A 56,840-nucleotide genomic window follows, 5' to 3' on the forward strand; every position below is an offset into this window, starting at 1 on the left:
CCGTGGGTGCCGGCGACGGCGAGGACGCGACGGCCCTCCATGACCGAGGCCAGACCGGCCGAGCGCGGATAGATCCGCAGGCCCTTGTCGCGCGCGGCGACGTACTCGGGGTTGTCCTCGCGGATCGCGGTGGAGACGATCAGGGTGTCGACGCCGTCGACCTGGGAGGCGTCGTGACCGACGAAGACGGTCGCGCCCTCCTCGCGCAGCGCCGCGACCATCGAGGAGTCGGCGCCGTCGCTGCCGGAGACCTCGATCCCGCGCGCCAGCATGACCCGGGCGATCGCCGAGAGACCCGCACCGCCGATGCCGATGAAGTGGACCCTGCCCAGCTGCTCGGCCGGAAGGATGTGCTCCGGAACCGGAACCCTCATGCCTGACCTCCTTGCGCCGTCTCCAGCACGATCCGTGCCAGCCGCTCGTCGGCGTCGCGCGGGACCAGGTCGCTGGCGGCCTTCGACATCGCCTCGAGCCGGGCACGGTCGGTGACGATCGGCGGCACGTTGGCGGAGACCCAGCCGGCGTTCATGTCGGCGTCGGCGACCAGCATGGCGCCACCGGCGTCGACGACCGCCCTCGCGTTGAGCGACTGCTCGCCGTTTCCGATCGGGAGGGGTACGTAGACGGCCGGCACCCCGACCGCGCTCGCCTCGATCACCGAGTTGGCGCCCGAGCGGCAGATCATCAGGTCCGCCGCAGCCAGGGCTAGGTCCATCCGGTCGACGTAGTTGAGCACGTGGTAGCCGGGGCCGGGCGAGACCAGCTCGTTCTTCGGGCCGATCACGTGGAGCACCTGGATCCCGTTGCTGGCCAGGGCCCGGTAGGCGCCGGAGACCGAGTCGTTGATGGTCCGGGCTCCCTGGGAGCCGCCGGTGACCACGATCGTGGGGCGGTGCTGGTCGAGCCCGAAGAAGCTGCGCGCCTCGGCGCGCAGCGCCCAGCGGTCCATCGTCGAGATCATCCGGCGGATCGGCAGCCCGATGTACTCGGCCTTGGGCAGCTTGGTGTCCGGGAAGCTCACCGCGACCCGGTCGGCGACCCGGGCGCCCGCCTTGTTGGCGAGCCCTGGCATCGCGTTGCCCTCGTGCACGACGATCGGGATGCGCCGCCGCTTCGCGGCGAGATAGGCGGGCATCGAGACGTACCCGCCGTAGCCGACGACGACGTCCGGCCGGATCCGGTCGAGCACCTCGTAGGTCGCCTCGACCGCGCCCTTCAGGTTGGTCGGCACCTTCAGCAGGTCGCTGCTGAGCTGTCGCGGCATCGGGACCGGGGGGATGAGCTCGAGCGGGTAGCCCGCAGCGGGCACCACCTGGTTCTCCAAGCCGCGAGGGGTGCCGAGGCAGGTCACCTCCACGCTCGGATCCAGACGGCGCAGAGCATCAGCCGTGGCGAGCAGGGGGGATGTGTGTCCGGCGGTGCCACCGCCGGCGAGGAGGGCCTTCATGATGCGTCAGAACTTATCGGTTGCGGCGGCCGGACCGGTAGGCGGCTGCCTGGCGCGCCCGATCCTTTGCCAGGGCTTTACGGTGTTTCAGCGCCGCGGCAGCCGCGGGTTCACGCCGGGCGAAGCCGATGACGACGCCCAGGGCGACCATCGACGGGATCAGCGCCGAGCCGCCGTAGGAGACCAGCGGCAGCGGGATGCCGATGACCGGCAGCAGCGCGAGCACCATCCCGACGTTGATGATCATCTGGCCGAGCAGCCAGACCAGCACGCCGAAGCTGAAGTAGCGGACGAAGGGCCGGTCGGTCTGGCGCGCGACCTTGACCAGCGCGAAGGCGAGCGTCAGGAAGAGGCCGACGACGAGCAGCGTGCCGACCAGGCCGAGCTCCTCGCCCAGCACCGCGAAGATGTAGTCGGTGTGGGCCTCGGGCAGGTCGCCCCACTTCTGCTGCGACGCACCGATCCCCTGCCCCAGGATGCCGCCCGAGCTGAGCGCGTAGAGACCGTGGGAGGGCTGCCAGCCCTGTCCGTGGTAGTCCTTGAACGGGTCCGCGAAGCTGGTCAGGCGGGCCAGCCGCTCGGTGTCGGTGCTGATCAGGAACAGCACCGAGACGCCGATGATCGAGATCGCCATCCCGAACAGCCGCCCGGGCGCGCCGACCACCCAGAGCATGCCGAGCACGATCGCGAAGAAGACCAGAGCGGTGCCGAGGTCCCTGCCGGCGAGGACGAGCCCGGTGGCCAGCGCGATGCCGGGCAGGACCGGCATCAGCACCTCGTGGAGGCTGTCGAGGCGGCGCTCCTTGAGCGCGTAGACGTGAGCCGCCCAGAGCACGATCCCCAGCTTGGCGATCTCGCTCGGCTGGATCTTGACCGGGCCGGCCCCGATCCAGTTCTGCTGCCCGTTGACGTCATGGCCCAGGAAGATGGTCAGGAAGAGCAGCACGCAGGCGACGATGTACCCCGGCCAGGCCAGCCGGCGCAGGTGCTTCGGCCTGATCCTGGAGGCGATGAACGCGCACGGGACGCCGATGATCACCCAGAGCACCTGGCGCCCGACGATTGCGTAGGAGTTGTCCAGATACTTGTAGGACCACACGCTCGAGGCGCTCAGCACCATGATCAGCCCGATGGTCAGCAGCAGGGCGGTGCTGGTGAGCAGCAGGTAGTAGGCGGCCAACGGCCGGTTCAGCGCCACCCGCAGCGCGTGGAACCAGGCCTTGAGATAGCCGAGGACCGACTTCGGGTACGCCTTGGCCTGCTCGGCCGAGCCGGAACCGGTCTGGTCGGGGCTGGTGGTCGTCACGGCCTACCTCCCAGTTGCGGTGCGACGTACGTCGATTACATTCTCGCGGCCGTCTCGGCGTTCGCGGCGCATCTTCCCCGCGTGTCGCCGCCCGCTGGTCGAGCCGCGAGCGCCAGCGAGCGGCTCCGGCGGCTCGACCGGCAAGTCAGAGCTGGCGGCGTACGGCCTCGGCGAAGGCGTCGCCGCGGACCTTGTAGTCGCGGAACTGGTCCTGGCTGGCGCAGCCGGGGGCGAGGAGCACGGTGTCGCCAGGCTTCGCGATGGCGGTAGCGATCTCGACGGCCTCGGCGATGGCCGCCTGGCCGTCGGCGGTCACGATGTCGGCGATCTCGACCTGGGGCGCGTGCGCGGCGAGGGCGGCGGCGATGACGTCGCGGTCCTGACCGATCAGGACGACGGCCCGCAGCCGGTCGTGGACGGAGGCGACCAGATCGTCGAAGCGGGCGCCCTTGGCCAGCCCGCCGGCGATCCAGACCACCGGGTCGTAGGCCTGGAGGGAGGCCTGGGCGGCGTGCGGGTTGGTCGCCTTGGAGTCGTCGACCCAGGTCACGCCGCCGGCCTCGGCGACGACCTCGATGCGGTGGCCGTCGGGGCGGAACGACTTCAGCCCGTCGCGTACCGCGGCCTGGGAGACCCCGTGCGCCCGCGCGAGCGCGGCAGCGGCCAGGGCGTTCTGGACGTAGTGGGGCGCGGCGGAGGCGAGGTCGGAGATCTGGCACAGCTCCGCGGCGGAGGTCTGGCGCTCCTCGATGAAGGCCCGGTCCACCAGGATGTCCTCGACGATCCCCACCTGGCCGACGGCCGGGGTGCCGAGGGTGAAGCCGATCGCACGGGCGCCCTCGACGACGTCGGCCTCCTCGACCAGGTGCATCGTGGCCTCGTCCGCGACGTTGTAGACGCAGGCCCGCTCGACGCCCTCGTAGACGCGGCCCTTGTCGGCGGCGTACTCCTTCATCGAGGGGTACCAGTCGAGGTGGTCCTCGGCGATGTTGAGCACGACGGCGGCCTCGGCGGCCATCGATGAGGTGTAGTGGAGCTGGAAGGAAGAGAGCTCGACGGCGAAGACGTCGTAGGGCTCGGGGTCCATCACGGCCTCGACGATCGGCAGGCCGACGTTGCCGACGGCGACGGACCGCAGCCCGGCCGTACGCAGGATGTTGTCGAGCATCTGCACGGTCGTCGTCTTGCCGTTGGTGCCGGTGACCGCCAGCCACGCGGCGGCGTTGTCGGGGTCGCGCAGCCGCCAGGCGAGCTCGACCTCGCCCCAGATCGGTATCCCGCGCTCGCGCGCCTGCGCGAGCAGCGGCGCGGTGGGCCGCCAGCCGGGAGAGGTGACCACGACGTCGACGTCGTCGGGCAGCACGTGGGTGGCACCCTCGCCGAGGCGTACGTCGGCGCCCAGGATGCCGAGGAGCTTGGCCTTCTCCTGGCGCTCCTCGTCGCCGGGCGACTCGTCGAGCGCGATCACCGACGCACCCAGGTGGGTGAGGTTGTCGGCGGCGGCGAAGCCGGAGACGCCGAAGCCGGCCACGACCGCCTTGACGCCCTCCCAGGAGTCGTTGCGGCCGAGCTCGTCGAGGCGCTTGTCGTCAGGATCGGTCATCAGATCGTCGCCACCCATTCGGCGTAGAAGATTCCCAGCCCGGCCGCGACGCAGAGACCGGTGATGATCCAGAACCGGATCACCACGGTGACCTGCTCCCAGCCGAGCATCTCGAAGTGGTGATGGATCGGTGTCATCCTGAAGATCCGCTTCGGGGTGCCGGTCAGCTTGCGGGTGATCTTGAACCAGCCGGTCTGCAGGATCACCGAGAGCGTCTCGGTGACGAAGAGTCCGCCGAGGATGATCAGCAGGAACTCGGTGTGCGACAGGATCGCGAAGCCGGCCAGCACGGAGCCGAGCGCGAGCGAGCCGGTGTCGCCCATGAAGATCCTCGCGGGGCTGGCGTTCCACCACAGGAAGCCGATGCACGCGCCGCTGATCGCGGCGCCGAGGATCGCCATGTCGAGCGGGTCGCGGACCTCGTAGCAGGTGCCGACGACGACCGAGGGACGGCCGCAGCGCTGGTTGTTCTGCCAGATCGAGATGATCGTGTAGGCGGCGAAGACGATCGCCGCGGAGGCCGCCAGCAGGCCGTCGAGACCGTCGGTCAGGTTCGTCGCGTTGGACGTGCCGGTGACCATGATCCAGAAGATGCCCAGCAGCAGCGCTCCACCGAGCCAGTAGAAGATCCCGTCGCCGCCGAGGAAGTGCGGGCCGAAGTCGCGGATGAAGGAGAGCTGGTCGGCGGCCGGCGTGATCCCGTCGGCGTTGGCCAGGCCGGGGTGGATCGCCACCGCGCCGAAGCCCACCGCGACCAGCGTCTGTCCGACCATCTTGGACCAGGCGCGCAGACCGAGGTTGCGCTGCATGAAGACCTTGATGAAGTCGTCGACGAAGCCGACCGCGGCCATGCCCACGAGGAGGAACAGCAGCAGGTACGCCGTCGCGCTCGGTGCGTCGCCGGTCAGCAGCTTGGCCGCGAAGTAGCCCACGACGACCGAGATCACGATCGCCACGCCACCCATGGTCGGGGTGCCGCGCTTGGTGCGGTGCGTCGTCGGCCCGTCCTCGCGAATCTCCTGGCCGTAGCCCAACTTCGTGAACTGTACGATCGCAAATCGGGTGCCGAGCAGCGAGAACAGAAGCGCAATCGCTCCGCTCAGCAAGATCGCTCTCATGTCAGCCGGGTGCCTTCCTTGCCATGCCGTCCTGGTCCTTGCCCCCGGGCCGGTGTGCATAGCGAAGACACCGGCCCCGGGCATTCTTCCCTACGGGTTCGCCGGCTCTGCGGCACCCCGCCGTATCAGCGCATCGATCAGTGTGCGGCCAACGCAGCTCGGACGACCTCGCGGTCGTCGAACGGGTGGGTGACACCGTCGATCTCCTGACCCGTCTCATGCCCCTTACCTGCGACGACGACGATGTCGCCGGGCTCGGCGAGGCTGACCGCACGGACGATCGCGGCGCGTCTGTCGCCGACCTCCTCGACGCTCGCGCTCCCGCCGGTCGCACCCGCCAGGACCTGTCGCCGGATGCTCGCCGGATCCTCGGTGCGGGGGTTGTCGTCGGTGACGATGACGTGGTCGGCCAGGCGGGCGCTGATCTCCCCCATGATCGGCCGCTTGCCGGTGTCGCGGTCGCCTCCGGCCCCGATCACGACGATCAGCCGGGAGCTGGTCAGCGGGCGGAGCGTGCCGAGCGCCGCCTCGACTGCGTCGGGCTTGTGGGCGTAGTCGACCACGACGGTGAACGGCTGGCCCTCGTCGACCCGCTCGAGGCGGCCCGGGACGCCGGAGCCCTTGGCGAGGACGGTGGCGACGCTGCGTACGACGTTCTCGCTCGCGTAGGCGTGGTGGATGCCGGCCAGGGCGGCGAGGGTGTTGCTGACGTTGTAGTCGCCGGCGAGCGGGCTGGAGGCCGGGAACGAGAGGCCGTCGGGGCCGTGGACGGTGAAGCTGGAGCCGTCGGGGCGCAGCTCGATGTCGGTGGCCCGCCAGTCGGCGGTGTCGTCGTGCAGGGCGTAGGTGAGGATCGGGATCCTCGCCTCGGCCGCGAGGCGGCGGCCGTGCTCGTCGTCGATGTTGACGATGCCCAGCCTCGCCCGCTCGGGGGTGAAGAGGTCGGCCTTCGCCGCGTAGTAGTCCTCGACCGTCTCGTGGAAGTCGAGGTGGTCGCGGCCGAGGTTGAGGAAGACGGCGACGTCGAAGACGACCCCGTCGACGCGTCCCATCACCAGGGCGTGGGAGGAGACCTCCATCGCGCACGCCTCGGTCCCCTCCTCCACCATCCGGGCGAAGAGACCGTGCAGGTCGGGCGCCTCGGGCGTGGTCAGCGGCGTCTTCACGTCTTGACCGCCGATCCGGGTGCCGACCGTGCCGATGACGCCGGCGCGGTGACCCGCGTCGAGCAGCGCGCTCTCGGCGAGCCGCGTGGTCGTCGTCTTGCCCTGGGTGCCGGTCACACCGATCAGTCGCAGCTTGCCCGACGGGTTGCCGTAGACGCGCGCCGAGAGCGCACCGAGCACCTTGCGGGGCTGCTCCACGAGCAGCGTAGGCACCCCGCCGAGGCCCTGGGCCTCCAGCATCTCGGCACCCGCGGCGTCGGTGAGCACCGCCACCGCACCGGCCTCGACCGCCCCAGCGGCGTAGCGGGCGCCGTGCGCCCGGCTGCCGGGGAGGGCGGCGTAGAGGTCACCCGGCAGCACCCGTTGGGAGCTCAGCGTGACCCCGGTGACGCGGGCCTCGCCGCGCACGTCCAGGCCGAGCTCACCGGCCAGGTCGGCCAGCGTCACCGGCTCGGTCACTCGCGGGCGGGTCGGGCTCTTCGGGTCCGCCGTCTCGTACGCACTGCTCACCGGGTGAAGGTTATCCGCCCGGCGGGTCCGGACATACTTACCAGCCGGTCGGCATCTTCGAAGGCTCGGTGCCGGTCGGCGGGACGCCGTAGCGGCGCAGGGCGAAGGACATGATCTGGGAGAAGACCGGGCCGGCGACCGAGCCGCCACCACCGCCGTTGCCGGGGTTGTGGATCGCCACGTAGACCGTGAACCGCGGGTCGTCGGTGGGGGCGAAGCCGCCGAAGGAGACGGTGTTGGTGCCGTCGTAACACTTGCACTCGGAGTTGACCCGCTGCGCGGTCCCGGTCTTGCCGGAGACTCGGTAGCCGGGGACGGCGGCCTGCTTGGCGGTGCCGTTGACGGGGTCGTTGATGACCCGCTCCATCATCTCCGCGGTCTGCGAGGCGGCCTCCTGGGAGACCACCCGGGTGCGCTCGGCGGTGTCGGTGCCGACCTCGACGCCGGAGTTGTTGGTGGCGCTCCCGGCGATGAGGCTGGGGTCGATGCGTACGCCGCCGTTGGCGATCGTGTTGAGCGCGGCGGCCATCTGCACGGCGTTGACCGAGACCGACTGACCGAAGTCGATACGGTCCTCGTCGGCAGCGTTCCACGCCTCCGGGGAGGCCAGCAGGCCCGCCGACTCGGTGTTCAGGCCCAGGCCGGTACGCCGCCCCAGACCGAACGCGGACAGGTACTCCCGTAGCTGGCCCTCGGCGTACTTGTCGGCGGCCATCACGGTGCCGATGTTGGAGGACTTCGCGATCACGCCGGCGAGGGTGAGCTTCTCGACGCCGTGTGGATACCAGTCGCGGATCGGGGCGCCCCCGGACATGTAGGACTCCGGGATCTTGATCCGAGTCGACGGCGAGACGAGGCCTTGGTCCAGCAGGCCGGCGACGGTCAGCACCTTCTGCACCGATCCCGGCTCGTAGACGTTGGAGAGAGCGTTGCTCCCGCGCAGCGTCTTCGGCGAGGCCGCCGGGTCGCGGGCGTCGAAGGTCGGGTAGTCGACCAGGCTGAGGATCTCGCCGGTCTGGGTGTCGATGACCACCGCCATCCCCGACTCGGCGCGCGACTTCTGCACGGCGTCCATCAGGGTCTGCTGCACGTAGTACTGAAGGTCGCGGTCGATGGTGAGCTTCAGGTCGTCGCCGTCGACCGGAGCGACCCGGTTGTTGGTGCCCAGCGGCATCCGGGTGCCGTTGGCCGGGCTGGTCGCGTCGTACTCGGCGTGCCCGTCCTTGCCGGCCAGGTGCTTGTCGAAGGCGGACTCCAGGCCCGCCAGCGGCCGCTGGTCGTTGCCGAGGAAGCCGACCAGGTTGGCCGCGACGTCGCCGTTGGGGTAGTTGCGCAGCGGGTCGCGGCTCGTCCACAGCCCCTGGTAGCCCTCCTTGCCGGCCTTCTCCACCGCGGCGGTCGCCTGGGTCGCGGGCACCTGGCGCTTGATGTACTGGAACCGGCTCCCGTCCTTGCGCAGCTTGGTGAGCGCCGTCGCGTAGTCGACGCCGAGCTCCTTGGCCAGGAACGCGGCGATCGCCGGAGCGTCCTTCTTCGTCTGCTTCGGGTCGGCCAGCACCATCAGCCCGTCGGCGGAGTCGGCCAGCGCCTCGCCGTCACGGTCGAGGATCTCGCCGCGCTCGGCCGGCAGCACGACGTCGACCACGTTCTCGGCGGCCGCCATCGCGGCGTACGAGTGCGGGTCGATGCCCTGCAGCTGCACCAGCCGGCCACCGAAGACCGAGAGCACCATCGCCACCAGGATGAAACCGACACGGAGCCGGATGTGCACCGGTCCGCGTCGCTGCGTCGCCTTCGGTGCGGAGCGTGGGGCGGGGCGTCGCGCGGGTCGGCGGACCTTCCGCTTGACCTGTCGCTGGGCCATCGCTCTCCTCCCCTACCGATCGATACAGACCTCGACCGCATCCGTGACTGATGTTGTCAGTGTGTCCCAAGTGATCCGTGGGGACCAGCCAGCGACGCGCCTTCAGCGCGCCTCGTCCGTGGACGTACGCTGCTGCTCCTCCGCTTGCTGCCGCTCGGCCTTCTTCTTCGCCTGCTCGGCCGCCTTCTTCTTCGCGGCAGCCTGCTCGGCTGCCTTCTGCTCGGCGACGAGCACGCTGTAGGGCTTGGCCACCTTCGGGTGCAGCGGCGGCGTCGCGGAGCGGTCGGCCGGGACCGCCTCGCCCTCGACCTTCGCATCGGGGACCCGCAGCATGGCGGCGTTCTGCGGGACGACCATGCCGAGCTCCTTCGCCTCTGCGGCGATCTTGTGCGGGTCCTCCATCTTCTTCAGCTCACCGTCGAGCGCCTGCTCCCGGGCGGCCAGGGTGGTCGCCTGCTCCTGGAGGCGCTGCTCCTGGAAGGCCGACTGCTGCATGGAGGTGTTGAAGACGAGCAGGCCCACGACACCACCGACGAGCAGCATCGAGACGAGCACGACGAACGGCAGCCGCGGCGCCGTCGGCGCCGGCAGCGGCGCCGGGACAGCGGTGAGCCGCGTCTGGGTCGTCTCGGGTGCCCGGTCCGGGCTGCGCATGGGCGCCTGTGGCGCGGCGGCGATGCTCATCTGGTCGCTCCAGGGGTTGGCTTGGCTGTGTTGGCTCTTGGGTTGGTCCGGCGCTTCGTGCGCTCCACTGCACGCAGTCGCACCGAGGCGGCGCGCGGGTTCTCCTCGATCTCTGCTTCGTTGGCCTGCTCGGAACCACGGGTGAGCAGGCGGAAGGACGGTTCCGCCTCGGGCGGAACGAACGGCATGTCGTGAGGAACGTCCAGCTTCGTCGCCTCGGCGAAGGCCCGCTTGGTGAGCCTGTCCTCGAGCGAGTGATACGACTCGACCAACACCCGGCCACCGACACCGACGGCCTCGAGCGAAGCCGGCAGCGCCGCACGCAGTGCCCCGAGCTCGTCGTTGACCTCCATCCGAAGCGCCTGGAAGGTGCGCTTGGCCGGATGCCCGCCGGTGCGACGGGCCGGAGCCGGGATCTCCGCGTACAGGAGCTCCACCAGGGGACCGCTCGTCGTGAACGGCACCTTCTCGCGGCGGTTGACGACGGCGTACGCGATTTTCTTGGCGAACTTCTCCTCGCCGTAGTCGCGCAGGATCCGGGTCAGGTCGGCCGGGGAGTAGGTGTTGAGCACGTCCGCCGCGGTCTGTCCGCGGGTGGCGTCCATCCGCATGTCGAGCGGCGCGTCCTCCGCGTAGGCGAAGCCCCGCTCGCGCTGGTCGAGCTGCATCGAGGAGACGCCGAGGTCGAAGAGCACCGCCTGGACCTCGTCCAGACCCTGCTCCTCCACGACGTCGAGGATCTCGTCGTAGACCGCGTGGACGCCCGTCCACCGGTCGCCGAACCGGGCCAGCCGCTCACCCGCGATACCGAGGGCGTAGGTGTCCCGGTCGATGCCGATCACCCGGGATCCGGGGATGCGCTCCAGGACCGCCTCGGTGTGACCACCGTGGCCGGTCGTGCAGTCGACAAGGACACCGCCGTCGGCGAGCGCAGGCGCGAGCAGGTCGACGATGCGGTCGAGCATCACCGGCACGTGCTTCTGGTTCGTCACCGCCTCGACCCCCATCGCACGGCTTCATCTGGTGTGTGTTCTCCCCCGGCTCTCTGGCAGAGCCACGGGCTGACAACGCCGCGGATCCGCAGAGCCAGGTCTCATGCCCGCTCCGTCACATCGAGTGCCGTCCGGAGCCGGGGAAGGTGCCCCGGATGGCCGGATGAGTGGAGCGGGACTGAGACCTCGTCCTGCGGATCCGCTGTTGACTTGTTTGCTTCTTGTCGCTTTGTCGATCTGTCCCTTTGTCAGTCCGCCGACTCATCCAGGTCTGCGAACTTGGCCTGTGCACCCGCGGAGTACTCCGCCCACTTGGCCGGGTCCCAGATCTCGATGCGATCCATCACACCGATCACGACCACGTCCTTGACGATCCCGGCGTAGTCACGCAGGAGCGGCGGGATGCCGATCCGGCCTTGCTTGTCGGGTGTCGTCTGCTCGGCCCCCGCGAAGAGGACACGGGCGTAGTCACGTGCGTCCCGAGAGGTGAGCGGCGTCTGCTGGGCCCGCTGCGCCTCCTGCATGAAGACGTCCTCGGGCCAGACCACGAGGCAGTTCTCCTGACCTTGCGTCACGACAACCCCCTCCGCCAGTCGATCTCGAAACTTTGCCGGGAGGAAGACCCTGCCCTTCTCGTCGAGCTTCGGCGTGTACGTGCCCATGAAGAACATGTGCTCGCCCCCGCGGTCAGCTCAACGTGGATCGTTCCTCCACTTTGCCCCACCGTACCCCACTATCCCCCACTTTCAAACCACCTTCCTCCCCCACCCGGCGATTTCCCACCACATCCCGCTCCTAGCGGACGTTCGTCAGAACGGCCGGCGAAGCGCGGTGCGCAGGTCACAGTCGGGTGAATGCCGCAGCCGCCGTAGGCACTACCCCGTACGGTGTTCCCCATACGCAGGTGTGAGTCGGAAGGACGCGACGTGACGACGCCTTTGGAGGCCCCAGGATCGGGCGCAGTGCATGAGGCAGAGATCGAGACATTGGTGCGGGTCGCGGGCCGCATTCGCGACAGCATCGAGAAGGTGATCGAGGGAAAGACCGACGTCGTCGACTCCACGCTCACCGTGCTGCTCGCCGAGGGCCACCTCCTGATCGAGGATGTGCCCGGGGTCGGCAAGACCCAGCTCGCGAAGGCGCTGGCGCGCTCGATCGACTGCTCGGTGCGCCGGATCCAGTTCACGCCCGACCTGCTCCCGAGCGATGTCACCGGGGTGTCGATCTTCAACCAGAACTCCCGGGAGTTCGAGTTCCGCCCGGGCGGCATCTTCGCCAACATCGTCGTCGGCGACGAGATCAACCGCGCCTCCCCCAAGACTCAGTCGGCGCTGCTGGAGTGCATGGAGGAGCATCAGGTCACCGTCGACAACGCGACCTACCAGCTCGAGTCGCCGTTCATGGTGATCGCGACCCAGAACCCGATCGAGATGGAGGGGACGTACGCGCTGCCCGAGGCGCAGCGCGACCGCTTCATGGCTCGGGTCTCGGTCGGCTATCCGCCGGTCGCCTCCGAGATCGCGATGCTGGCCAGCCACAGCGCCTCCAACCCGCTCGACGACCTCGACCCGGTGACCGACGCCGCCGAGATCCGCAAGCTCGTCGGTGTCGTCAACCAGGTCTACGTCGCGGACGCGGTGCGCCGCTACACGGTGGCGCTGACCTCGGCGACCCGCGCCAACAACGAGCTGGTCCTCGGCGCATCGCCGCGTGCCAGCCTGCACCTGCTGCGGGCCGCGAAGGCTCATGCCGCTCTGCACGGACGCGAGTTCGTCCTTCCCGACGACGTACGCAGGCTGACCGGCCCGGTCCTCGCCCATCGTCTCCTCCCCAGCGCCTCCGCGGCGATGCACGGCCGCTCGGTCCACGACATCCTCGAGACCGTCGTGTCCGCCGTGCCGGTGCCGCAGACCTGACCTGCCGGACCGACCTGCAAGGGGAAAACGATGCGCGAGGCGCTGTCCGGGCTCACCGTCCGGGGCCGGGCTTTCCTGGCCGCCGGGATCACCGCCGTCGTCTGCGGGATCCTGCTGGACCAGTCCACGCTGTCTCGGATCGGGATGCTGCTGGTCGCGCTCCCGCTGGTCACCGCCGTGGTGGCCGCCCTGGGCCGCTACCGGCTCGCGCTCGTACGCCACATCGAGCCCCACCTGACCGAGGCCGGTCAGCCCGCCAAGGTCGAGCTCACCATCGCCAACGAGGGCCGGATCCCCACCGGCACCCTCCTGCTGGAGGAGACGGTGCCCTACGCGCTGGGCGGGCGGCCACGCTTCGTGGTCGACCGGATCGGCTTCGGGTGGCGCCACAAGCTCGGCTACCAGATCCGCTCCGAGATCCGGGGCCGGTTCGACATCGGCCCGATGCGCGTGACGGTGGCCGACCCGTTCGGCCTGGTCGAGCTCAACCGCGCCTTCCAGTCCACGGTCCCGTTCACGGTCACGCCGCGGGTGGTCCCGTTGCCGCCGACTCCGCTGACCGGCAACGCGACGTCGTCCGGTGACTCCCGACCAAGGGCGTTCCTCGGCGGCAGCGCCGAGGACATCACCGTGCGTGAATACCGTCGCGGCGACGAGCTCCGCCGGGTGCACTGGCCCAGCTCGGCCCGCCTCGGCGAGCTGATGGTCCGCCGGGAGGAGCAGCCCTGGCAGGCCCGCGCCACCGTCTTCCTCGACAACCGGCGCTCGGTCCACCGCGGCCAGGGCGCGGGCTCGTCGTTCGAGCAGGCCGTCGTGGTCGCCGCCTCCGTCTCGGTGCACCTGGTCGAGGCCGGCTACTCCGTCCGCCTGGTGACCTCCGCCGGCACCGCGGCAGGCTCCGCCCCCTCCCAGCTCGGCGCCGGCTGGCACGACCGCGAGGGCCAGGCCGACGCGGCCGCCCTGCTGGAGGCGCTCGCCGTGGTCGAGACCGTCCACCACCACCGCATCGACGCGTCCTGGATCGGCGAGGCCGGACAGGGCGGGGTCACCGTGGCGGTGCTCGGCTCCATCGACGAGGACGACGCCGTGGTCCTTCGCCGGATCCGGCACCATACCGGGGCCGCGCTCGCATTCGCGCTCGCGGTCGACGGCTGGAGCGCGGTCCACCTCGCGCCCGAGCAACGGCGGCCCAGCGGCGTACCTCTGCTCGTCCAGCACGGCTGGAAGGCGGTCGACCTCGGCTCCGGTGACTCGCTGGCCACCCGCTGGCGCGAGCTCGGCACCCGAGGCGCGGCGGCGGGAGCGGGGGCAGCGCAATGATGACCTCCTCCGACGTACGCGGCGTCGCGCCCGCGATGGCCGTGCCGCTGACGTGCTTCCTGACCGTCCTGTTCGCACTGTCCTCGTGGGGCTCGTTCACGAGCACCCGGTTCCCCTACCTCGGCCCGGTGCTGATCGTCGGCCTGCTCATCGTCGGCACCGGCATCTCCGCGCGGCTGCTGCGCGTGCACGGCTCGGTCGTGGTGCTGCTGCAGGTGCTTCTCGGCACGATCGCGACCGGCCTTCTGGTCGTCCAGCACCCCTTCCCGGTCACTGCCGGCGGCCGGGCGCGGGTCGTGGCCGAGATGACGGAGGCGTACGCCGCGTTCGACCCGTTCGATCTGCCGATGTCGGGATCGGGAGTGGCTCCCTATCTCATCCCGGCCGGGGTGGCGGCGGTGCTGCTCGCCGACATCCTGGCGGTCACGCTGCGGCGACCCCCGATGATGGGCCTCGTGGTGCTGGGCGTCTTCACCGTTCCGTTCTCCATCATCGGCGCCGGCGGCTGGGGCGGGGTCTCCTGGGTCGTCTTCGCGTTCACGGCGACCTCGTTCCTGGTGATGCTGCGACTCGACCGTGCCCAACAGCTCGGTCGGTGGGGGCGACGCCTCGACGAGGACCTGCCGGTGGTGCCCGCAGTCGGCCCGGCGCTCATCGGCGTCTCCGCGGTCACGATCGCCCTGCTCGCCCCGGCCTGGCTGCCCAGCGCGAACGTCCCCCTCCCCGGCCTGGGGGCGGGCGACGGCGACGGCCCCTTGCGGGTGATCAACCCGACCGTCGGGCTCTACGACGACCTGCGCCGGCAGAGCGACCAGGTGATGGTGACCGTGACGCCGGTCTACGGCGACACCGAGACTCCCCCGTCCTACCTGCGGGTGGGTGCGCTCACCAAGTTCACCGGCACCGAGTGGACCTCGGGCAACCGCGACGTGCCCTCCGACCAGACCGGTGTGGCCACCTTCGAGCCGCCGATGTCGGACGAGACCCTGCTGGGTGAGCCCACGACCTACCAGATCAGGGCCAGCGACAGGTTCGAGTCGACCTGGCTCCCGGTCTTCACCCATCCCCTCGAGGTCACTGCCGAGGGGCCCTGGCGCTACGACGAGGACACCCTCGACTTCATGTCCACCGAGGGCAGGGACGAGACCGTCGCCGGGCAGAGCTGGCGGATGACCGCCGCCCCGGTCGAACCCGCGCAGGAGCGTCTGCTGGCCGCCGGCAAGCCCGGGGTCGGCGCCCCGCCGGGCATGACCGACCTGCCGCTGCTCCCCGACGAGGTCGCAGAGATCGCCCTGGAGCAGACCGCCGGCCACGACCGGCCGTTCACCCAGGCTGTCGCCCTGCAGAACTGGTTCCGGCACAGCGGCGAGTTCACCTACAGCCTGGAACGTGACGTCGGCACCGACGGCGGCGCGCTGGTGGACTTCCTGACCGACAACAAGATCGGCTACTGCCAGCAGTACGCCACGGCGATGGCCGTGCTCGCCCGCGAGCTCGACATTCCGGCCCGGGTCGCGTTCGGCTTCCTGGGCGGCGACCAGGACGAGGACGGCGCCTGGTTGTTCCGCGGCCGCGACCTGCACGCCTGGCCCGAGCTGTGGTTCGAGGACATCGGCTGGGTCCGCTTCGAGCCGACCCCGGCGGCCGCCGACACCAGCGAGCCCGGCTACACCTCGGGTGCGCTGGGCAACGTCCGCAACGAGCCGGAGGCGCCGGTTCCCAGCACCGACACGAGCGCCGCGCCGGCGCCCAACCGGCCGCAGCGCGAGGCGCCCGAGACTCCCGAGGCCACCCAGACCGACACCGAGGAGTCCGGCTCCGGTGCTGTCTGGGCCGGTCTGGGGATCGCGGCGCTGATCGGCGCGATCGCGCTCGCGGCCCCGGCCGTGATCCGGCGCCGGCGGCGTACGGCTCGGCTCGCCGGTGACGCCGAGGCCTGCTGGGCCGAGCTGGGCGACACCGCGATCGACCTGGGTCTGCCCTGGTCCGGGACCCGATCACCGCGCGAGGAGGCCGCCGGGCTCGCCCCGCACCTGCGAGACCGCGAGCCGATGACCGCGCTGCAGCGGGTCGTCACCGCCGTCGAGCGCAACCGCTACGCGGAGCGTCGTGACGACGCGGAGGTCGGGGACGACGTACGCCTGGTCTCGGCCACGCTCAGGGAGCACGCCGACAAGCGTGCGCGGCGCCGGGCGCGCCTGTGGCCGGCATCGGTCTTCCGCCGCCCGACGGCACCGGCTGCCGCCGGACCGACGGCGCGGTCCGAGCGGGAGCTGATCTCGTCGTAGGTCTTGGGCTTGCCCGCTGACCGCTAGAGGTCGTCGTTGTTGCGGCGACGCTGTTTCCAGCGTTCGCTGGCGCGGTCGAGGAACGAGCTGCGGGGCTCATGGTCCCCGTCGTCCTCCTCGACCGTGGCGGCGCCGCGCAGAGCGGTGAGCAGCACGGAGGTCGAGGCCAGCATCACCAGGAAGCCGACCACCCCGATGACCCACATCCGCGAGATCACACCGGCCATCAGCAGCGCGACTCCACCGGCGAGCACAACGCCCGCGATGACCGCATGCCGACGTTGGGCACGGCGCAAGGCCGTGCCTCGGAGGGCGGAGGCGAACTTCGGGTCCTCCGCCGAGAGCGCGCGCTCCATCTGCTCGAGCAGGCGAAGCTCCTCTTCCGAGAGTGGCACCGTACCTCCCATGTCCTGTTGGGGCATTTCCAAGTCTAGGCTCGCCACCCTGAAGGCGGTAGGGAGCCCCGAAAATTCTTGCCCCTCGACGTTCTGCCCCATGGCACAACCTGAGGTGATTGTGTCAAGCAAACCGGCTGTCGCGTCAACCCTGGCCGTCACTGAGAAGGCTCGCGCGGCGTACGAGGCTGGAACCGAAGCGCTCGGCGACCCGGTCCGCGGCGCGGTCGGCCTCGGACCACCCTCGTTCCCGCGCGCCGAGCACGAGCTGTCGGTCGGTCCCCTCGCGAGCGACGAGGTGCTCGACCCGGACCCCGACCAGGCGTAGCGCCCGGCCGCGGAGGTTCAGCTCGTCGTAGAGGCGGACGACCGTGGCGTGCACCTCCTGGGTGACGTCGGTGGGGTCGGGCAGGGTGCGGGAGCGGGAGATCGTCTTGAAGTCGGTGAACCGCACCGTCAGCGCGATGGTGCGGCCGACCGTGCCGGCCCGCCGCATCCGCCGGGTGACCCGAGCCGAGAGGCGCAGCAGCTCGCGGACGATGTCCTCACGGTCGCTCAGGTCGTGGCCGAAGGTCTCCTGGGCGCCGGTGGATCGATCCGGCAGGTCGGGCCCCAGCCGTCCGGTCAGCTCCCGCCGGTCGGTGCCGTTGGCGAGCCGGTGCAGATGGCCGCCCAGGCGCGGGCCGAGGATCTGGTGGAGGCTCGGGGCCGGGGTGCGGGCGATGTCTCCCACCGTCTCGAAGCCGAGCCGCCGGAGCCGGTTGCGGGTGCTCGGGCCGACTCCGTAGAGCTCACCGACGTCGAGGGGGTGCAGGAAGCCGGGGATGTCCTCCTGCCGGACGACCACGACGCCGTCGGGCTTGGCCTTGCGGCTGCCGACCTTGGCCACGCTCGGCGTCGGCGCGACGCCGACCGAGCAGGTGATGCTCAGCTCCTCGGCGATCTGGCGCCGGATCCGCTCCGCGATCCGTTCGGGGCTCCCGAAGAGCCTGGTCGCCCCGCGCACGTCGAGGAACGCCTCGTCGACGCTGACCACCTCCACCAGCGGGGTGGCGCGGCGGAAGATCTCGCGGACCTGACGAGAGACCTCGGCGACCTCGCCGTAGTCGAGACGGACCGAGACCAGCTGAGGACACAGTCGTCTCGCCATCGAGCCGGGCATCGCGGCGCGCACGCCGAAGGCACGGGCCGGATAGTTGGCGCAGGTCACCACGCCGCGGGCATGTCCCCCGACCACCACCGGCTGGTCCCAGAGCTCGGGCTGGTGCCGGATCGCCACCGACACGAAGAAGGCGTCCATGTCGACATGGAGGATCGGGGTGGCCTCCGGAGCGCCAGCGGAGGAGGTCACCCCGATCCTCCGAGGACGCGGACCAGCGCCGACTCGGCGCAAATGTCACGCCGGAGCGCTAGCGGAGGTGGGACCTTTGCGCCGCGTCGGCGCCAAACGGCGAAGCGAAGCGAGCCGTAAGCGAAGCGAAGCGAGCTAACCCCGAAGCGAAGCGAGCAGATGCAGCTGCGAAGCCAACGGCAGATAGTCCGGACGCGTAGACGCCGCCTGCTCCAGATCGACAAGTGCGTTGGTCGCACCAGGATCGGCGTCGAGCAGCGACCCGGGAACGTGATCGATGAACACGCGTACGCCGCGGACGTCCGAGACCTCGAAGCCTGCCGCGTCCAGCAGTCCGGTGACCTCGTCGAGCGAGAACCGGCGGCCCGACCGCCCCTGCGGGGTGGTGTCGTCGAGAAGCTCGGCGGCCTGCGCGAAGTGGCCGGCCAGGGCTCGGGAGAGGACGGCGGCGGTGCGCTGGGCGACCAGCAGGCTGAGGGTGCCGCCGGGACGGAGCACCTCGCGGATCCCCGCCAGTGCCGCCGCCGGGTCGGGGACGACCTCGAGAACGCCGTGGCAGAGCACCACGTCGGCGCCACCGGGGTCGGCGACGTCGGAGAGTGCGGCAAGGTCACCTTGGCGCGCGTCGACCGAGACACCGGCCTCGCGGGCGCGGCGGTCGAGCGCGGCCAGGGCGTCGGGGCTGGGGTCGACCACGGTGACCGTGTGACCGAGCCCGGCGACACGTACGGCGGAGGTGCCGGTGCCACCGCCGATGTCGAGGACGTCGAGCGAGCCGGAGGCCAGGACCGGGTCGAGCGCGTCCCAGACGGCGACGGTCCGGGCGCCTGCCCGACGACTGGTTGATGCGGAGCCAGCTGCCATGGGGCCAAGCGTAGGCCCTGTGCCCACCTCACCTGAATCAGCCCACGAGGCGGTCGCGCCGAGGCCGGCCGACCACCGAGGTGTGGGCCATCAGCCCGAGGGACTCCTCGACGACGGCGAGGAAACGGTCGGCGTCGCGCACCTGGTCGTCGGCCTCCTCCGCGGTGACCGCCCGGATCGAGCCGGCCTCCGCGGCGGCGCGCTTGGCGGCGCCGGCAGCGAAGTAGTCGGCCCACTCGGAGAGCTCGGGCGCCACCTTCTTCAGGCGGACCCAGGCGTTCCAGGGGCGGCGGCGACCGGCGCGGCTCGCGGCCTCGACGGGGTCGGTGCGGGCCGCGATGAGCGCGGCGGCGGCCTGGAGGGCGGCGACGTGCGCCATCGCGTACCGGCTCGGCACGTCGTCGCCCACGATGGCCTCCGCGAGCGACTCGGTCGCGCGGAAGAGATAGCTGTGTGTCGTCGCCGGCAGCAGATGCATCGGGGTCGTCCTTCTCGCTCACGGTCGACCCCGCAGTGGACGGCTCCGGCGGGCGCCGGGGGTCGAGGACGACGCCCGCCAGAGCCTGGTTGTTCGAACGTTTGTTCGAACACAAGAATCAAACTACACCCCGCCACCGACAGTCACAAGACGTTTCGGCGACGGGGCGAGTCGGGAAGGTGCTGCGGGTCGCTCAGTCCTCGGCGACCATGCCGCGGATCTGGTGCGGCGGGTGGATGTAGCGGGTGTTCGCCGGCAGCCACATGACCACCAGCAGAGCCGCGGCGATGACGATCGCGATCGCGGTGAGCACGGTGATGATCACCGGCGGGCCGGTCAGGATGCCGCCGACGCTGGCCACGGCGGAGATGAACACCAGGAAGGTGATCGTGATGCGAGACCACTCGAAGCCGTTGCGGAGGAAGACCGCGAGCACGCCGAGCATGCAGGCCATCACCCCGAACAGCGTGATCGCGGGGGCGACGAACGCCGGCGCGCTGATCCGGTTGTCGGTGGGCGGGTTGATCAGGGCTTCGAGGCCCTCTGTCTCCAAGATGCGCTTGGCCGAGGGGTTGCCCTCTGCCCAGGCGCGCACCAGGTCATCGGAACGCAGCACCATCACCACGACCACGACAGCGCTGAACGCGACCAGCCCGATGATCAGGCGAATCGCCCACGTCATCTCCCGCGGCACGGGTTCAGCCGCGAGGGCGGCCACCTCTACGGCGGCCTCGGGGTCCTCGTTCACGACCACACCTTCGTTCTCGTCGGGTGTCGTCATGGTCATCCGGTCTCCTTGCCACGTGGGGGTCATCTCTGGGTTGAGCAGCCCATTCTGCCGTACGGGGTGTGACGAGGGTAAATACGGGAAAGCGGCACCGTCCTCCGACAGGACGGAGTCTCGACCCGTACCGGCGTAGGCCAAGATGTCCCCATGGAATCTCTAGCGCTGACCTTCTCCAGCGGGTGGGCCAGTGGCATCAACGCCTACCTCGTCGTGCTGGTGCTCGGCGTCGTGCAGCGTACGACGGGGGCCGAGGAGATCCCCGACGTGCTCGGCACCTGGCCCGTGCTGACCGCGGCAGGGGTGATGTTCGCGATCGAGTTCGTCGCCGACAAGGTGCCCTACATCGACTCCACGTGGGACTCGATCTCCACGGTGATCCGGCCCACGATCGGCGCCGTGATCGGCGTCCTGCTCGCCGGTGAGGCCGATTCGCTCGGTGCGGCGGTCGGTGGCGTCGTGGGCGGCACGTCGGCGCTGATCTCGCACCTGATCAAGGCCAGCGAGCGGCTGGCGGTCAACTCCTCCCCCGAGCCGGTCTCCAACTCGGTGGTCAGCGTGGCCGAGGACGGTGTCGTCCTCGGCGTGGTCTGGCTCGCCACCCAGTATCCGCTGGCCGCGGCCGGGATCGCCGCCGTCCTGCTGGTGGCCGGTCTGGTGCTGATGTACTTCGTCGTCCGCGCCGTTCGCGGCGGCTGGCGCAGGCTGACCCGACGCGGAAGACGCGGCTCCGGGCCTCCCGGCGGACCTTCCGACGGCACGACCAAGCCCTATCCGGTCCAGTGAGCGAGCGCCAGCGAGTGAACCGTAAGACCAACACGTCGCCGCGTCCGTACTCTTGCGCTTGCGCTACGGAGGTGGCGGCGTGACCAGCGTCGTCGTCCTCGGGGGCGGGTACGCCGGGATGGCCAGCGCCGCGAGGCTGGCCAAGCTCGGCCACTCGGTGACCCTCCTCGAGGCCTCCGGTGAGCTCGGTGGTGCCCTGGTGCCGGTGCGCGAGGAGGGGTTCACCTGGGACGCCTCGGCGACCTCGACCCTGCTGCCCGCGGTCATGCGCGACCTGTTCCGGAAGTCCGGGCGGCCCGCGGAGCGTGAGCTGGAGCTGGTGCCGATGGACGTCATCCGCGAGCACCGGTTCACCGACAAGACCTCGGTCGCGGTGCCCGGCGGCACCCGCGGAGCCCAGCTGGCGGCCTTCGACGAGCTCGGGGCGGGCATGGGCCGGCAGTGGACCGACTACGTCGCCCGGTTCAGCGAGGACTGGGAGGTCCTGCGCAAGCACTACTTCGAGGTGCCGTGGGAGCCCGCCGCGCTGCCGTCGGCCGTCGCAGAGCGGTTCCGGTCTCGCGAGACCCTCCACAAGCGGCTGCGCAAGACGTTCAAGGACGAGCGGCTCCGACTGGTCGCGGGGCACCCGTTCGTCGCCGCGGGGCAAGAGCTGCGCGACGTACCTGCCTGGGCGGGGCTCACCGCCTACCTCGAGCAGCGCTTCGGCGGCTGGCGTGTCGAGGGCGGGATGGGGGTCGTCGCCGAGGTGCTCGCGGCCCGGATGACCACCCGTCGGGTCTCGGTGCAGACCGCGACCCGGGTGGAGGACATCATCCTCCGCGGCGGGAGGGCGGTCGCGGTCAGCACGACCGCCGGCGAGATCGATCTCGGCGCCGACGGAGCGGTCGTGGTCGCCTTCGACCCACGCTCGGTGCCGGCCCTGCGGCCCATGGTGGAGCGCACGCTGCCGGCGATCCCACCGATGACGTTCCACCTCGGGCTCTCCTCGCTGCCCGACCATCTGCTCGACCTGCCCGACGAGCTGGTCCTGCACGGCGAGCCCACCCTCGTCGTACGCACCCGAGGGATCGCTCCTGAGGGACAGCACGCCTGGACGGTCCACTCCTACGGCAAGCTGATGGAGGACGTCCTGCTCGCGCTGGCCCGCCACAAGGTCGACCTCCGCGAGCACGTCGTGCACCGTGTCGACCTGGGCGCCGCCGAGCTCGTACGCCGCTGGCGCGGGTCGCCGCTGGGTGTCAAGTGGGAGGGGCGGGGCACGGTGTTCCAGCGTCTCGGACCGCGCACCCCCGTCCCGAACGTCTACGCCGCCGGTGCCCACGCCACGCCCGGCGCCGGGCTGCCGTTCACCGGGCTGTCGTCCGCACTCGTCGCGCAGTCGATCGGTCCCAGCCCAAGGTGAGCGCTCAGGGGGTGACGTTGAGCTTGGCGAAGATCTCCAGCGTCGCCTTGGAGCGGTTGAGCGTGTAGAAGTGGAGCCCAGGCGCACCCCCGTCGAGGAGCTCCTGACACAGCTCGGCGGCCACCGCGATGCCCTCGGCTCGGATGTCGGCCGGCTCCGGGCCGGCGGCGGTGAGGCGCTGGACGATCTCGTCGGGGACCTCGGCACCGATGAGCTCGCTCTGGCGGCGGATGGCGGCGAGGTTCAGGATCGGCATGATCCCCGGCAGGATCGGGAGGTCGACACCGCGGGCGCGGACCCGGTCGACGAGCCCGAAGTAGTCGGCCGCACGGAAGAACATCTGAGTGACCGCGAACTCGGCGCCGGCCTCGGCCTTGGCGACCAGCACGTCGGCGTCGGCCTCGATCGACGCCGCGCTCGGATGACCCTCCGGGAAGGCGGCGACGCCGATGCGGAAGTCACCGCGCTCCCTGGCCAGCCTCACCACGTCGATCGCGTAGTCGAGTCCCCCGGCGGTCGGCGTCCACTCGGCACGCGGCCCGTCGGCGGGGTCGCCTCGCAACGCCATCACGTGGGTGACGCCCTGAGCGGCGTAGGAGTCCAGGATCGTGGCGACCTCGTCGCGGGTGTGGCCGACGCAGGTCAGATGAGCGACAGGCAGCAGCTCGGTCTCGGCGGCGATCCGGCCGGTGATGGCGACGGTCTTGTCACGGGTCGAGCCGCCGGCGCCGTAGGTGACGCTCACGAACGTCGGACGGTAGGGCTCCAGCGCACGGACCGCGTTCCACAGCTGCTCCTCGCCGGCTTCGTCCTTCGGCGGGAAGAACTCGAAGGAGAACGAGCGGTCGCCCTCGTTGATCAGCTCCGCGAGGGAGCGTCCACGTCCGGTCACCATCAGGCCATCGTAGGCAGTGGCCTAGGCTCGGAGAGTGAATGAAACGTGGGACGCCGATGAATTCCGCCGTCGCGTCCAGGGCGCTCTGGACACCTTCCTCGCGACGCAGATCGAGCGGCTGGTCCCGCTCGGGGACGACGTGGAACCGCTGCTGCGCCGGGCCCGCGAGTCGATGTCCGGAGGCAAGCGGCTACGAGCCGCGTTCTGCTACTGGGGCTTCCGCGCGGTGCGCCCCGCCCCCTCCCCTGCCGAGGAGGAGTCGCTCGTGCGGGCGGCCGCCGCGCTCGAGCTGCTCCAGGCCTCGGCCCTCGTCCACGACGACGTCATCGACGACTCCGACACCCGGCGCGGCGCCCCGTCCGCGCACCGCGCGTTCGAGGCCGACCACTCCGCCGCGGGGTGGCCCGGGCGGTCCCGCGCCTACGGTGATGCCGCAGCCGTGCTCCTCGGTGACCTGCTGCTGACCTGGTCCGACGAGCTGCTGCGTACCGCTGGGTTCGGGGCGCCCGAGACCGCCGACGCGCTCTCGGTGTTCGACCACACCCGCACCGAGGTCATCGCCGGGCAGTTCCTCGACATCACCGTCCAGGCGCGCGGTGTCGCGGATGTCGAGGCCGCGATGAAGGTGGTGCGCTACAAGGCCGCCAAGTACTCCGTCGAGCGGCCCCTCCACGTCGGCGCCGCCCTGGGCGGCGCCTCGCCCGAGCAGATCGAGGCGCTGTCGGCCTACGGCCTGCCCGTGGGCGAGGCCTTCCAGCTCCGCGACGACCTCCTCGGCGTCTTCGGAGACCCCTCGGTCACTGGGAAGCCCGCCGGCGACGATCTCGTCGAGGGCAAGCGCACCGTCCTGGTCGCCCTGGCCCTCACGGGCTCTCCGCCCGCCGAGGCCGACCTCCTCGACCGCTCGCTCGGCCAGCCGCTCACCGAGGACCAGGTCTCCGTGCTGCGTACGATCATCGCCTCCTCCGGCGCGGAGCAGCAGGTCGAGAAGACCATCACCGAGCTCGCCGACCAGGGCCTCACCGCCCTCGACGACGCCCGAGCATCGGGACTCCTCGACGGGCACGCCGCCACCACCCTCCGCGCCCTCGCCACCGCCGCCACCCAGCGCGCCCTCTGAAGCCGAAGCGTCACTGCGGTCGGCCGAAGCGTCACGGTCATGCCACCTCGGCCGACGTACGTGACTTCTCGGCCGACGCACCTGACGTCTCGGCTAGAGCGAGGTGGCGGGCATCTCGAAGAGGACCTTGTCGGACGGCTGGTCGGAGCCGCCCTCGGGTTCCATGGTGACCATCAGGTCGCCGTCCTCGACGGGTACGGCGACGGACATCTCCTCGCCCAGGACGCCGGCCGACTCCATCCCGGCGTCGGTGTGCCACCAGACCTGGTAGGTCATGCCGGCGGGGCGGTCGAGGTGGGCGGCATCGACGGCGACCATGTGCATCTCGGGTGACATCGCGACCATCAGCTCGCCGTCGGAGGTGTTCTCCTTGTGCATCTTCGCGTCCGGGGCCGATATCACCTGAGCTGCGGTCATGGTGGGCGGGTGATCGTCGCTCAGGACCATTCCGAGGCCCACGCCGACGCCGATGACCAGCGCGGCCGCCACAGCCACAGCGCCCATGAGCCAGCGACGGCGAGGCCGGCGTGCGGCCACCACGGGTGGGAGCTGCGGCGTCTGCGCAGCCGTACGCAGCACCCGGTCGCGCAGCGGAGCCGGCGGCGTCGCGGCGACCCCGCCGGCGAGCGAGGTGGTCGCCGGCCGCAGCGAGTCGACCTCCTCGCGACACTCGGCGCAGGCAGCCAGGTGGGCCTCGAAATCGGCACGCTCCCGCGGCACCAGGGCGTCGAGAAGGTAGGCCCCGAGCAGGCCGTGCACGTCAGGCGCCATCGCGAGCCTCCAGACAGTCTCTGAGACGGATCAGCCCGTCCCGCATCCGCGTCTTCACCGTCGACAGCGGCCGGCCGAGCATCTCCGCGACCTCGGCATAGGTGAAGCCCTGGTAGTAGGCGAGTCGCACGGACTGCGACTGCAGCGGCGTGAGCGCCTCAAGGCAGCGGCGTACGCCATCGTGCTCCGACGCCGTGACCACCGCCTCCTCCGGGCCGGCGACCTCCACCGGCTCGCGCCGGGCGACATGCTCCTCTCGTGCACGCGAGGCCTCCGAGGAGCGCACCGCGTCGACGGCCCGCCGGTGCGCGATCGTCAGCACCCAGGTCCGGACCGAGCCGCGCGCCTCGTCGAACCGAGCGGCCTGACGCCACACCTCGGTGAACACCTCCTGGGTCACCTCCTCCGCACGCGAAGGGTCACGCACAACCCGCCGCGCCACCCCGAAGACGAGCGGAGCCAGGTCGTCGTAGATCCACCCGAAGGCATGCAGGTCGCCACCGGCGACTGCGGCAAGCACGCCCGCCACGTCCAGGCCGTCATCGGGGTCGCGTGACGGCTCCTCGCCCACGACCCGCAATGCTCGCCGCACGCGCACTCCTTCCGACAGACCGACAGCTCTCACAACGGATTCGCAGCCGAAGAGTGGGAGGATTGGTCCCATCCGCGCATCGATCAGCAACGAACCCACAGCATGACATTCCGCACGCTCCCGAGCGGCCCTGTTGCCGGCATCGCCGCCGGCGTACTCGGCCTCGGCATCGCCGAGCTCATCGCCGCCCTCGCCGGCGGCGCCTCTCCCCTGCTCGCGCTCGGCGACCGAGTCATCGACCTCACCCCGCGCTGGCTCAAGGAGGCGGCGGTCGCCACGTTCGGCACCGCCGACAAGCCGATCCTGCTGGCCTGTGTCGCGCTGGTGACGCTGGCCCTCCTCGGCGTGGCCGGTGCTCTGGCCGTACGCCGCCTCCCACTCGGCGTGGGCATGCTGCTGATCCTCGGCGCGGTCGACATCGCCGCCCTCCTCGCCGACCGGTCCGGGAACGGGACCGCGAGCCCGGCAACAGGCATCGTCGCGCTGCTGATCGGCCTGGCGGTCGGCATCACGTCCCTGGTGCTCCTGACCCGTCGCCTGAGAAGGCATGACGCCGCGACGACCGTCGCGACCACCGAAGCGGAGGCGCCCGACGGCTTCGACCGCCGCAGGTTCCTGGTGGCGGCATCGGCCGTCACCGCGGCAGGCGTGGCGAGCGGGGTCGGCGCCAAGGTGGTCACCGGCCGCCGCCATCCGGCGACGAAGGTGGCGATCCCCGCGACGGTCTCCCCCGCCGCGCCCCTCCCGGCGGGGGCGGAGCTCCGCATCGACGGTCTCACGCCCCACCTGACCTCCGTCGACGACTTCTACCGCATCGACATCGCGCTGCTCACCCCACGCCTCGACGTCGACGACTACCGGCTCAAGATCCACGGCCTGGTCGAGAACCCGGTCGAGCTGACCTACCAGGATCTGCTGGCGATGCCGCTCTACGAGCGGCGACTGACGATCTGCTGCGTCTCCAACGAGGTCGGCGGCGACCTGATCGGCAACGCGACCTGGACCGGCGTACGCATCCGCGACGTCCTGAAACGAGCAGGCCTCGATCCCGATGCCGACGCCGTGAAGTCGACCGGTGCCGACGGCATCACCATCGGCACACCCCTCGAGGCGCTCACCGACGGCCGCGACTCGCTGCTCGCGATCGCGCAGAACGGCGAGCCGCTGACCCGGGAGCACGGCTTCCCCGTACGCATGGTCGTCCCCGGCCTCTACGGCTACGTCTCGGCGACCAAGTGGCTCACCGAGCTCGAGGTCACCCGCTTCGCCGACTTCCGCGCCTACTGGACCGATCGCGGCTGGTCCGCCGAGGGCCCGATCAAGACCGCGTGCCGCATCGACATCCCCGGCCGGGAGACGATGCCCGGCACCGTCACCGTCGCCGGGGTCGCCTGGGCACAGCACCGCGGCGTGAGCAAGGTCGAGGTACGCATCGACGACGGCCCCTGGCAGCCCGCCGAGCTCGCCGCCGAGGACAGCATCGACACCTGGCGGCAGTGGACCTACCGCTGGGACGCGACCGAGGGCGAGCACCAGGTCCAGGCACGCGCCTTCGACCGGTCCGGGAGACCCCAGACCGACGCCGAGGCGCCCCCGGCTCCCGACGGCGCCACCGGCTACCCCGCCCGCACCGTCACGGTCGGATGAGGCCCGGACTCAGCTCGGTCCAGATCAGCCCAGATCAGCCCAGGTCGGCGAGGTCGGTCTCGGGACCGTCGCCGCGCAGCAGCACGGTGAACGCCGGCCGGTCCTCGGCGATCTCCGCGGAGCGGTCCTTCAGGACCCCGACGATCTGGTCGAACGTGGCTCGATCCGCGTACGCCGCACACCCCCAGGTCTCCCACAGCAGCACGGTGGGCGCGGCGACGTCGCGCAGCGAGTCCCACAGCGCGTCGAGGTTGCGGCCGAAGTGGGCCGGGAACCCGAGCGCGGCGCCGATGGCGCCGAGCACCTCGTCCTTGGTCTCGGCCACGTCGGCGATCTGCGCCAGCGACCAGCCGGCACCAGTCACCGAGTCGGCCAGGTCTCTCGCCGCCAGCTCGGTGTGCCAGCGGTAGACGCCGGGATCGATCTTCCCGGCCAGAAGCCCTGCCAGTCCGCTCATTCTGGTCACCCCCGGTCGATCCGTGAGAACGACTCGTAATGGTCTTCGGTGTAGTAGAACTCTCCACCCTCACCAGCGACGATACGCCGCGCACCCCGGTCGTCGGAGCCAGGCGTCGGCACGGTGTACTCCGCGTAGTAGCCCGAGGCCTCCTCCGGCAGGAGTCCCTCGCGGTTGCCGAAGGTGCTGCCGTCCTTGCCCGGGTAGGGGAAGGGGCCACCCGCGTCGATCAGCTCGAGGGTCTCGACCCCTTCGGGCGGCAGGTCGGACTCCGCGATCCAGGCAAGACCGCTCTCGGGGTCGGTGCCGCTCTTCGCGCCCCCGTCCGAGCCGGAGCCGTCGCCGGGACTGCCTCCGCATCCGGCGACCAGCACCATCAAGACTGCGAGCAGCAGGCCAACCAGGGCGGACTTCGACCTCACGAGGCTCCTCCGAGACGTACGGACCGGGTCTGCCTAGAGTGCCATGGCCTGAGCCCGGCGCTTGACCTCCGACCCGCGATTCTCCCGAAGCGCGTCGATCGGACGGCCGGGCAGGTCGTCGTCGAGGAAGAGCCAGGCGATGATCTCGCGGTCGTCGTAGCGCCCGTCGTGGAGCACGTGGAGCAGCCCACCCAGACCCTTGACCGGCAGACCGTCCTGGATGAACAGGGCCGGGATGTGCTGGCCCTTCATCCCTGGAGGAACCGCCGCGGCGAGCTCGTGCTCGCGGATCATGGTGCGCACCTTCCCCACGGTCACTCCGAGCAGCGACGCGGCCGTGGCCCAGTCGATCCACTCGTCCACCAGGACACCCAGGTCCTGCTCCGCCAGCGACAGTTCACTCATAACAATCACATTACCGGCCTGGGTACGCACGACGGAAAGTCGTGAGTCGGACCCCCTGGTCCGTACCATTGCCCGGTCCGGAATACTTCTCCAACCGGAGACAGGAGGATGGCGTGGCTAGTGAGGCGGACCCCCGTGACAGCGTCATCGGACGCCACGGCGGAAGCTCGGCTACCGCATCCGACCCCCTTCTGGGCAAGGTCCTGGGGATGCGTTACCGGATCGTCGAGAAGGTCGCGAAGGGCGGGATGGCGACGGTCTACGTCGCCCACGACACCCGGCTGGACCGCATCGTCGCCGTCAAGGTCATGCACCAGGATCTCGACGAGGAGGGCAACTTCGGCGACCGGTTCATCCGCGAGGGCCGCTCCGCCGCGAAGCTGTCCCACCCCAACGTCGTCGCCGTCTACGACCAGGACGACGACGACGGCGTCGCCTTCATCGCGATGGAGTACATCGAGGGCCACACCCTGCGAGACACGATCGCGTCGCAGGCGCCGCTGGGCGCCGCGAAGGCGCTGGCCTACATCGAGCCGATCCTGAGCGCGATGACCGCGGCGCACGCCGTCGGGATCGTGCACCGCGACATCAAGCCCGAGAACGTGCTCATCACCACCGGCGCCGGCTCGATCTCGCAGCGGGTCAAGGTCGCCGACTTCGGCCTGGCCCGGGTGATGAGCAACAACTCCAACGACGCCACCACCGGCAACCTGGTCGGCACCGTCTCCTATCTGGCCCCCGAGCTGGTCACCGAGTCCAAGTCCGGGCCGCGCAGCGATGTCTACGCCGCCGGCGTCGTGCTCTACGAGCTACTCACCGGGCGCAAGCCCCACAGCGGCCCTTCCCCGGTCGACATCGCCTACAAGCACGTCCACGAGGACATCCCGCCGCCGTCCAAGGCTGCGCCCGGGATCCCGCGGTACGTCGACGCCCTGGTCGCCCGCGCGACCGCCCGCGACCCCGAGCTGCGCCCTGCCGACGCCGGGGTGCTGCTGCGCATGGTCAACCGCGTCATGGCCACCCTGTCCGCGGGGATCTTCGACGACCCTGACCTGACCGCCGACCTCGCGCTCCCCTCCCCCGGCGCCCCCGACACGGCGGCCCGGGCCGCTGACTCCCCGACACGCGCCCACGACGAGTCCAGTGCCGAGTCGACGGCGGTCCTGCCCGCGCTCGGCCTGGGACCCTCCGGGCCCCCACCGGACCGGCCCCCGGGTCCGCCGGGCCCGCCTCCCGGCGTCGGCCTCCCCGCAGGCGCGCGGCTCTCGCTGAGCGAGCCCGAGCAGAACGTACGCATCGCACCGACCCCCGTGCAGCCGAAGCAGCGCCGGAGCATGCCGGCGAGCTGGAAGGGCCCGATCGCGATCACTGCCGCCGTGGTGGCCGTCGCGCTGTTGGCGACCGGGTTGTGGTGGTTCATCGACGGCCGCTACGAGCGGGTCCCGTCGGTGGCCGGCCTGAGCAAGGCCGCGGCGACCGCACAGCTGCAGGAGGCCGGCTTCGAGGTCTCGGCCAACACCGAGTTCTCCGAGACCGTCGATAAAGGCCTGGTCATCGACTCCGACCCCGGTCGCGGCCGCAAGGCGCTGCCCGGCTCGAAGGTGGAGATCAGCGTGAGCAAGGGTGTGGAGGAGTACTCCGTGCCCAAGGTCAAGGGCATGCTCGCCGACGACGCCCAAGACGTGATCCAGAAGCTCGGGCTCAGCGTCGGCGACCCGATCAAGAGGTTCAACGACAACGTCCCCGAGGGCCACGTCATCAACTCCCAGCCCCGCCCCGGCACGCTGGTGCGCCCCGGCAAGGCCGTGGTGCTCGTGATCAGCAAGGGCGCGGCGCCTGTCGACATCGTCGACTGGACCGGCCGCAGCGCCGGGCGCGCCAAGAGGTCGCTGGAGGCCGACGGCCTGAAGGTCGAGATCCAGGAGGAGGAGAACCAGGAGATCCAGCCCGGCACCGTGCTCAGCCAGAGCCCCAGCTCCGGCACCCTCCCCAAGGGCGGGACCGTGACGCTGGTCGTGGCCAAGGGCCCGGCCGCCGTGCCGGTCCCCAGCGTCGTCGGCACCGACAAGGACACCGCCAAGCAGGCCCTCGAGGCCGCCGGGTTCAAGGTCAAGGAGGAGCAGGAGGGCGGCATCAACCTCGGCCTCGGCTACGTGACCCGTCAGGAGCCGGCAGGCGGCGAGGCGCCGTACGGCTCCGAGATCACGATCTGGTTGAACTGACCTTGACCCAGCAACCCCTTCCAACGCCGCAGGACCGCAACCCGATCGGCACCCACGTACAGGTCGGCAAGGGCCTCGTCGCCGGCGCTCTCGCCAACACCGACGCGATCGGCGGCGAGACGCTGCAGATCTTCGTCGGCAACCCGCGGGGATGGGCGCTCTCGGCCGGGAAGCCGGCCGAGGACAAGGCCTTCCGGGCAGAAATCGAGCGGCGCGGGATGCGTGCCTTCATCCACGCCCCTTACCTGGTCAACCTCGGCTCACCCACGCCGGCGACGTACGAGAAGTCTGCCGCCCTGGTCGCGCACAACCTGCGCCGTGCCGCCGACATCGGGGCCGAGGGCGTCGTCGTCCACACCGGCTCGTTCGTCTCTCCCGAGGGGGATGCGGTCGAGAAGCACGCCGCCGCGATGAGGCAGGTGCGCGAGGCGCTGCTCCCCGTGCTCGAGGACATCTCGGCCGAGGACGCCCCCTGGCTGCTCCTGGAGCCGACCGCAGGCCAGGGCCGCTCGCTGTGCGCGGGCGTGGAGGATCTGCCCGCCTACCTCGGGGCCCTCGACTTCCATCCCAAGGCCGGGATCTGCCTGGACACCTGCCATGTCTTCGCCGCCGGAGCCCCGCTCGACGAGCCGGGTGGTGCCACCGCGTGCGTCGACCGGATCGTCGAGATCGGCGGCCCCGAGCGACTCCGGCTGATCCATGCCAACGACTCCAAGGACGTACGCGGCAAGCATCTCGACCGCCACGAGCAGATCGGCCGCGGCCACATCGGAACAGCCGCTTTCGATGAGCTCTTCGCGCACCCGGCGACCGCCGGGGTGCCCTTCATCCTGGAGACTCCGGGCTCTCGCGACGCGGACAACCCCGATATCGCGCTGCTCCGCGATCTGCGGGCATCGGCCCAGGGTTAAGGCGTGTGACCTACGCTTGGGAACGCACGGGAGTGATCTTCGACGCCATTGGGGGTGGCATGACCAACTGCGCACAGTGTGGACACCGGCTCTTCGACGGGTCCACATGTCCGATGTGCGGCCTCGAGGTCGCCACGGAGCCCGACCGAGCGGCCGAGGCCGACTCCACCGATGTAGAGGAAAGGACGCCACCCGTGTCCAGCGCTGAAGCGAAGCCCGAAGCCATGCACTCTGCTGCGAGCCACGACGTCGCGCCCGCACCCGATGAGCTCGACGAGCCCAACGAGTCCACCGTGATCCGCAAGCCGGTCGCAGCGGTCGCCCCGGAGGCCGTCGACGACGTGCCCGAGGCTGAGCAGACCTCGCTGAGCCTGCCCCGGATCAGCGCCTACGGCGACGACGACCTGCCGGGTCCGGCCTCGTCGGCCTCGGCCAAGACCCCGGACGACGAGCCCACCGAGCGCACCTCGAGGCGCACGTCCCCCGACGTCGAGGAGCGGCTCGACACCGACGAGCCGACCGAGTCCACCGCGATCCGCACGGCGTACGCACCGCCGACGGCCCCTCCGCCGGCGCCGGCACCTGCCGCGGCGGACGCGGTGATCCCTGACCCGGAGCCGTTTCCGGTCCCGGAGCCCGAGCCGACGCCCAACCCCGTCCCCGAGCCGGGCCCGCTCCCCGGGCCCGAGCCGGTTCCGGACCCCGAGCCGGGTCCGCTCCCCGGACCCGAGCCCGTCCCGGACCCCGAGCCCGAGCCGGTCTCCGAGGCCACGGCCGAAGCGGCGTACCGGCCCTTCGTCGAGCCTTCCGGGACCCTCGTCCAGGAGTCCCGGAACGGGAAGGCCCGTCACTGGGCTCCCCCGTCGGAGGAGACGCCGTCCGAGCAGTTCTACGACGCCGAGCCCGCCTATGCGACCGGCTACGCCGATGAGGCCTTCGCAGTCGAAGGCTCCGGCGACTGGCAGGCCGGCCACGGGTACGCCGGCGAGCCGGAGCCGCTCGAGCAGGACTTCGGTGACTACGGGGCGCAGCAGGAGTACGTCTCCTCGCTGATGGCCGGCGAGTCCGAGGACAACCCCTCGACCTGGATCGTGCTGCTGTGGGTGGGTGCGATCTTCATGATCGTGATGCTCGTGCTCGGCATCTGGCTGATGACGCTGTAGTTCCTGGCCACCTGTATATGCCGAGAATCACCGTCGCCGAGATCGACAGCGCCGAGCAGCGCGCCGTCGCCGTCGACGTCTGGCGGGCAGCCAACGCCGCCCGTCGTCGCACCGCGACCGAGGGCCGGATCCGCAGGATCAAGGAGAAGCTGGACACCGCCGAGCTCGCCCTGCTCGCCCACTACGGCCCCCGTCCCGCGGGGATGCTGGTGGCCGAGACCTACCACGTCGACGGCGTGCCGCTACCCGGCTACGGCCACCTCTCGATGGTCTTCGTCGACCCCGCAGTCTGGGGCTCCCACGTCGGCACCGAGATGATCCGCGACCTCCAGTCCCGCGGCTGGGAGGGCCTCAGCGTGTGGACCCGCACCGACAACCGGCGCGCCCAGCGTCTCTACGAGCGCACCGGCTTCACCGACACCAGCAACCGCAGCACCCTCCGCGACGGCGAGGAGATCATGCAGCTCGCCTGGGCGGCCAAGGACGACTGAGCGTCGTCCCAGTGCGTGCACCGCAAGGCGCCGGCGCGAAGGCGACCTTCGAGCGAAGCGGGTCGTCGAGGGCCGGCAACGCTGCGGCGTGCGTGCTGGGGCGGCGCTCAGCGAGACCTGAGCATCTCGGCGACCTGAAAGGCCATCTCCAGGGACTGGACGCGGTTGAGGCGCGGGTCGACGACGGACTCGTAGCGGTGCACGAGGCCGGCCTCGTCGAGCTCCTCGCCGCCGCCGATGATCTCGGTGACGTCGTCGCCGGTGTTCTCGACCAGGATGCCGCCGGGGACGGTGCCGAGGGCGTGGTGGACGTCGAAGAAGCCCTGGACCTCGTCGAGGACGTCTTCGAAGCGGCGGGTCTTGTAGCCGTTGGAGGTGGAGAAGGTGTTGCCGTGCATCGGGTCGGAGATCCAGGTGACCTTGACGCCCTCGGCGGTGATCTTCTCGACCAGCGCGGGCAGCCCGTCGCGCACCTTCCCCGCACCGAAGCGGGTGATGAAGGTGAGCCGGCCCTCCTCGTTCTTCGGGTTGAGCTTGGCGGCCAGCGCGAGCGCGTCGTCGGGGGTCGCGGTGGGGCCCAGCTTACAGCCGATCGGGTTGTTGAGGTGGCGGAAGTACTCCACGTGGGCGCCGTCGAGCTGACGGGTGCGCTCACCGATCCAGACGAAGTGGCCGGAGACGTTGTAGGGCGTCTCGGTGCGCGAGTCGATGCGGGTCATCGCGTGCTCGTACTCGAGCAGCAGCGCCTCGTGCGAGGAGTAGAAGTCGACCCGGTGGAACTCCTCCGGGTCGGCGCCGATGGCCTCCATGAACGCGATCGCGCGCTCGATCTCGGAGCCCATCGCCTCGTACTTCGCACCGACTGGCGAGTTGCGCACGAACTCGGAGTTCCAGGTGTGCACCTGGCGCAGGTCGGCGTAGCCACCGGTGGTGAACGCGCGCACGAGGTTCAGGGTCGAGGAGGAGGCGTGGTAGACGTCCAGCAGCCGCTGCGGGTCCGGGATGCGGGACTCGGCGGTGAACTCGAAGCCGTTGACGGCGTCGCCGCGGTAGGCCGGCAGGGTCACGCCGTCGCGGGTCTCGGTGTCGGAGGAGCGCGGCTTGGCGTACTGCCCCGCGAGCCGGCCGATCTTCACGACCGGGACGGAGGCCGCGTACGTCAGGACCACTGCCATCTGGAGCAGCACCCGCAGCTTGTTGCGGGTGTTGTCGGCGGTCGCCTCCGCGAAGACCTCGGCGCAGTCGCCGCCCTGCAGGATGAACGCCTCACCGCGGCCGGCGGCGGCGATCGAGCTCTTGAGCTGGTCACACTCCCCCGCAAAGACGAGCGGCGGCTGGTTCCTCAGCTTCTCGACCGCTGCGGTCAGCGCGACCGGGTCCGAATAGGTCGGCTGCTGAAGGGCTCCGATGGCGTGCAGCTGCTCGAGGGAGGGGAAGGCGTCGTTCACGAGCCTCAGGGTACGCGGCTCACCCGGTTGTCACGAAGTCATCTCAGACACGGCAGGGCCGGCGTACGTTCCCGAAAGTTCGTACGCCGGCCCTGACCGAGGTCGCCTGAGCTACTTGTCGTCCTCGGGCTTGACGTCCATGTGCTCGATGTCCTGGAAGTGGGGCGGCTCGTCCTCCTTGTTGGCGAACTTGTTGATCAGCCAGGTGACCGCCCACAGGATCACGCCGATGACCATCAGGCCGCCGGCGATCTCGTAGACGATGCCGTCGCGGTCCACCCACGGACCGGCGAGGTAGATGCACAGCAGGGCGGCGATCGGCGGGAGCCAGGGCGGCGCGGTGAAGAACTTCTTGTCGGTGTCGGCGCGGCGCTTGCGGAGCACCGTGCAGGCGATGTTGACGATCGCGAACACGCACAGCAGGAGCAGCGCGGTCGTGGAACCGAGGTTGGCGACGATGTTGCTGTCCGGGTCGCTGGAGACGTACCAGATCAGCCCCAGCGCCATCACCGTCGTGAAGATGATCGCGATGTACGGCGTGCGGCGGCCGGGCAGGATAGCGCCCAGCTGCTTGGGCAGCACCCGCTGCCTGGCCATCCCGTAGACCAGTCGGCTGGCCATCAGCATGTTGATCAGCGCGGTGTTGGCGACGGCGAAGACCGCCAGGAACGGGAACACCTTGTCGATCGGGAAGTCCGGGGCACCCTTCTCTACCACCTCGAGCAGGGCCCGGCCCTCGGACTCACGGATGACCTCGAGCTCACCCGGGCTCAGCACGCTGACCACCGAGATGGCGACCAGGATGTAGAGGAGCGCGGCGGCACCCAGGCCCATCAGCATGGTGCGCGGGAAGATCCGCTCCGGCTCCTTGGTCTCCTCGACCATGTTGACCGCGTCCTCGAACCCGACCATCGCGAAGAAGGCCACCGAGGTGGCCGCGGTGACCGCGAAGACGACACCCATGTTGTTGTAGTCGTCGAAGGAGATCAGCTCGGCCATGTCGGCCTTGCCCTGGGCGATCACGAAGAAGCCGACGCCGATCACGATGCTCAGCGCGACCATCTCGACGATGGTCAGGATGATGTTGAACTTCACGCTCTCGCCCACGCCACGCAGGTTGATCAGCGCGAGCAGGACCATGAAGCCCAACGCCAAGGTCGTGACGGCACCTTCGCTGGGCGCGTCCATCCAGCCGTTGATCTCCAGGCCGCCGAAGAAGTTCTGTGCCAGCGTGTTGGCCGAGGTCGACGCGCTGGTGATGCCCGAGCAGGCGACCGCGAAGGTCACCATGAAGGTGAGGAAGTGGATGCCGAACGCCTTGTGGGTGTAGAGCGCGGCACCGGCGGCACTGGGATACTTCGTCACCAGCTCGAGGTAGGAGAACGCGGTCATCGTGGCCACCACGAAGGCGAGCAGGAACGGCAACCACAAGATGCCGCCCACGTATCCGGCCATGGTCCCGGTCACGGCATAGACGCCGGCCCCCAGGATGTCACCGACGATGAAGAGCAGCAGGAGCCAAGGCCCCATCACTCTCTTCAGCTCGGGTGCTTCTTCTTTCGCCAGGGTCGTCATGACGTCCTTCCGGGTCACGATCGAAACTCAGTTCCGAAATTGGGATGAAGGGATCCCTCAATCAAAGCCCAACGTTGCCGTCAGGTGTACGACAATTCGTCAACACGCCGTTACGGGTCGAAATTTCACGGATAGGGTCGCGCCATGACCTTCTCCATCGTCGCCAGAGCAGTCGATCCAGGCACCGGCCAGCCCACCTGGGGTGTGGCTGTCGCTTCGAAGTTCCTGGCCGTCGGGTCGGCCGTCCCGGCCGCCGTCGCGGGCGTCGGTGCGATCGCCACCCAGGCCGAGGCCAACGTCGCCTACAAGGGGCTCGCGCTCGCCCATCTCGACGAGGGCGCGACCGCTTCGGTCGCCCTCGAGAGGCTCTTGGAGGAGGACGAGCGCCGCGACCACCGCCAGGTCGGCATCGTCGACGTCGACGGCAACGCCGCCTCCCACACCGGGCCGTCCTGCTACGACTGGGCGGGCGGCCGGACCGGATCCACCGAGGACGGGGCGTACGCGATCCAGGGCAACATCCTCACCGGCCCCGAGGTGGTCGAGGCGATGGAGGCCGCCTGGCTCGCCTCCTCGCCCGAGGAGCCTCTGCAGCGCCGGCTCCTGGCGGCCCTGGCCGCGGGTGACGAGGCCGGCGGCGACAGCCGCGGACGGCAGAGCGCTGCCCTCCTGGTCGTACGCGAGGAGGCCGGCTACGGCGGCAACGACGACATCGCCGCCGACCTGCGAGTCGACGACAACCCCGCGCCGATCACCGAGCTGAAGCGCCTCCTCGACCTCAGCGACCTCTACCTGACCGCCTCGACCGAGGCCGAGAAGGTGCTGGTCACCCCGCAGATCGAGGCCGAGCTGGAGACGTACGCCGCAGCGCAGGGCACCTCGAACTTCCTCGCCTGGGTCGCCACGGAGAACTACGAGATGCGGGTGGCCGACGACCTGTCCTGGATCGACCAGCGCATCCTCGACATCATCAGGACCCCGAAATGAGCGCCATCCTCGCCATCGACGCCGGCACCACCGGTGTCACCGCGCTGATCGTCACCGAGAAGGGCGAGGTGGCGGCCAGGGGCTATGAGGAGTTCGACCAGCACTTCCCCAGTCCGGGCTGGGTCGAGCACGTGCCGGAGGGGATCTGGCAGGCCACCCTGGAGGCGTGCCGTACGGTGCTGGCGGCCCACGGCAGGGACGACCTCGTCGGCATCGGGATCACCAACCAGCGCGAGACGGTCGTGCTGTGGGACCGGGAGACGCTGGGCTCGCCGCGGCGGGCGATCGTGTGGCAGGACCGTCGCACGACGGCCATGTGCGCCTCGATGGCGGAGCACGACGCCCGCGTCCGCGAGCTGACCGGGCTCCGCCTGGACCCGTACTTCAGCGCGACCAAGCTGGCCTGGATCCGCGAGAACGAGCCGCACACCTGGGCCCATGTGGAGTCGGGGCGCTACGCCATCGGCACCGTAGACTCGTACCTCATCGCCCGGATGACCCGTGGGCTGCACCACGTCTCCGACGTCTCGAACGCGTCGCGGACGCTGCTGTTCGACATCAACACCAACGACTGGTCCGACGAGCTGTGCTCGCTCTTCGGCGTGCCCCGTGACGCGCTGCCGGAGATCGGTCCCAACTGGAGCGACGGGGTCGCCACCGACCCGCGCTCCTTCCTGGACCTCTCGCTGCCGATCGCCGGCGTCGCCGGGGACCAGCAGGCCGCCCTGTTCGGGCAGGCCGCCTTCGAGGTCGGCGACTCCAAGTGCACCTACGGCACCGGGTCGTTCGTGCTGACCAACACCGGCACCACACCGCAGCGGTCGGACTCCGGACTGCTCACCTCGCCGGGCTGGATGTCCCCCTCCGGAGAGGTCACCTACGTCCTCGAGGGCTCGATCTTCGTGACCGGCGCCGCGGTGCAGTGGCTGCGTGACGGGCTGCAGATCATCGGCTCGGCCGCGGAGACCGAGGCCCTCGCCAGCACGGTCGCCTCCTCCGACGGGGTCGTGTTCGTGCCCGCGCTGACCGGTCTCGGTGCGCCCCACTGGGATCCCGATGCCCGCGGCACCATCATCGGACTCACCCGCGGCACCACCCGTGCCCACATCGTGCGGGCGACGCTGGAGGCGATCACCTTCGAGGTGCGCGACGTGATGGCGACCATGCCCACTCCCGTCGCCTCGCTCAACGTCGACGGCGGTGCGGCGGCCAACAACCTGCTGTGCCAGCTCCAGGCGGACCAGCTCGGGGTCGACGTCTCCCGCCCCCGCTTCGTCGAGACGACGGGTCTCGGTGCGGCGTTCCTGGCCGGCCTCGGGGTCGGCGTGTGGTCCTCGTTCGACGAGATCCGCGATACCTGGGCCCTGGACCGCACCTTCTCCCCCGACGCGTCGCGTCGCGAGGCGGCCGACGAGGCGTACGCCTCCTGGACCGAGGCCGTCGGGCGCTCGAAGGCCTGGGCGTGAGCCCGGAGGAAGCACTCAGCGGAGCCACCCCCACCTCCACCTCCAAGCCAGCGGTTACCTCGCCGGCGTACCCGTCTGGGTGACCCCGGCGTAGTCACCCGCATCGACACCACCGCACCCCCACATCTCGTACGCGGCGTGCTAGGCGTCGTCGACCTCTCCGACCCGGCCTCCGGAGAGGACACCCGCGAGGAGCTCTGAGCCACCCGTCCGACGGCACGGCCTCGGCCGCGGATCATCCGCAGCCGAGGCCTCGGCCGTCTCGGGGTCAGGCCGCGGTACAGGTCGCGGTCGGTGTCGCGGTGTTCCCGCCCGAGTAGAGCGTGATCCCGAACTGGTTGCCGTTGCCGTTCGGCGTGGCGGTGAGCGTTCCCGACGTACCGGAGACGGTCGCGTTCCAGGAGTTCTGCAGGCTCTGGCCCGATCCGGTGCCGATCCGGACAACCCAGTCATCGGTGCCGCTGACGGTGAACACGGTGTTGAACCGGTCGCTCCAGGACTCGGTCCGGGTGGCGCTCACCGTGCAGCTCCCCGCCGGTGGCGTGGACCCGCCGTCCGCGGTGTTGAGCTGGTCGAGGACGTAGCCGTAGGCGAGCTTCTTGTTGCCAGAGCTGTCGAAGAGCAGCGGAGTGTCCGAGGCCCGCCACGAGTCGGTGTCGCGTACGCCCCAGACGGTGATGCCGGTGCAGCGGGTCACCGCCATGCAGGCCTGGGTCACACCGCGGAACTGCTCGGCCTGCGAGGTGCCGGAGCCGGCGATGTCGAGCTCGGTGATCTGGACGTCCACACCCAGGTCGGCGAAGTTCTGCAGCGTGACGTGGTAGTCGCTCGGCACCGGGTTGCCCGAGTTGAAGTGGGCCTGGAAGCCGACGCAGTCGATGGGAACGCCCCGCGCCTTGAAGTCGCGGACCATGTTGTAGACGGCCTGGGTCTTCGCGTGGCTCCAGGTGTCGGTGTTGTAGTCGTTGTAGCAGAGCTTCGCGTTCGGGTCAGCGGAGCGGGCGGCCCGGAAGGCGGCCTCGATCCAGTCGTTGCCGGTGCGCTGCAGGTTGGAGTTGCGGCGGGCTCCGGACGAGCCGTCCTCGAAAGCCTCGTTCACCACGTCCCAGGCGTAGATCTTGCCTCGGTAGTGGCCCGCGACGCCGGCGATGTGATTGAGCATCGCGCTGCGGAGCGAGCTGCCCTCCATGTTCTGCATCCAGCCCGGCTGCTGGGAGTGCCAGGCCAGCGCGTGGCCGCGGACCCGCTTGCCGTTCTGGATGGCCCAGTTGGCGATCTGGTCGCCGGCGGAGAAGTTGAACTGGTTCGGCGACGGCTCGGTCGCGTCCATCTTCATCTCGTTCTCGGCGGTGATCATGTTGAACTCACGGTTCGCGATGGTCGTGTACTGCGAGTCCGACATCCGACTCGCGGCGATGGCGGTGCCGTAGTAGCGGTCGGACTCGGCCGCGGCTGCCTGCAGGGTGGAGCCGTCGGCCCGGGCGGGGCTGGCGGCGAGGACGGCGATGCCGCTGGTGATCACCAAGGCGGCGAGAGTGGTGAAGGCGGCGATTCTTCTGGCCTTCACGGCGTGCAGGGGTCTAACTCGAACTCGGGTCATCATCGATCCTGTTCTCCCGGAATGAAAGGTGGTCGGTGGTACCTCAAAGCTCGCGCGAACTCGATGGAAAACGTTATCGACAACGTTTTATAGCGTCAATAGATCGTGCCGAATTGGCGTGACCTATCTCACACAGGAGTCCTGCTCCTGGACCTCCGCCCTCGGTAGTCGAAGGCCCGACGACAGGCGCGGCGGAGGCATGGCAGGCTTCATCCGTGCCCTTCACCCACCGATCAGCAACGCGCAAGGACATCCCAGCCCTGACAGCGATCATGAACGCGTCGATCGCAGAGCTCCAGCGAGGATTCCTGACTGCCGCCCAGATCACCTCGAGCAAGACAGTGATGGGCATCGACACCCAGCTGATCGAGGACGGCACCTACTTCGTGGTCGAAGAGGGCCACGAGATCGCCGGCTGCGGCGGCTGGAGCAGAAGAGCGACGCTCTACGGCGGCGACCACACCCCCGGCCGAGAGCCGAGCCTCCTGGACCCAGCAAGAGACCCGGCCAGAGTGCGGGCGATGTACACCAACCCTGCCTTCACCCGTCGCGGCGTGGGCAGACTGATCCTGGACCTCTGCGAGCGAGCAGCCGCAGCGGAGGGCTTCACCACCCTCGAGCTGATGGGCACCCTGTCCGGCGAGCCGCTCTACTCGGCGTACGGCTTCGAGCCGGTCGAGCGGATCACCGATGACCGCGGCGGTGCACCGGTCCATCTGGTCCGGATGCGCAAGAGCATCTGAACCGGCAGCGGCGCCTACCCGTCGAGCCGCCCGACCTCAGCCGCGGCAGCGTCGCGGGCAGCGGCAGCCTCCGACACGGCCGTCTCGGCGGAGTCGCGCGTCTCCTCCGCCTCGGTGAGCTCGTCCTCGACCTCGAGCGCGGCATCTTCCAGATCGGCCAGGCGGCGGCGTAGGTCCTCGATCTCCGACTTCACCTGGAGCGAGCGGGCCTCGACGTCCTTGAAAGCCGCTACGGCGCGATCGCGCTCCGTCTCGGCGCCGGTGAGGGCCGACTCCGCTTCCTCGAGCGCCTCCCGGGCCTCGTCGAGCGCGGCCGTGTCGGGCAGGTCCGGGACCGCCCGCAGCGGCTCACGGGGCGGCGGGACGACTTCGGGGACCTCGAAGCCGAGAGCGTCCGGGAGCGCGACGGCGGCCGCGGCGTCGACAGCATCGACCCCGGTGGCGGACAGCGGGGAGACGAGCAGGCCGCTGCGTACGGCCTGGGCGGCGGACGCGTCGATCATCGCGGCGGTCAACGTGGCCTCGATCTGCGTGGCCACCGCCTCGGTCACCCGAAGACCGTGCTCACGAGCAAGGCCGCGCGCACGGGTCGTCACCGCCGCGGTCAGCTGTCGCCGCTGCTTGGTGAGCTCTCGCAGCTGAGCGGCATCCATCCCGGTCTGTGCCTCGCGCAGCAGAGCGCCGACCGAGATCACCTGCTCGACCTGCTCGGTCTCGTAGCGGACCAGCAGGTTCACCACCCATGCGGCGGTCGAGGGCTTCTTCAGCGCCTTGACGGGGCCGGCGAGAGGCGTCCCCTTCAGGCTCTTGGCACGCGCGTCACGCTCGGGGGTGAAGTCGGCCAGCGGCAGCCCGTAGAGCTCGGCCGCGACGTCGAGCAGCTCGGGGGCAGGTTCGTCGCTCATGTCCGCCATCTCAGCACGTCGCCGACTACCGCGTCAGCAGCCAGTCGTCATAGCCGGCGGCCTGTCGCTGGTGGAGCTCGCGCAGCGCGTCCTCCTCGACGCCGGCGAACGAGAGCCCGAGGTCCTCCAGAGCGGCCGACCACTCCGCGAAGTCCCACAGCTCACGCGTGAACGCGTCCTCGCCGATCCGCGTGTGGCGGATCGATCGGACCGTGTCGGCGCCGGTCGCGTCGCGCCGCTGCACGACCAGCTTGCTCGTGTAGGAGCCAGGCGGCGTCGAGAGCACCGGATGCCTCGCCTCGACCTCGTCGAGATCCACCACACCGCGGACGAGGTTGCCGTGGAAGGACCCCGACGGGTCATGGTGGAAGGTCCAGCCGGCCTCGCCCACCCGCACCAGCCGGTAGACGAACCCGTTCTGTCGGTGATGCCCATCGACCAGCGGCAACGGCTCACGGAAGGCATCGCCGAAGCCGAGATCGGGCCACCAGCGGCCGCCCGGGTTCTCAGCCGTCGGCAGCCCACGGACCTCGAAGGCGAGATGATCCAGCTGTCCGCTCGGTCCGGTCGTCTCGATGAGCTGTCCCGGGCGGCGCACGACGTCGAACCCGAGCTCCTCCAGGACCAGCGAGACCAGGCCGTTGTGATGGAAGCAGTAGCCCGCGTTGCCGCCGGCGGCGACCCGCTCGAGCGTCTCCTTCGGGTGCACCGAGTCGGGCGAGGCGGCAGCCCCGATGGCCGCGAGCATGATCGAGAGGTTCTCGTAGGGGAGTGTGTCGAGATGACGATGATGAAGATCGACGAGCGTCTCGTACGTGGCCTCCGGCCGTCCCTCGATGCCGAGCCGTCGCAGGTAGCCCTCGATCATCGTTCGTACCTCCCGTGCCGGTGGACCAGCGGGTCGGTGTCGTCACCGACCTCGAGCGACACGATCTCGCACGTCGCCAGAGCCGACCAGCCGATTTCGGTCAGCGACGTCAGCCGCACACCCGCCCAGGTCGGGGCGTCGGCGAGACGCCGCCCGAACTCGGTCTCGACCCAGGTCCCAGAGCGGAACGCACCACCTGGAGCGGGAGCGGTGCCCCCGAACGCCTCGGCGAGGTCCCGGTGGCGCCAATGGAGCAGCGACACCACCGCGACGCCGGTCTCCTCGAGCTCGTCGCGCAGGTCCGAGTCCGGATCGAGCAGCCCGAGCAGCGCCCCAGGAGAGCCGTTGGCGACCATCAGCGACGAGACCGTGAGCCCGGCGGAGCCGGACGTCCACAGCGACACCCGTCCCCCCAGACGACCTCGCCACCGGCGCACGGGATCCTCCGGCGTCGGGAACGGGTGGGACGAGTGGATCGTCAGGCTACGTCCTTGGTAGGTCCGGCCTTGGCAGGAGTTGCCTTGGAACGCCGCAAGGTCTTCTTCGCGGGCTTCTCGTCGTTGGCGAGCTTCTTGGCCTCGGTGGCGTACATGTCGACGTACTCCTGGCCGGAGAGCTTGAGGATCTCGTAGACGATCTCGTCGGTGATCGCGCGCAGGATGTAGCGGTCGTTGGCCATGCCCTCGTAGCGGGAGAAGTCCAGCGGCTCACCGAAGACGACCCGCGGATGCACGAGCCTGCCGAACTTCTTGCCCGGAGGCGCAATCACATCGGTGCCGATCACTGCGACCGGGATCACCGGCGCACCGGTGTCCAGGGTCAGTCTGGCGATGCCCGTACGTCCCCGGTAGAGCTTGCCGTCGTGGGAGCGGGTGCCCTCGGGGTAGATCCCGAACAGCTCGCCCTCGGCCAGGACCCGCTTGGCGGCGATCAGGGCGCCCTCGGCGGCGGTGGCGCCACCGCGGTCGATCGGCACGTTGCCGGTGCCCGAGAAGAACGCCTTCTGCAGGAAACCCTTGGCACCCGTCCCGGTGAAGTACTCCGCCTTCGCCACGAACCGCACCATCCGCTTCATCCCGAGCGGCATGAAGAGCCAGTCGGCGTAGGAGAGGTGGTTGCTGGCCATGATCGCCGCGCCCTTGCGCGGAATGTTGTCCGTGCCCTCATAGGTCGGACGGAACACCGCTCGCAGGATTGGCCCGAGCGCGACCCACTTCAAGAACGAGTAGAAGAGCTTCGTCGTCACCCCATCGCCTTCCCTTATTGCCTTCGACCGGTCAGCCTATAACGAGATAGGTACTTCTACCCCCGCGCCCTGTCATGCAGTCGGGCTAGGCTGGGAACGTGAGCGAGCGTCAGCGAGTGAACCAAGCGATCAACACGCCGCCGCGTCCGTATTATGGCGCTTGCGCTACGGAGGTGGCGGCGTGAGCGAGCGTCAGCGAGTGAACCGACGGATCTACACGCCGCCGCGTCCGTATTATGGCGCTTGCGCTACGGAGGTGGCGGCGTGAGCGACCGAGACGACCGGCCCGAGGACGCGACCGGGGCCCCCGATGACGCCTCTGTGCCTCCCGACGGCCAGCCGTCGGAGGACGAGGCCTGGCGCCAGATCGTCGAGAACTACGGCGACCGCCCGGCTATCGAGGAGCCCGTCTCCAGCGGCCTCTTCGAGAAGAAGATCGACATCGTCGAGGAGGTCGACGAGCCCGATTCCCACGACGACATGTGGCGCGACGACCACGAGGGGTACGTCCCACCGCCCCCGCCACCGCTGCCGAAGCCGACCCCGGCACGCCTGCTCGCCTGGATCGGTGTGCTCGGCGCGCCGGTCGCCGTGCTGGTCCTGATCGTGGTCATCCAGATCACCGACCGACACTTCAGCAGCTGGGTCATCGGCGGCCTGGTCGCCGCCTTCCTGGCCGGGTTCGTCTACCTGCTGGCGACGATGCCGTCCGAGCCCCGCGATCCCTGGGACGACGGCGCCCGCGTCTAGGTCTGATCCTGGCCAGGGCTCGAGATGAGCCGTCGAGCCAGGATGCTCGCGCCCACGACCCCCGCCTCCGCACCGAAGGCAGTCGTCACGATCCGCGGCACCTCGCGATGATGGCGCCCGACGAGCGAGGCCTCCAGCGCCGTCCGGGCAGGTCCCAGCAGCAGGTCGCCGGCCGTCGAGACTCCCCCACCGACGACCAACAGCTCCGGGTCGAAGGCAGCGACCAGGCCGGCCATCCCGACCCCCAGCCACGCCCCCACCGCCTCGTACGCCGCCAGCGCGAGCGCATCGCCGCGGGCCGCGGCGGCGGTGACCGCCGGGCCGGTGATCTTGAGCGGGTCTCCGGCGGCCAGCTCGTCGAGCGCGCAGCCGGCGTACTCCTCGGTCTCTACGCGGGCGCGCACGAAGGCGACCAGCGCGTTGCCGGAGGAGTACTGCTCCCAGCAGCCGGTGAGACCGCACTCGCACGGCAGCCCGCCGGGCACGACCTGCATGTGGCCGAACTCCCCGGCCATACCGTTGCGACCCCGGACGACCCGGCCGTCGAGGACGACAGCACCGCCGATCCCGGTGCCGAGGGTGATGAGCAGGGCCGAGTCGACCCCGCGGGCCGCACCGAGTTCCAGCTCGGCCAGGGCGGCGCAGTTGGCATCGTTGTCGAGCGCCACCCGAGTGCCCCAGCGCTCGGAGAGCCGGGACAGGGTCGGCTCGCCCCGCCAGGGCAGGTGGGGCGCGAACATGACCCGCTCACCGGCGGCGTCGACGAACCCGGCCGCCGCCAGCCCGACTCCCGCGACGGGCCGGCCCGCGGCCACCTCGGTGACCGCCTCGGTCAGCGCGTCCTCCACGAGCTCGAGCTCGACCCGACGGCCCGGCGTGCTGCGGTGAGCGGTGCGGAGCACCTCACCTGAGGGTGAGACCTCCGCCGCGAGCACCTTCGTGCCGCCGATGTCGACACCGACGTGGACGGACCCGCTCTCGCTCACGCGGCCACCTCCGTAGCGCAAGCGCAATCATACGGACGTCGCCGCGTGAACCTCACCGTCGCTCGCTGGCGCTCGCTCACTTGCGAGCCAGGTCGGCGGCACCGATCAGCCCGGCGTCGTTGCCCAGCGTCGCCTTGCGGATATCGAGCATCGGCCGGTGTCCGCGGCCGGTCAGCTGCGCCTCGAAGGCGCGCCGGGCCGGTCCGAGCAGCAGGTCGTCGGCGTCCGCCACTCCCCCGCCGATGGCCACCACGGCCGGGTCCAGCACGGCGGCGATCGAGGCGATCCCCTCGCCGAGCCAGATGCCGAGATCGGTCAGCGCCTCGATCGCGAAGGCGTCCCCGGCGCGGGCCGCCTCGGTGATCAGCGGACCCTTGATCTTGTCGAGGTCACCCTCGGCGCGGTCCAGGACGTCACGAGCCAGCAGCGAGCCGCCGCGCGCCGCGGCACGGACGTTACGCACCAGCGCCGACCCGGAGGCGTACTGCTCCCAGCAGCCGCGGTTGCCGCAGCCGCACAGGTGGCCGTTGGGCACGACCCGCATGTGGCCGATCTCGGCACCGACGCCGAAGGCACCGCGGTAGAGCTCGCCCTCGAGGACCAGGCCGCCGCCGACACCGGTGCCGACGGTCACCAGCATCATGTTGTCGACCTCGGCACCCGCGCCGTACTCGAACTCGCCCCACGCAGCTGCGTTGGCGTCGTTCTCGATCACGACCGGAAGCTCGAGGACCTTCTCCAGCCGCTCCTTGAGCGGCACGTCGCGCCAGGCGATGTTGGGGGCGAACATGACCGTCGAGCGGTCCTTGTCGATGTAACCGGCCGCACCGATGCCGACGCACTCGATCGGGTGGCGGGTCTTGAGCTCCTGGACCACCTCGATGATCGCCGCCTCGACGGCCTCCGGGCTCTTGGCCGGCGACTCGACGCGGTGGTCCTCGACGATGTTGCCGTGGTGGTCCACGACACCGCCGAGGATCTTGGTGCCCCCGACGTCGACGCCGCAGGCGAGCTTCTTCACCGTCATGACTCAGCTCCAGCCGTCGAGGTCGATCCGGTCGACCCTCGTAGAGCGCTGCGCCCGTTCCCGGGTCGCACCTTCCTCAGCCCGCACGCCATCACTGTGAGCATCCTCGTCTTCACTAGGTCCTTCACTGGAGCCTTCACTGGGGCCAGCACCCGGACTCGTGGCCGCCGCGTTGAGCACCGTGGCAGCCGCCTGCATCAGCGATGCGGCAGCGCTGGCCAGGTGCACCTTGACCTCCGGGCTCGACTCCCGGAGGACATGAACCGTACGGCACAGCGGGCAGTAGGCGCACTCCGGTGCTCCCGTATCGAGATGCTCCCCGAACGACTCGGTGAGATGGGCGAACCGGGAGTCCTTGGCCCACTCCCCGATCGCCTCCATCAGCCGGCCGAGCTCCTCGGCGGTCGACCCCAACGGCTCGTCGGCCCACTCGTGGCGCTGCTCGCTCACGCGACCACATCCGTAGCGCAAGCGCCAGAATACGGACGCGGTCGCGTGTTGACCTGATGGCTCGCTCGCTGACGCTCGCTCACGACTACTCGCTCTCGGTGTTCGTCGTCTGACGTGAAAACGTTACTCGCAGCTCGCCGCCCTCGACCCGCGCCCCGCTGACGTCCATCCGGGCGAGCGCGGCAGGAAGGGTGAGCAGTCGCCGGTAGGCACCGACGGTGATCGCCAGCTCGTCGCCGTTGCGGCCCAGCTGCACCTGGTCGCGCCCGACCCACTGGGCCAGCCCGGGCAGCGCCAGATGGACGATCGTGGCCTCGTCGGTCGTCTCGGTGCGGAACGGAGCCGCAGTCTCGGGAACGGCGAGCGGGTCGATACGACCGGACCAGGCGTACGCCGCCTCGGCCACCTCCCGCAGATCGTCGACCCCGACCGGCTCGGTGGGCCGGTAGAACGAGCGCCAGACCGGCAGCCCCTCGAAGGAGGCCTCGACATCGCCGAGCACGTCGTCCTGGGCCTTGACCCAGCCGGCGCGCCAGTCGTCGGATCCGCCGGCCGGGAAGATCCGGTTGGCGACGACACCGTCCACGCGGTAGCCGTAGAGGGAGAGCGTCGTCCAGGACCGGCGTGCTTCCGCGAGCACGACCCGCTCCGGGGTCAGCACGATGCGTACGGACGCCTCGGGTCCCGACAGCAGGGCTCGCACCTCGGCGAGCTCGCCGTGGAGGCGGACCAGGGCGTCGAAGACGGAGTCGCCGGGCATCGGCACCCCCGCAGCCTTGGTGAGCACGGGCTTGAGCGCCTTCACCATCTTGCGCTGCACCGGGAGGATCCGCTCCAGATACCAGCCCAGGGCCTCGGGAAGGGCGAGCAGCCGCAGCGTCTCGGCGGTCGGGGCACAGTCGACCACGATCGTGTCCCACTCCTCCGAGACCGCCATCCGGCGCAGCTCCAGGAGCGCGAAGACCTCCTCGGCGCCGGGGATCACGGTCAGCTCCTCGGCCGCGATCCGGTCGACCCCGATGGTGTCCAGGACGCTCAACAGGTAGCCCTGCACCTCCGCCCAAGACTGCTCGAAGCGGCGCTGGGCGTCGACGTGCTGGACATAGAGGTGCTCGGTGACCTGGACGGGCTCCGGGCCCAGCGCACCGTCGCGGTGTCCGTCCGAGAGGCTGAAGGCGTCAGCCAGGGAGTGGGCGGCGTCGGTCGAGAGGACCAGCGTGCGCCGACCACGGGCCGCGGACATCGCCGCGGTGCCGGCCGAGACGGTGGACTTGCCGACGCCGCCCTTGCCGGTGAAGAGAAGGATTCTCACGAAGGCGTGTCCTTCTCGACCCTCTGCTTGAGCCCTCGCAGGGCGGTGTCGATCAGGACCTTCTCGCCCTTGCGCTTGAGCATGCCGATCAGCGGGATGCTCAGGTCGAGGGCGAGCCGGTAGGTGACCTCGGTGCGTCCGCCGAGGTCGCGCAGCACGTAGGCGCCGTCCATCGACCGCAGCAGGTTGCCCTTGACCAGCGACCAGGTCACCTGGCGGTCACCGTCCCAGTCGTAGGCCAGGGTGTACTCGTCCTTGATCGGCGCGACGTCCAGCACGAACCGGACCTGCTCGGCCCGCCCGTCGACGCCGGTCTCCACGACGCTGACCTGCTGCATGCCCTTGGCCCAGGCCGGATAGGACTTGAAGTCCGCGATCACCGCCATCACTGCCGAGGGCGCAGCCTCGATCACGATCGTCGAGGTGGTCTGATCGGCCATCGATGGTGTCCTCACTCCCTGACTTGCTAGGTGCCATGGAGCGTACCGGATAGCATCCCGGTGAAATGGTCGGGCTGTGACGGGGGTAACCTCCGGTTCGTACCCACCTACCATCAGTATGCGGAGGCCCTAGTGCGCGAGTTCTCCACGCCCGCGACGTACGTTGTTCCCCCCACCGGCAACCTGACCGACGACGTCGTTCGCAACGCCACCGAGGCACCCGATGTCGCCGTCCTGAGCCGCCCAGGCGCCGACGGCACCTGGGTCGACGTCACCGCCGCCGAGTTCCTCGGTGAGGTCTCCTCGGTCGCGAAGGGCCTGATCGCCGCGGGTGTCGGCGCTGGAGACCGGGTCGCGCTGCTCTCGAAGACGCGCTACGAGTGGACCCTGCTCGACTACGCGATCTGGTTCGCCGGCGCGACGACGGTGCCGATCTACGAGACCTCCTCGGCCGAGCAGATCGCGTGGATCCTCCAGGACTCCGCGACCGTGGCGGTCATTGCCGAGGACGCCGGTCACATGAGCCGGATCAGCGAGGTCCGCGCCGAGTGCCCCGCGCTCAACAACGTCTGGTCGATCAACGACAACGCCGTCGAGCTGCTGGGCAAGCTCGGCACCGACATCACCGACGAGCAGCTCGAGGCCCGTCGCAGCGCGGTCACCCCCGAGGACACCGCGACGCTGATCTACACCTCCGGCACCACCGGGCGCCCGAAGGGCTGCGTGCTCACCCACGGCAACTTCATGTTCGAGCTCGGCGTCGTCGTCGACTCGCTCGACGACCTGTTCACCTTCGAGGGCCGCAGCACGCTGCTCTTCCTCCCGCTGGCGCACGTCTTCGCGCGGATCATCCAGATCGGCTGCATCAAGTCGCGCACCCGCCTGGGCCACACCCCTGACATCAAGAACCTCGTCGCCGACCTCGGCACCTTCCAGCCGACCTTCGTGCTGGCGGTGCCGCGAGTCTTCGAGAAGGTCTACAACACCGCCTCGCAGAAGGCGGTCGCCGACGGCAAGGGCAAGATCTTCGACCTGGCCACCGAGGTCGCGATCGAGTACTCCCGCGCCACCGAGACCGGCCGGGCGCCGTTCCTGCTCGCGGCCAAGCACAAGCTGTTCTCCAAGCTCGTCTACGGCAAGCTGCTGGCCGCGCTCGGCGGCAACTGCTCCTACGCGGTCTCCGGCGGCGCCCCGCTCGGTGACCGTCTCGGCCACTTCTACCGTGGCATCGGCGTCACCGTCCTGGAGGGCTACGGCCTGACCGAGACGACCGCCGCGCTCACGGTCAACCTGCCCGAGGCGTTCAAGATCGGCACCGTCGGACGGCCGCTGCCCGGCACCGCGGTGCGCGTCGCCGACGACGGCGAGCTGCTCTTCAAGGGCGGTCAGGTGCTGAAGGAGTACTGGCAGAACCCCGAGGCGACCGCCGAGGCCAAGACCGCTGAGGGCTGGTTCCACTCCGGCGACCTCGGCGAGGTCGACGACGAGGGCTTCGTGAAGATCACCGGCCGCAAGAAGGAGATCATCGTCACCGCCGGCGGCAAGAACGTTGCCCCGGCCGTCCTCGAGGACCGCCTTCGTGCCCACGTGCTCGTCGACCAGTGCATCGTCGTCGGCGACGGTCAGCCGTTCATCGGCGCGATCGTCACCATCGACCCCGAGGCCCTGCCCACCTGGGCGGAGGCCAACGGCAAGCCCGGCGACATCGACGCCCTCGTCGAGGACGAGGACCTGCGCGCCGCGGTCCAGAGCGCGGTCGACGACGCCAACAAGGCGGTCTCGAAGGCCGAGTCGATCCGCAAGTTCGTGATCATCCCCGACTCCTGGACCGAGGAGGGTGGCCAGCTCACCCCCAGCCTCAAGCTCAAGCGCAACGTGGTCATGCGCGAGTTCAGCCACGAGGTCGAGGCGCTCTACGCAAAGTAGTTCTGGTGGCGCCGAGTCGGCGCATCTGATCCCGTGCCTGGCGAAGCGAAGCGAGCCAGAGGGATCGGATGCGCCGACTCGGCATTGATGTCAGTCCAGCACCCGATGAGCGATCGCGATGCGCTGCAGCGTCGTCGGGTGCGAGCCGAACCACCACTGCGACCAGGCCTGCGGGGACGGGTCGGAGAGCGAGCGTACGCCGAGGTCGTGCTGCAGCCTCGTGAACGCCTCCAGGTCACCGGTGGCACGGAGTGCGTCCACGTCCGCGCGGGCCTCGACGTGCCGGCTGAGCCCGTTCTCGACGGGCATCGCCAGCACGCTCGCCAGCGCGAAGACCGCCATCAGCATCGGGACGGCTTCGGGGGTGGAGTAGTAGTCCTCCCGGCGTCGGTAGGACAGCAGCAGGCCCAGCAGACCGACGCCGGCGACCGCGCCGGCGGCGCCGATGACCGTCCCGACCAGGACGTCGTCGTGCTTGGCGTGGGCGAGCTCGTGGGCGACCACGGCCAGGACCGCTCCGCGCGCGGCCGCGCCCCGCTGCGAGTCGACGAGGTTGTCGTAGAGGACCACCCGGCGGGTGGAGCCGAAGCCGGTGACGTACGCGTTGAGCGAGGTCGTGCGCCGGGAGGCGTCGACCACCAGGACGTCATCGAGCTCGACGCCCTCCCGCTCGGCGATCGCCATCACCTCGGTGCGGAACTGGCCACGCGGCAGCGGCTCGAAGTCGTTGAACAGCGGCTCGATGACGACCGGGTAGACGAACGAGCCGAGCACCACCAGCCCTGCGACCAGGCCGGCGGCGAGCGCCGGCCACCAGCGCCGGCCGAGGCGGATGCACGCGAAGAGGGCGAGCAGCGCCAGGGACGTGGTCACGATGCCGACGACCTGGTTCAGCAGCGAGTCACCCAGCCAGGACCCCCAGTCCTGCCTGGAGAGCCCGTAGCGCAGCTGCAGCCGCTGGATCGCCACCCCGAACGGGAGAGCCGCGGCCCAGCCGAGGAACGTCACCACGATGACCGCCAGCACCACCCGGAGCAACCATGGGCCCCGCAGCCTCGCCACCAGACGCCGTCCGATCGAGGTGAACCCGAGCACACAGGCGACCACCAGCGAGACGACGAGGCCGGCCCGGCTGATCCAGCGAACGGCGCCGGAGTAGGCCAGCATCCGCTCCAGCTCCTCGACCGTGAACACGTCCCGTTCGTCGGGGAGCTCGAGCGGGCCGCCGGGATAGGGCTGCCACGGGATCAGCAGCCAGGCGAGCACTACGAACGCGACCGCCCCGACGACGAGAACCACCCAGGACGTACGTCTCGTTGCATTCACGCCGCCACCTCCGTAGCGCAAGCGCCAGAATACGGACGCGGCGGCGTGTTGACCGCTTGGTTCACTCGCTGACGCTCGCTCACGCCGCAGACTCTGACAGATGCGCCCGCCAGCGGGCGGTCAGCTCGTCCTCTCCGAAGCCGAAGCTGCTCTGCAGGGCCTTCTCCAGAGCCGTGCCGCGCCCGGTCTCCTCGTAGAGGTCGACCAGGGCCTCCTCGCCGCCGGCCTCGGCGAGCACCTCGCAGGCGAGCCAGGCGGCTTCGTACTCCGCGCCGAAGTGCTCCGAGCGGGTGTTGAACTCGGCCTTGCCCGGGAGGTGGTCAGGGGCGCCGTTCTCGCGGACCTGGGCGAGGATCTGGCCGGCGGTCTTGCTCAGCGGGAGCGTGGTTTCGCGCAGCGCGACATAGTCGGCGAAGCCCTCGACCAGCCACATCGGCCGGTTGGTGCCGGTCGGGGCGTCGGTGGCCGCGTGGGTCGCCTCATGGGTGATGACCACCTGGGCGCCGGGGGCGTCCAGGTCACCGATGACGCCCTGGTTGACCCATACGTGCAGCGGGGTTCCGGCCTTCGTGGACCCGTCGACCGTCGCGGTCACCGCGGCGACCGCGGAGTAGGCCCCGGGCTGCGCGCCGAGGGCCGACTCGAGCCCGGTCGCAGGCACCTCGAGGACCAGGCGGGGATCGTCCCAGGAGATCACCTTGCGGACCTCGTCGACCGCGGTCGCGGCCAGCTTGGCGTAGCGGTCGGCGACATCGGCGGAGGCTTGGACGACCACGAGGGTGGAGCCGGTGCGCCGCACCTCGACCGGGCCGCTGAGCCACAGCGGCAGCCGGGTGCCCTGGGCCGCCGAGAACCCGGTGATCGCGCCGCCGGCGTCGAAGCCGACCTTCAGCTCCTCGGTCAGCACCGGGTCACCGGGCGTGCGCCACGACATCTCGACGTCGGCCGTCCACGAGCCGTCCGCTGCCACGTTGCCCGACTCCGCGACGTACCTGGCGGCGACGTCCTCGACACCGATGGCGCGTGCGTTGCGCACCGCCACCGAGGCGGCGTCCTCGCCGTCGGGCTCCGCCCCCTCACGTACGCCGGTGACCAGCTGCTCCAGCGAGGCCCGGGCGCCTTCGGTGTCCGCGCGCACGACCGGGGCGGCGGTCGGGGTCGGCGCCACGTACTCGCCGCCGCCGGTCAGCCGCCAGCCGACGAGGCCGGCGAGCAGCATCACCAGCACCACACCGGCCCCGATCAGGACCGGGCGGGCCAGGAGGCGGGATACAAGAGAGCCGACCGTTCGCACCTGCGAACGATCGGCCTCTTCGGGGTCCTGAGTCACTGAGCCTGGTTAAAGGGCTTAGCCCGGGCGGACGGCGCCCGTGTAGGGCATCTCGTCGATCGGCGAGACCTTCACACCGGTGCTCGGGTTGGACGCGTGCACCATCATGCCGTTGCCGATGTAGATGCCGACGTGGCTGATCGGGCTGTAGAAGAAGACCAGGTCGCCGGGGGCGAGCTGGCCGCGCGAGACCTGGGGTCCGCTGCTGTACTGCGCAGAGGAGGAGTGCGGGAGCCCGACACCGGCCTCGCCCCAGGCACCCATGGTGAGGCCAGAGCAGTCCCACGACTCGGTGCCGGTGGCGCCGTAGACGTAGGCGTCGCCGACCTGGGCGAGGGCGTAGTCGACGGCCACCTTCGCGCGGCCCGAGGGCGGCGGCAGGTTGGCCGGGATGCCCGCACCGGCGCCGGCTGCCTGGAACTCCTCGAGCTCGTCGGCCTCGAGCTCGTCGAGCTCGGCCTGAGCGGCCTCGAACTTCTTGTCGATCTCGTTCTTCTTCTTCTGCATGGTCGTCTTGACCTTGGCCATCTCGGCCTTGCTCTCCTCGGTCGCCTCCCGGCGCACGTGGAGGGCCTCTGCCTCGGTGTTGTACCGAGCCAGCAGGTCGCCCTGCAGAGCGTTGTAGGACGAGACGGTGGAAAGCCCGGCGAGGAACTCCTGCGGGTCCTCGGAGGTGATCACCTGGCCGACGGCAGAGACGTCGGAGCCCTCGAACTGCCGCAGCACGGAGTCACGGAGCTCGGCCCGGATCTTGTCGAGCTCCTTGCTCTGCCGCTTCTCGTCGGCGCTGAGGTCCTTGAGCTGGTCCTTGATGTCCTGCAGCCGCAGCTTGGCGTTGCTGTAGTCCTCGTTGGCTGCCTCGGCCTGGGTGTAGAGCTTGTCGACCTTCTCACGAACGTCGTCGATGTCTGGTTCGGCCTGGGCGGGGGTCGCTGCGGGAATGATCCCGGCGACACCGATGGCGGCAATGCCGGCTGCTCCGGCAATGAGTCGCTTCCGGTCGCGTGTCACGAGCGGACGGTCTCCTTGTGTAGTCGTTGACGCCTACCGGGTGAGCTGACGGGTTCAGGCACGACCTGCCCTACCACCGCTCCTCGACCTGGTCTTCCAGATCGTCCTCGCGGCGGATACACCCCAGGTGATCGCACTCCATGTTGCGGCGTACGACCGGTGTGGTTCCCCGGTTCCTGGCCCGCCCCGAAGCGGGCCTGGATTGAGCGCGGCACCCGCGTGGGCCGGTTGACCCACTTCCACGAGCGCCAATTCCCTGCGCACACTAGCCGACGCCGTCCCCCACCTGCCAACCACCCACGCCCAAAAGTTCGGCTACATACCCTCCACCAACGGCAGAGCCACCATCCGCAGCGGCGGGACCAGGCCACCATCGGCGAGCACGTCGAGCGCCCGGCGCTCCTCGTCCTCGATGGTCAGCTCCGGGGGCGGGCCCAGCAGCACGGTGACCACGCAGTCGTGGCACGCCAGTCCCCGCACCAGGCAGGTGTCACAGTCGATTCTCGTCGTCATGTGAGCGACGGTCTCACCGAGCACCGACATTTTTGCTTTCGTACGGTTGCGTCCGGCGTGTCATCACCATCGCAGGGCAGTATTCGACGCGGTGATCGCGGACGGGGTCCCTACACTTGAACCATGGAGGTCTCCCCGTACGCGACGCTCCCCGACACGGTCCGGGGGCGCATCGTCGCGCTCACGGCCGGGGTGCTTCCCGACGTGGCGCGTCTCCCACCCGCGCTCAAGCGGATCGCCGACTTCGCGCCCGCCCGGCGCGCCAAGGCCGGCGGCGTGATGATCGCCTCGGTGCTGGACGGCGACGACGAGGTGCGGGAGAAGATCGGGGGCCAGCTGCGCCCGGCGTACGCCACCGAGGGCTCCCCCGACGACCTCGTCCTGCCCGAGGAGCCGGCGGAGGCGGCCGCCGTCCTCTGGCTCGTGCGACCCGACGGCTGGGAGGTCTCGCTCAAGGAGGCCCTGGACCGGCTCGAGGCCGCCGCGGTGCCGGCGGTCGACGCCGAGGTCGCCCGCCTGCGCGGCAAGCTCGCCGCGGCCGAGGACGAGATCCGTGAGGTGCGCGCCGACCGCAAGGCCCGCATCGACGACCTCAAGGCCGACAACACCACTCTGCGCCGCAAGCTCGGGGAGGCCAGGGCCGCCGCCCGCGAGGCCGGCACCGGACTGGACGAGGCGCTGACCGAGACCCGCGCGGCGCTCTCCCGCGCCGAGGACGAGATCGCCGCGCGCGACCGCCAGCTGCGCCAGCTCCGCAGCCAGATCGACAAGCTCGAGCGCGAGGCGGCCGCCGAGCGGCGTACGTCCAAGGCGGATCGCGAGGACGCCTCGCTGCGAGCCCGGTTCCTGCTCGACACGCTGCTCGACGCCGCGGGCGGGCTCCGACGTGAGCTCGCGCTGCCTCCCGTCACCGGCACCCCCGGCGAGCGGGTGGAGTCCGAGCTGGCCTCCGCCGACGCCGTCGCCGGAGCCGGAGTGACCAGCAGCGCCCACCTCGAGCAGTTCCTGGCCATGCCGCGGGTCCGGCTGATCGTGGACGGCTACAACGTCTCCAAGGCCCTGTGGCCCGGCTCGGCGCTCGATGCCCAGCGGCTGCGGCTGCTGCGGGGGATCGCGCCGATCGCCGCCCGCACCGGCGCCGAGACGACCGTCGTCTTCGACGCGCACTCGGCGTCCGTACGCCCCACCGCCGTGCCGCCTCGTGGCGTCAAGGTCCTCTTCTCCCCCGAGGGCGTCATCGCCGACGACGTCATCCGCGACCTCGTCGACGCCGAGCCGTCCGGCCGCGTCGTCCTGGTCGCGACCGACGACGCCGAGGTCGTCAAGGACGTACGCCGCGCCGGCGCCCGCACCGTCCCGCTCTCCTCCCTCTCGCCCCTGCTCGGCTGATCCAGCCGGCTTCCTGCGCCGCACCGACCTGATTCGATAGGTTCTGCGCACGTCCGAGACACCGGGAGTGGGAGACCAGCGCGTGCGGCACGCCCTCAACGCGATCGCCAGGGTGCTCCTGTGCGCCGCGGGGTTCGTGATCGCCATCTACGGGACTCTCCAGCTCGAC

The 56,840-nt window shown here is 70.3% G+C and carries 55 protein-coding genes and 1 riboswitch (2 of these 56 only partly in view); of the genes, 18 read left to right on the top strand and 37 right to left on the bottom strand.

Translation table 11 applies throughout. From position 1 onward, the window contains the following. The 10 genes from murC to mraZ all read right to left on the bottom strand — a co-directional run. Window positions 1-374 carry the beginning of a UDP-N-acetylmuramate--L-alanine ligase gene (gene murC, locus H5T77_RS01835; protein ID WP_292644378.1) on the bottom strand. It extends 1,045 nt beyond the left edge of the window, so only the first 374 of its 1,419 coding nucleotides appear in the window; the start codon lies at window positions 372-374; the stop codon falls past the left edge of the window. After that, on the bottom strand, window positions 371-1,447 hold the full coding sequence (gene murG, locus H5T77_RS01840; RefSeq protein WP_292644380.1) for an undecaprenyldiphospho-muramoylpentapeptide beta-N-acetylglucosaminyltransferase: 1,077 nt from the start codon (window positions 1,445-1,447) through the stop codon (window positions 371-373). The genes murC and murG overlap by 4 nt, the downstream gene beginning before the upstream one ends. 13 nt (window positions 1,448-1,460) lie before the next feature. Further along, entirely contained in the window at window positions 1,461-2,753 is a 1,293-nt protein-coding gene (gene ftsW / locus H5T77_RS01845; RefSeq protein ID WP_292644382.1) for a putative lipid II flippase FtsW, read from the bottom strand. Between the two features lie 145 nt (window positions 2,754-2,898). Further along, window positions 2,899-4,356, bottom strand: coding sequence for a UDP-N-acetylmuramoyl-L-alanine--D-glutamate ligase (gene murD, locus H5T77_RS01850; RefSeq protein ID WP_292644383.1), 1,458 nt, complete (start codon window positions 4,354-4,356; stop codon window positions 2,899-2,901). Next, window positions 4,356-5,474, bottom strand: a complete 1,119-nt coding sequence (gene mraY / locus H5T77_RS01855) for a phospho-N-acetylmuramoyl-pentapeptide-transferase (RefSeq protein ID WP_292644384.1) — start codon at window positions 5,472-5,474, stop codon at window positions 4,356-4,358. The genes murD and mraY overlap by 1 nt, the downstream gene beginning before the upstream one ends. A gap of 137 nt (window positions 5,475-5,611) precedes the next feature. Then, entirely contained in the window at window positions 5,612-7,150 is a 1,539-nt protein-coding gene (locus H5T77_RS01860; RefSeq protein ID WP_472850324.1) for a UDP-N-acetylmuramoyl-L-alanyl-D-glutamate--2,6-diaminopimelate ligase, read from the bottom strand. 37 nt (window positions 7,151-7,187) lie between these two features. Further along, a complete protein-coding gene (locus H5T77_RS01865; RefSeq protein ID WP_292644386.1) occupies window positions 7,188-9,014 on the bottom strand; it encodes a peptidoglycan D,D-transpeptidase FtsI family protein in 1,827 nt (608 codons plus the stop codon). A gap of 102 nt (window positions 9,015-9,116) precedes the next feature. After that, the gene (ftsL, locus tag H5T77_RS01870) at window positions 9,117-9,698 is read right to left on the bottom strand and encodes a cell division protein FtsL (RefSeq protein ID WP_292644387.1); all 582 of its coding nucleotides are present in this window, start codon (window positions 9,696-9,698) and stop codon (window positions 9,117-9,119) included. Then, window positions 9,695-10,705 (bottom strand): 16S rRNA (cytosine(1402)-N(4))-methyltransferase RsmH, encoded by a 1,011-nt coding sequence (gene rsmH, locus H5T77_RS01875; RefSeq protein ID WP_292644389.1) that lies wholly within the window; start codon window positions 10,703-10,705, stop codon window positions 9,695-9,697. Before rsmH ends, ftsL begins: the two co-directional genes overlap by 4 nt. 233 nt (window positions 10,706-10,938) lie before the next feature. Continuing rightward, a complete protein-coding gene (gene mraZ, locus H5T77_RS01880; RefSeq protein WP_183545302.1) occupies window positions 10,939-11,361 on the bottom strand; it encodes a division/cell wall cluster transcriptional repressor MraZ in 423 nt (140 codons plus the stop codon). A 291-nt stretch (window positions 11,362-11,652) separates the two neighbouring features. On the opposite strand from mraZ, the gene H5T77_RS01885 reads away from it, so the two are divergent. From H5T77_RS01885 to H5T77_RS01895, 3 genes are read left to right on the top strand one after another with little or no spacing between them, the layout of a single operon-like run. Beyond that, on the top strand, window positions 11,653-12,606 hold the full coding sequence (locus tag H5T77_RS01885; protein ID WP_292644393.1) for an AAA family ATPase: 954 nt from the start codon (window positions 11,653-11,655) through the stop codon (window positions 12,604-12,606). Between the two features lie 30 nt (window positions 12,607-12,636). Beyond that, window positions 12,637-13,926, top strand: a complete 1,290-nt coding sequence (locus H5T77_RS01890) for a DUF58 domain-containing protein (RefSeq protein ID WP_292644395.1) — start codon at window positions 12,637-12,639, stop codon at window positions 13,924-13,926. Beyond that, window positions 13,923-16,214, top strand: coding sequence for a transglutaminase TgpA family protein (locus H5T77_RS01895; RefSeq protein WP_292644397.1), 2,292 nt, complete (start codon window positions 13,923-13,925; stop codon window positions 16,212-16,214). Before H5T77_RS01890 ends, H5T77_RS01895 begins: the two co-directional genes overlap by 4 nt. A 23-nt stretch (window positions 16,215-16,237) precedes the next feature. On the opposite strand, the gene H5T77_RS01900 is transcribed toward H5T77_RS01895, so the two are convergent. From H5T77_RS01900 to H5T77_RS01920, 5 genes are all read right to left on the bottom strand, one after another. Continuing rightward, window positions 16,238-16,609: a DUF3040 domain-containing protein gene (locus tag H5T77_RS01900; RefSeq protein WP_292644399.1), complete on the bottom strand. Its 372-nt coding sequence runs from the start codon at window positions 16,607-16,609 to the stop codon at window positions 16,238-16,240. A gap of 145 nt (window positions 16,610-16,754) precedes the next feature. Beyond that, entirely contained in the window at window positions 16,755-17,960 is a 1,206-nt protein-coding gene (dinB, locus tag H5T77_RS01905) for a DNA polymerase IV (RefSeq protein WP_292644401.1), read from the bottom strand. 135 nt (window positions 17,961-18,095) lie between these two features. Continuing rightward, on the bottom strand, window positions 18,096-18,824 hold the full coding sequence (locus tag H5T77_RS01910) for a methyltransferase domain-containing protein (protein WP_292644403.1): 729 nt from the start codon (window positions 18,822-18,824) through the stop codon (window positions 18,096-18,098). Window positions 18,825-18,861: 37 nt separating this feature from the next. Then, on the bottom strand, window positions 18,862-19,302 hold the full coding sequence (locus tag H5T77_RS01915; protein WP_292644405.1) for an SAV_6107 family HEPN domain-containing protein: 441 nt from the start codon (window positions 19,300-19,302) through the stop codon (window positions 18,862-18,864). A 193-nt stretch (window positions 19,303-19,495) separates the two neighbouring features. After that, window positions 19,496-20,089, bottom strand: coding sequence for a hypothetical protein (locus H5T77_RS01920; protein ID WP_292644407.1), 594 nt, complete (start codon window positions 20,087-20,089; stop codon window positions 19,496-19,498). Between the two features lie 147 nt (window positions 20,090-20,236). Between H5T77_RS01920 and H5T77_RS01925 the strand changes: the two genes are divergently transcribed. Next, window positions 20,237-20,872: a DUF4126 domain-containing protein gene (locus tag H5T77_RS01925; protein ID WP_292644409.1), complete on the top strand. Its 636-nt coding sequence runs from the start codon at window positions 20,237-20,239 to the stop codon at window positions 20,870-20,872. 79 nt (window positions 20,873-20,951) lie between these two features. Then, window positions 20,952-22,277 (top strand): phytoene desaturase family protein, encoded by a 1,326-nt coding sequence (locus H5T77_RS01930; protein ID WP_292644411.1) that lies wholly within the window; start codon window positions 20,952-20,954, stop codon window positions 22,275-22,277. A 4-nt stretch (window positions 22,278-22,281) separates the two neighbouring features. Here H5T77_RS01930 and metF read toward each other — a convergent pair whose 3' ends face one another. Continuing rightward, on the bottom strand, window positions 22,282-23,172 hold the full coding sequence (metF, locus tag H5T77_RS01935; RefSeq protein WP_292644413.1) for a methylenetetrahydrofolate reductase [NAD(P)H]: 891 nt from the start codon (window positions 23,170-23,172) through the stop codon (window positions 22,282-22,284). Window positions 23,173-23,206: 34 nt separating this feature from the next. Between metF and H5T77_RS01940 the strand changes: the two genes are divergently transcribed. Continuing rightward, on the top strand, window positions 23,207-24,292 hold the full coding sequence (locus H5T77_RS01940; RefSeq protein WP_292644415.1) for a polyprenyl synthetase family protein: 1,086 nt from the start codon (window positions 23,207-23,209) through the stop codon (window positions 24,290-24,292). 93 nt (window positions 24,293-24,385) lie between these two features. On the opposite strand, the gene H5T77_RS01945 is transcribed toward H5T77_RS01940, so the two are convergent. Together H5T77_RS01945 and sigK are read right to left on the bottom strand one after the other, a co-directional pair. After that, a complete protein-coding gene (locus tag H5T77_RS01945; RefSeq protein ID WP_292644417.1) occupies window positions 24,386-25,063 on the bottom strand; it encodes an anti-sigma factor in 678 nt (225 codons plus the stop codon). Then, window positions 25,053-25,655, bottom strand: a complete 603-nt coding sequence (gene sigK, locus H5T77_RS01950) for an ECF RNA polymerase sigma factor SigK (RefSeq protein ID WP_292644419.1) — start codon at window positions 25,653-25,655, stop codon at window positions 25,053-25,055. The genes H5T77_RS01945 and sigK overlap by 11 nt, the downstream gene beginning before the upstream one ends. Window positions 25,656-25,757: 102 nt before the next feature. On the opposite strand from sigK, the gene H5T77_RS01955 reads away from it, so the two are divergent. Continuing rightward, the gene (locus tag H5T77_RS01955) at window positions 25,758-27,302 is read left to right on the top strand and encodes a molybdopterin-dependent oxidoreductase (protein WP_292644421.1); all 1,545 of its coding nucleotides are present in this window, start codon (window positions 25,758-25,760) and stop codon (window positions 27,300-27,302) included. 34 nt (window positions 27,303-27,336) lie between these two features. Here H5T77_RS01955 and H5T77_RS01960 read toward each other — a convergent pair whose 3' ends face one another. From H5T77_RS01960 to H5T77_RS01970, 3 genes are read right to left on the bottom strand one after another with little or no spacing between them, the layout of a single operon-like run. Then, window positions 27,337-27,759, bottom strand: a complete 423-nt coding sequence (locus H5T77_RS01960) for a barstar family protein (protein ID WP_292644422.1) — start codon at window positions 27,757-27,759, stop codon at window positions 27,337-27,339. Between the two features lie 5 nt (window positions 27,760-27,764). Then, window positions 27,765-28,181 (bottom strand): guanyl-specific ribonuclease, encoded by a 417-nt coding sequence (locus H5T77_RS01965; RefSeq protein WP_292644424.1) that lies wholly within the window; start codon window positions 28,179-28,181, stop codon window positions 27,765-27,767. A gap of 33 nt (window positions 28,182-28,214) precedes the next feature. After that, a complete protein-coding gene (locus H5T77_RS01970) occupies window positions 28,215-28,586 on the bottom strand; it encodes an Rv2175c family DNA-binding protein (RefSeq protein ID WP_292644426.1) in 372 nt (123 codons plus the stop codon). Between the two features lie 113 nt (window positions 28,587-28,699). Between H5T77_RS01970 and pknB the strand changes: the two genes are divergently transcribed. The 4 genes from pknB to H5T77_RS01990 all read left to right on the top strand — a co-directional run bounded on the left by pknB (window position 28,700) and on the right by H5T77_RS01990 (window position 33,373). Then, window positions 28,700-30,808 (top strand): Stk1 family PASTA domain-containing Ser/Thr kinase, encoded by a 2,109-nt coding sequence (gene pknB / locus H5T77_RS01975; protein WP_292644428.1) that lies wholly within the window; start codon window positions 28,700-28,702, stop codon window positions 30,806-30,808. Between the two features lie 2 nt (window positions 30,809-30,810). Beyond that, a complete protein-coding gene (locus tag H5T77_RS01980) occupies window positions 30,811-31,719 on the top strand; it encodes a deoxyribonuclease IV (protein ID WP_292644430.1) in 909 nt (302 codons plus the stop codon). Window positions 31,720-31,913: 194 nt separating this feature from the next. After that, window positions 31,914-32,882: a hypothetical protein gene (locus tag H5T77_RS01985; RefSeq protein ID WP_292644432.1), complete on the top strand. Its 969-nt coding sequence runs from the start codon at window positions 31,914-31,916 to the stop codon at window positions 32,880-32,882. A 17-nt stretch (window positions 32,883-32,899) separates the two neighbouring features. Continuing rightward, the gene (locus H5T77_RS01990; protein ID WP_292644434.1) at window positions 32,900-33,373 is read left to right on the top strand and encodes a GNAT family N-acetyltransferase; all 474 of its coding nucleotides are present in this window, start codon (window positions 32,900-32,902) and stop codon (window positions 33,371-33,373) included. A 107-nt stretch (window positions 33,374-33,480) separates the two neighbouring features. Here the strand turns inward: H5T77_RS01990 and H5T77_RS01995 are convergent, their stop codons facing one another. Both H5T77_RS01995 and H5T77_RS02000 read right to left on the bottom strand, forming a co-directional pair. Further along, window positions 33,481-34,821, bottom strand: a complete 1,341-nt coding sequence (locus H5T77_RS01995; protein WP_292644435.1) for a class II 3-deoxy-7-phosphoheptulonate synthase — start codon at window positions 34,819-34,821, stop codon at window positions 33,481-33,483. Window positions 34,822-34,932: 111 nt separating this feature from the next. Next, window positions 34,933-36,414 carry an APC family permease gene (locus tag H5T77_RS02000; RefSeq protein WP_292644437.1) on the bottom strand — a complete coding sequence of 494 codons (1,482 nt, stop codon included), beginning with the start codon at window positions 36,412-36,414 and terminating at the stop codon, window positions 34,933-34,935. A 126-nt stretch (window positions 36,415-36,540) separates the two neighbouring features. Between H5T77_RS02000 and H5T77_RS02005 the strand changes: the two genes are divergently transcribed. Further along, entirely contained in the window at window positions 36,541-37,383 is an 843-nt protein-coding gene (locus H5T77_RS02005) for a DUF1028 domain-containing protein (RefSeq protein WP_292644438.1), read from the top strand. After that, on the top strand, window positions 37,380-38,849 hold the full coding sequence (locus tag H5T77_RS02010; RefSeq protein ID WP_292644439.1) for an FGGY family carbohydrate kinase: 1,470 nt from the start codon (window positions 37,380-37,382) through the stop codon (window positions 38,847-38,849). The genes H5T77_RS02005 and H5T77_RS02010 overlap by 4 nt, the downstream gene beginning before the upstream one ends. A 268-nt stretch (window positions 38,850-39,117) precedes the next feature. Here H5T77_RS02010 and H5T77_RS02015 read toward each other — a convergent pair whose 3' ends face one another. Further along, window positions 39,118-40,449: a glycoside hydrolase family 10 protein gene (locus H5T77_RS02015; RefSeq protein ID WP_292644441.1), complete on the bottom strand. Its 1,332-nt coding sequence runs from the start codon at window positions 40,447-40,449 to the stop codon at window positions 39,118-39,120. A gap of 215 nt (window positions 40,450-40,664) precedes the next feature. On the opposite strand from H5T77_RS02015, the gene H5T77_RS02020 reads away from it, so the two are divergent. Next, window positions 40,665-41,192: a GNAT family N-acetyltransferase gene (locus tag H5T77_RS02020; protein WP_292644443.1), complete on the top strand. Its 528-nt coding sequence runs from the start codon at window positions 40,665-40,667 to the stop codon at window positions 41,190-41,192. A gap of 14 nt (window positions 41,193-41,206) precedes the next feature. Here the strand turns inward: H5T77_RS02020 and H5T77_RS02025 are convergent, their stop codons facing one another. The 4 genes from H5T77_RS02025 to H5T77_RS02040 are packed head-to-tail and all read right to left on the bottom strand — an operon-like array spanning window position 41,207 to window position 44,211. Beyond that, complete coding sequence (locus H5T77_RS02025) at window positions 41,207-42,097, bottom strand: hypothetical protein (protein ID WP_292644445.1); 891 nt, start codon at window positions 42,095-42,097, stop codon at window positions 41,207-41,209. Between the two features lie 25 nt (window positions 42,098-42,122). Next, complete coding sequence (locus H5T77_RS02030; protein WP_292644447.1) at window positions 42,123-42,965, bottom strand: arylamine N-acetyltransferase family protein; 843 nt, start codon at window positions 42,963-42,965, stop codon at window positions 42,123-42,125. Further along, entirely contained in the window at window positions 42,962-43,402 is a 441-nt protein-coding gene (locus H5T77_RS02035) for a flavin reductase family protein (protein ID WP_366816603.1), read from the bottom strand. Before H5T77_RS02035 ends, H5T77_RS02030 begins: the two co-directional genes overlap by 4 nt. Window positions 43,403-43,443: 41 nt before the next feature. Continuing rightward, window positions 43,444-44,211 carry a lysophospholipid acyltransferase family protein gene (locus H5T77_RS02040; protein WP_292644451.1) on the bottom strand — a complete coding sequence of 256 codons (768 nt, stop codon included), beginning with the start codon at window positions 44,209-44,211 and terminating at the stop codon, window positions 43,444-43,446. 264 nt (window positions 44,212-44,475) lie between these two features. On the opposite strand from H5T77_RS02040, the gene H5T77_RS02045 reads away from it, so the two are divergent. Next, entirely contained in the window at window positions 44,476-44,961 is a 486-nt protein-coding gene (locus tag H5T77_RS02045; protein ID WP_292644453.1) for a hypothetical protein, read from the top strand. Here the strand turns inward: H5T77_RS02045 and H5T77_RS02050 are convergent. The 5 genes from H5T77_RS02050 to H5T77_RS02070 form a co-directional block, all read right to left on the bottom strand. After that, window positions 44,958-45,947 (bottom strand): ROK family protein, encoded by a 990-nt coding sequence (locus tag H5T77_RS02050; RefSeq protein WP_292644455.1) that lies wholly within the window; start codon window positions 45,945-45,947, stop codon window positions 44,958-44,960. The two genes, H5T77_RS02045 and H5T77_RS02050, sit on opposite strands and share 4 nt — an antisense overlap. A gap of 76 nt (window positions 45,948-46,023) precedes the next feature. Then, complete coding sequence (locus tag H5T77_RS02055; RefSeq protein ID WP_292644456.1) at window positions 46,024-46,974, bottom strand: ROK family glucokinase; 951 nt, start codon at window positions 46,972-46,974, stop codon at window positions 46,024-46,026. Between the two features lie 3 nt (window positions 46,975-46,977). Then, window positions 46,978-47,424, bottom strand: coding sequence for a hypothetical protein (locus H5T77_RS02060; RefSeq protein WP_292644457.1), 447 nt, complete (start codon window positions 47,422-47,424; stop codon window positions 46,978-46,980). 85 nt (window positions 47,425-47,509) lie between these two features. Further along, entirely contained in the window at window positions 47,510-48,736 is a 1,227-nt protein-coding gene (locus tag H5T77_RS02065) for an ArsA family ATPase (protein ID WP_292644459.1), read from the bottom strand. Next, a complete protein-coding gene (locus H5T77_RS02070; RefSeq protein WP_292644461.1) occupies window positions 48,733-49,176 on the bottom strand; it encodes an SRPBCC family protein in 444 nt (147 codons plus the stop codon). Before H5T77_RS02070 ends, H5T77_RS02065 begins: the two co-directional genes overlap by 4 nt. Window positions 49,177-49,308: 132 nt before the next feature. Here H5T77_RS02070 and H5T77_RS02075 point away from each other — a divergent pair, with 132 nt between their 5' ends. Next, entirely contained in the window at window positions 49,309-51,102 is a 1,794-nt protein-coding gene (locus tag H5T77_RS02075; RefSeq protein WP_292644462.1) for an AMP-dependent synthetase/ligase, read from the top strand. Between the two features lie 90 nt (window positions 51,103-51,192). On the opposite strand, the gene H5T77_RS02080 is transcribed toward H5T77_RS02075, so the two are convergent. The 4 genes from H5T77_RS02080 to H5T77_RS02095 form a co-directional block, all read right to left on the bottom strand. Next, window positions 51,193-52,428, bottom strand: a complete 1,236-nt coding sequence (locus H5T77_RS02080) for a M48 family metallopeptidase (protein WP_292644463.1) — start codon at window positions 52,426-52,428, stop codon at window positions 51,193-51,195. A gap of 79 nt (window positions 52,429-52,507) precedes the next feature. Beyond that, a complete protein-coding gene (locus tag H5T77_RS02085) occupies window positions 52,508-53,758 on the bottom strand; it encodes a gluzincin family metallopeptidase (RefSeq protein WP_292644464.1) in 1,251 nt (416 codons plus the stop codon). Window positions 53,759-53,776: 18 nt separating this feature from the next. Beyond that, window positions 53,777-54,769, bottom strand: a complete 993-nt coding sequence (locus H5T77_RS02090; RefSeq protein WP_292644465.1) for a C40 family peptidase — start codon at window positions 54,767-54,769, stop codon at window positions 53,777-53,779. A 15-nt stretch (window positions 54,770-54,784) separates the two neighbouring features. Then, window positions 54,785-54,988, bottom strand: a riboswitch (cyclic di-AMP (ydaO/yuaA leader). A gap of 96 nt (window positions 54,989-55,084) precedes the next feature. Next, entirely contained in the window at window positions 55,085-55,282 is a 198-nt protein-coding gene (locus H5T77_RS02095) for a hypothetical protein (RefSeq protein WP_008363129.1), read from the bottom strand. Window positions 55,283-55,405: 123 nt separating this feature from the next. Here H5T77_RS02095 and H5T77_RS02100 point away from each other — a divergent pair, with 123 nt between their 5' ends. Both H5T77_RS02100 and H5T77_RS02105 read left to right on the top strand, forming a co-directional pair. Next, window positions 55,406-56,671, top strand: coding sequence for an NYN domain-containing protein (locus H5T77_RS02100; protein ID WP_292644482.1), 1,266 nt, complete (start codon window positions 55,406-55,408; stop codon window positions 56,669-56,671). Window positions 56,672-56,738: 67 nt separating this feature from the next. Further along, window positions 56,739-56,840, top strand: partial view of an APC family permease gene (locus H5T77_RS02105; RefSeq protein WP_292644484.1) — the 5' portion only. Its footprint extends 1,806 nt past the window's final position; only the first 102 of its 1,908 coding nucleotides appear in the window; the start codon lies at window positions 56,739-56,741; the stop codon falls past the right edge of the window.

Origin of the sequence: Nocardioides sp. (assembly GCF_014360585.1) — a bacterium.
Lineage (GTDB): Bacteria > Actinomycetota > Actinomycetes > Propionibacteriales > Nocardioidaceae > Nocardioides.

Bases quoted from the DNA above. Each gene is read 5' to 3' on its own strand.
- H5T77_RS01960 (WP_292644422.1), bottom strand. From the start codon at position 27,759: ATGAGCGGACTGGCAGGGCTTCTGGCCGGGAAGATCGATCCCGGCGTC.
- H5T77_RS01970 (WP_292644426.1), bottom strand. From the start codon at position 28,586: ATGAGTGAACTGTCGCTGGCGGAGCAGGACCTGGGTGTCCTGGTGGAC.
- H5T77_RS01915 (WP_292644405.1), bottom strand. From the start codon at position 19,302: ATGCATCTGCTGCCGGCGACGACACACAGCTATCTCTTCCGCGCGACC.
- H5T77_RS02025 (WP_292644445.1), bottom strand. From the start codon at position 42,097: ATGAGCGACGAACCTGCCCCCGAGCTGCTCGACGTCGCGGCCGAGCTC.
- mraZ (WP_183545302.1), bottom strand. From the start codon at position 11,361: ATGTTCTTCATGGGCACGTACACGCCGAAGCTCGACGAGAAGGGCAGG.
- H5T77_RS01945 (WP_292644417.1), bottom strand. From the start codon at position 25,063: ATGGCGCCTGACGTGCACGGCCTGCTCGGGGCCTACCTTCTCGACGCC.
- H5T77_RS02055 (WP_292644456.1), bottom strand. From the start codon at position 46,974: ATGACGGTGAAGAAGCTCGCCTGCGGCGTCGACGTCGGGGGCACCAAG.
- H5T77_RS02015 (WP_292644441.1), bottom strand. From the start codon at position 40,449: ATGACCCGAGTTCGAGTTAGACCCCTGCACGCCGTGAAGGCCAGAAGA.
- murG (WP_292644380.1), bottom strand. From the start codon at position 1,447: ATGAAGGCCCTCCTCGCCGGCGGTGGCACCGCCGGACACACATCCCCC.
- H5T77_RS02010 (WP_292644439.1), top strand. From the start codon at position 37,380: ATGAGCGCCATCCTCGCCATCGACGCCGGCACCACCGGTGTCACCGCG.
- metF (WP_292644413.1), bottom strand. From the start codon at position 23,172: ATGGTGACCGGACGTGGACGCTCCCTCGCGGAGCTGATCAACGAGGGC.
- H5T77_RS01925 (WP_292644409.1), top strand. From the start codon at position 20,237: ATGGAATCTCTAGCGCTGACCTTCTCCAGCGGGTGGGCCAGTGGCATC.
- rsmH (WP_292644389.1), bottom strand. From the start codon at position 10,705: ATGGGGGTCGAGGCGGTGACGAACCAGAAGCACGTGCCGGTGATGCTC.
- H5T77_RS02005 (WP_292644438.1), top strand. From the start codon at position 36,541: ATGACCTTCTCCATCGTCGCCAGAGCAGTCGATCCAGGCACCGGCCAG.
- H5T77_RS01890 (WP_292644395.1), top strand. From the start codon at position 12,637: ATGCGCGAGGCGCTGTCCGGGCTCACCGTCCGGGGCCGGGCTTTCCTG.
- H5T77_RS02100 (WP_292644482.1), top strand. From the start codon at position 55,406: ATGGAGGTCTCCCCGTACGCGACGCTCCCCGACACGGTCCGGGGGCGC.
- murD (WP_292644383.1), bottom strand. From the start codon at position 4,356: ATGACCGATCCTGACGACAAGCGCCTCGACGAGCTCGGCCGCAACGAC.
- mraY (WP_292644384.1), bottom strand. From the start codon at position 5,474: ATGAGAGCGATCTTGCTGAGCGGAGCGATTGCGCTTCTGTTCTCGCTG.
- H5T77_RS01895 (WP_292644397.1), top strand. From the start codon at position 13,923: ATGATGACCTCCTCCGACGTACGCGGCGTCGCGCCCGCGATGGCCGTG.
- H5T77_RS01955 (WP_292644421.1), top strand. From the start codon at position 25,758: ATGACATTCCGCACGCTCCCGAGCGGCCCTGTTGCCGGCATCGCCGCC.
- H5T77_RS01910 (WP_292644403.1), bottom strand. From the start codon at position 18,824: ATGGCAGCTGGCTCCGCATCAACCAGTCGTCGGGCAGGCGCCCGGACC.
- H5T77_RS01920 (WP_292644407.1), bottom strand. From the start codon at position 20,089: ATGACCATGACGACACCCGACGAGAACGAAGGTGTGGTCGTGAACGAG.
- H5T77_RS02095 (WP_008363129.1), bottom strand. From the start codon at position 55,282: ATGACGACGAGAATCGACTGTGACACCTGCCTGGTGCGGGGACTGGCG.
- H5T77_RS01865 (WP_292644386.1), bottom strand. From the start codon at position 9,014: ATGGCCCAGCGACAGGTCAAGCGGAAGGTCCGCCGACCCGCGCGACGC.
- H5T77_RS01990 (WP_292644434.1), top strand. From the start codon at position 32,900: ATGCCGAGAATCACCGTCGCCGAGATCGACAGCGCCGAGCAGCGCGCC.
- ftsL (WP_292644387.1), bottom strand. From the start codon at position 9,698: ATGAGCATCGCCGCCGCGCCACAGGCGCCCATGCGCAGCCCGGACCGG.
- H5T77_RS02070 (WP_292644461.1), bottom strand. From the start codon at position 49,176: ATGGCCGATCAGACCACCTCGACGATCGTGATCGAGGCTGCGCCCTCG.
- H5T77_RS02030 (WP_292644447.1), bottom strand. From the start codon at position 42,965: ATGATCGAGGGCTACCTGCGACGGCTCGGCATCGAGGGACGGCCGGAG.